Origin of the sequence: Phreatobacter sp., assembly GCF_016793595.1 — a bacterium.
In the GTDB taxonomy this organism is placed as follows: Bacteria; Pseudomonadota; Alphaproteobacteria; order Rhizobiales; family Phreatobacteraceae; genus Phreatobacter.
Genome location: NZ_JAEULY010000009.1, coordinates 335,808 through 391,210 on the forward strand (window position 1 = coordinate 335,808; position 55,403 = coordinate 391,210).

Annotated in this window: 55 protein-coding genes (2 of these 55 cut by a window edge); 24 read left to right on the forward strand and 31 right to left on the reverse strand. The window is 66.9% G+C overall.

The window, feature by feature from the left end; translation table 11 throughout:
• Together phaC and JNK84_RS12635 are read left to right on the forward strand one after the other, a co-directional pair.
• On the forward strand, positions 1-1,113 hold the 3' portion of the coding sequence (gene phaC / locus JNK84_RS12630) for a class I poly(R)-hydroxyalkanoic acid synthase (protein ID WP_441343244.1). It extends 648 nt beyond the left edge of the window; 1,113 of the gene's 1,761 nt are visible here — the last part of the coding sequence; the start codon falls outside the window, past its left edge; its stop codon occupies positions 1,111-1,113.
• Between the two features lie 3 nt (positions 1,114-1,116).
• Positions 1,117-1,551 (forward strand): acyl-CoA thioesterase, encoded by a 435-nt coding sequence (locus tag JNK84_RS12635; protein WP_293424575.1) that lies wholly within the window; start codon positions 1,117-1,119, stop codon positions 1,549-1,551.
• 27 nt (positions 1,552-1,578) lie between these two features.
• Here the strand turns inward: JNK84_RS12635 and argC are convergent, their stop codons facing one another.
• From argC to JNK84_RS12660, 5 genes are all read right to left on the reverse strand, one after another.
• A complete protein-coding gene (argC, locus tag JNK84_RS12640; protein WP_293424577.1) occupies positions 1,579-2,628 on the reverse strand; it encodes an N-acetyl-gamma-glutamyl-phosphate reductase in 1,050 nt (349 codons plus the stop codon).
• Positions 2,629-2,709: 81 nt separating this feature from the next.
• Positions 2,710-3,309, reverse strand: a complete 600-nt coding sequence (locus JNK84_RS12645) for a GNAT family N-acetyltransferase (RefSeq protein WP_293424579.1) — start codon at positions 3,307-3,309, stop codon at positions 2,710-2,712.
• Positions 3,310-3,338: 29 nt separating this feature from the next.
• A complete protein-coding gene (locus tag JNK84_RS12650; protein ID WP_293424581.1) occupies positions 3,339-3,917 on the reverse strand; it encodes a cob(I)yrinic acid a,c-diamide adenosyltransferase in 579 nt (192 codons plus the stop codon).
• A gap of 6 nt (positions 3,918-3,923) precedes the next feature.
• On the reverse strand, positions 3,924-4,115 hold the full coding sequence (locus JNK84_RS12655; RefSeq protein ID WP_293424583.1) for a twin transmembrane helix small protein: 192 nt from the start codon (positions 4,113-4,115) through the stop codon (positions 3,924-3,926).
• A 19-nt stretch (positions 4,116-4,134) separates the two neighbouring features.
• Positions 4,135-4,365: a tryptophan-rich sensory protein gene (locus JNK84_RS12660; RefSeq protein WP_367272331.1), complete on the reverse strand. Its 231-nt coding sequence runs from the start codon at positions 4,363-4,365 to the stop codon at positions 4,135-4,137.
• Between the two features lie 228 nt (positions 4,366-4,593).
• Between JNK84_RS12660 and parE the strand changes: the two genes are divergently transcribed.
• Together parE and JNK84_RS12670 are read left to right on the forward strand one after the other, a co-directional pair.
• Entirely contained in the window at positions 4,594-6,648 is a 2,055-nt protein-coding gene (gene parE / locus JNK84_RS12665; protein ID WP_293424585.1) for a DNA topoisomerase IV subunit B, read from the forward strand.
• Between the two features lie 2 nt (positions 6,649-6,650).
• Positions 6,651-7,103, forward strand: a complete 453-nt coding sequence (locus JNK84_RS12670; protein ID WP_293424587.1) for a hypothetical protein — start codon at positions 6,651-6,653, stop codon at positions 7,101-7,103.
• Here the strand turns inward: JNK84_RS12670 and JNK84_RS12675 are convergent, their stop codons facing one another.
• A complete protein-coding gene (locus JNK84_RS12675; RefSeq protein ID WP_293424589.1) occupies positions 7,104-7,802 on the reverse strand; it encodes an alpha/beta fold hydrolase in 699 nt (232 codons plus the stop codon). It lies immediately after the preceding gene.
• Between the two features lie 254 nt (positions 7,803-8,056).
• Between JNK84_RS12675 and JNK84_RS12680 the strand changes: the two genes are divergently transcribed.
• On the forward strand, positions 8,057-9,523 hold the full coding sequence (locus JNK84_RS12680) for a DEAD/DEAH box helicase (RefSeq protein WP_293424591.1): 1,467 nt from the start codon (positions 8,057-8,059) through the stop codon (positions 9,521-9,523).
• 117 nt (positions 9,524-9,640) lie between these two features.
• On the forward strand, positions 9,641-10,705 hold the full coding sequence (locus tag JNK84_RS12685) for a GGDEF domain-containing protein (protein ID WP_293424593.1): 1,065 nt from the start codon (positions 9,641-9,643) through the stop codon (positions 10,703-10,705).
• A 14-nt stretch (positions 10,706-10,719) separates the two neighbouring features.
• Here the strand turns inward: JNK84_RS12685 and JNK84_RS12690 are convergent, their stop codons facing one another.
• From JNK84_RS12690 to JNK84_RS12725, 8 genes are all read right to left on the reverse strand, one after another.
• Positions 10,720-11,097 (reverse strand): TfoX/Sxy family protein, encoded by a 378-nt coding sequence (locus JNK84_RS12690; protein WP_293424595.1) that lies wholly within the window; start codon positions 11,095-11,097, stop codon positions 10,720-10,722.
• On the reverse strand, positions 11,097-11,474 hold the full coding sequence (sufA, locus tag JNK84_RS12695; RefSeq protein ID WP_293424597.1) for a Fe-S cluster assembly scaffold SufA: 378 nt from the start codon (positions 11,472-11,474) through the stop codon (positions 11,097-11,099). Before sufA ends, JNK84_RS12690 begins: the two co-directional genes overlap by 1 nt.
• Before the next feature lie 106 nt (positions 11,475-11,580).
• Positions 11,581-11,952, reverse strand: a complete 372-nt coding sequence (locus tag JNK84_RS12700) for an SUF system Fe-S cluster assembly protein (RefSeq protein WP_293424599.1) — start codon at positions 11,950-11,952, stop codon at positions 11,581-11,583.
• 40 nt (positions 11,953-11,992) lie between these two features.
• Entirely contained in the window at positions 11,993-13,249 is a 1,257-nt protein-coding gene (locus JNK84_RS12705; RefSeq protein ID WP_293424601.1) for a cysteine desulfurase, read from the reverse strand.
• Between the two features lie 3 nt (positions 13,250-13,252).
• Positions 13,253-14,599, reverse strand: coding sequence for a Fe-S cluster assembly protein SufD (gene sufD, locus JNK84_RS12710; protein WP_293424603.1), 1,347 nt, complete (start codon positions 14,597-14,599; stop codon positions 13,253-13,255).
• Positions 14,600-14,607: 8 nt separating this feature from the next.
• Entirely contained in the window at positions 14,608-15,369 is a 762-nt protein-coding gene (gene sufC, locus JNK84_RS12715) for a Fe-S cluster assembly ATPase SufC (RefSeq protein WP_293424605.1), read from the reverse strand.
• A 68-nt stretch (positions 15,370-15,437) separates the two neighbouring features.
• Positions 15,438-16,910, reverse strand: coding sequence for a Fe-S cluster assembly protein SufB (gene sufB / locus JNK84_RS12720; protein ID WP_293424607.1), 1,473 nt, complete (start codon positions 16,908-16,910; stop codon positions 15,438-15,440).
• A 49-nt stretch (positions 16,911-16,959) separates the two neighbouring features.
• Positions 16,960-18,111 (reverse strand): cysteine desulfurase family protein, encoded by a 1,152-nt coding sequence (locus tag JNK84_RS12725; RefSeq protein ID WP_293424609.1) that lies wholly within the window; start codon positions 18,109-18,111, stop codon positions 16,960-16,962.
• A 233-nt stretch (positions 18,112-18,344) separates the two neighbouring features.
• Between JNK84_RS12725 and JNK84_RS12730 the strand changes: the two genes are divergently transcribed.
• Positions 18,345-19,001, forward strand: a complete 657-nt coding sequence (locus JNK84_RS12730; RefSeq protein ID WP_293424611.1) for an alpha/beta hydrolase — start codon at positions 18,345-18,347, stop codon at positions 18,999-19,001.
• Between the two features lie 13 nt (positions 19,002-19,014).
• Here the strand turns inward: JNK84_RS12730 and JNK84_RS12735 are convergent, their stop codons facing one another.
• Complete coding sequence (locus JNK84_RS12735) at positions 19,015-19,530, reverse strand: RNA polymerase sigma factor (RefSeq protein WP_293424613.1); 516 nt, start codon at positions 19,528-19,530, stop codon at positions 19,015-19,017.
• A gap of 3 nt (positions 19,531-19,533) precedes the next feature.
• Positions 19,534-19,746, reverse strand: a complete 213-nt coding sequence (locus JNK84_RS12740) for a YgaP family membrane protein (RefSeq protein WP_293424615.1) — start codon at positions 19,744-19,746, stop codon at positions 19,534-19,536.
• Between the two features lie 187 nt (positions 19,747-19,933).
• On the opposite strand from JNK84_RS12740, the gene JNK84_RS12745 reads away from it, so the two are divergent.
• The 4 genes from JNK84_RS12745 (at position 19,934) to dprA (ending at position 24,038) form a co-directional block, all read left to right on the forward strand.
• Entirely contained in the window at positions 19,934-20,884 is a 951-nt protein-coding gene (locus tag JNK84_RS12745; protein WP_293424617.1) for an aspartate carbamoyltransferase catalytic subunit, read from the forward strand.
• Positions 20,885-20,891: 7 nt separating this feature from the next.
• Positions 20,892-22,190: a dihydroorotase gene (locus tag JNK84_RS12750; protein ID WP_293424619.1), complete on the forward strand. Its 1,299-nt coding sequence runs from the start codon at positions 20,892-20,894 to the stop codon at positions 22,188-22,190.
• A gap of 97 nt (positions 22,191-22,287) precedes the next feature.
• A complete protein-coding gene (plsY, locus tag JNK84_RS12755) occupies positions 22,288-22,905 on the forward strand; it encodes a glycerol-3-phosphate 1-O-acyltransferase PlsY (protein ID WP_293424621.1) in 618 nt (205 codons plus the stop codon).
• Positions 22,902-24,038, forward strand: coding sequence for a DNA-processing protein DprA (gene dprA / locus JNK84_RS12760; protein ID WP_293424623.1), 1,137 nt, complete (start codon positions 22,902-22,904; stop codon positions 24,036-24,038). Before plsY ends, dprA begins: the two co-directional genes overlap by 4 nt.
• On the opposite strand, the gene JNK84_RS12765 is transcribed toward dprA, so the two are convergent.
• Positions 24,002-24,304 carry a hypothetical protein gene (locus JNK84_RS12765; RefSeq protein ID WP_293424625.1) on the reverse strand — a complete coding sequence of 101 codons (303 nt, stop codon included), beginning with the start codon at positions 24,302-24,304 and terminating at the stop codon, positions 24,002-24,004. The two genes, dprA and JNK84_RS12765, sit on opposite strands and share 37 nt — an antisense overlap.
• A 205-nt stretch (positions 24,305-24,509) precedes the next feature.
• Between JNK84_RS12765 and topA the strand changes: the two genes are divergently transcribed.
• The 6 genes from topA (at position 24,510) to JNK84_RS12795 (ending at position 33,101) form a co-directional block, all read left to right on the forward strand.
• Positions 24,510-27,185, forward strand: coding sequence for a type I DNA topoisomerase (gene topA / locus JNK84_RS12770; RefSeq protein ID WP_293424945.1), 2,676 nt, complete (start codon positions 24,510-24,512; stop codon positions 27,183-27,185).
• Positions 27,186-27,281: 96 nt separating this feature from the next.
• Positions 27,282-29,627, forward strand: coding sequence for a ribonuclease R (rnr, locus tag JNK84_RS12775; RefSeq protein WP_441343238.1), 2,346 nt, complete (start codon positions 27,282-27,284; stop codon positions 29,625-29,627).
• The gene (locus tag JNK84_RS12780; RefSeq protein ID WP_367272334.1) at positions 29,600-30,097 is read left to right on the forward strand and encodes a DUF983 domain-containing protein; all 498 of its coding nucleotides are present in this window, start codon (positions 29,600-29,602) and stop codon (positions 30,095-30,097) included. The genes rnr and JNK84_RS12780 overlap by 28 nt, the downstream gene beginning before the upstream one ends.
• A complete protein-coding gene (locus JNK84_RS12785; RefSeq protein ID WP_293424627.1) occupies positions 30,094-30,840 on the forward strand; it encodes an NUDIX hydrolase in 747 nt (248 codons plus the stop codon). The genes JNK84_RS12780 and JNK84_RS12785 overlap by 4 nt, the downstream gene beginning before the upstream one ends.
• Before the next feature lie 84 nt (positions 30,841-30,924).
• Complete coding sequence (locus JNK84_RS12790; RefSeq protein WP_293424629.1) at positions 30,925-31,851, forward strand: PepSY-associated TM helix domain-containing protein; 927 nt, start codon at positions 30,925-30,927, stop codon at positions 31,849-31,851.
• A gap of 71 nt (positions 31,852-31,922) precedes the next feature.
• A complete protein-coding gene (locus tag JNK84_RS12795) occupies positions 31,923-33,101 on the forward strand; it encodes an MFS transporter (protein ID WP_293424631.1) in 1,179 nt (392 codons plus the stop codon).
• Between the two features lie 4 nt (positions 33,102-33,105).
• On the opposite strand, the gene glmS is transcribed toward JNK84_RS12795, so the two are convergent.
• From glmS to tpiA, 11 genes are all read right to left on the reverse strand, one after another.
• Positions 33,106-34,932, reverse strand: coding sequence for a glutamine--fructose-6-phosphate transaminase (isomerizing) (gene glmS, locus JNK84_RS12800; protein WP_293424633.1), 1,827 nt, complete (start codon positions 34,930-34,932; stop codon positions 33,106-33,108).
• 185 nt (positions 34,933-35,117) lie between these two features.
• Positions 35,118-36,497, reverse strand: coding sequence for a bifunctional UDP-N-acetylglucosamine diphosphorylase/glucosamine-1-phosphate N-acetyltransferase GlmU (gene glmU / locus JNK84_RS12805; protein WP_293424635.1), 1,380 nt, complete (start codon positions 36,495-36,497; stop codon positions 35,118-35,120).
• Between the two features lie 36 nt (positions 36,498-36,533).
• The gene (gene kdsA / locus JNK84_RS12810; RefSeq protein ID WP_293424637.1) at positions 36,534-37,379 is read right to left on the reverse strand and encodes a 3-deoxy-8-phosphooctulonate synthase; all 846 of its coding nucleotides are present in this window, start codon (positions 37,377-37,379) and stop codon (positions 36,534-36,536) included.
• 103 nt (positions 37,380-37,482) lie between these two features.
• Positions 37,483-38,643: a glutathionylspermidine synthase family protein gene (locus JNK84_RS12815; protein ID WP_293424639.1), complete on the reverse strand. Its 1,161-nt coding sequence runs from the start codon at positions 38,641-38,643 to the stop codon at positions 37,483-37,485.
• Between the two features lies 1 nt (position 38,644).
• Positions 38,645-39,154: a hypothetical protein gene (locus tag JNK84_RS12820; RefSeq protein ID WP_293424641.1), complete on the reverse strand. Its 510-nt coding sequence runs from the start codon at positions 39,152-39,154 to the stop codon at positions 38,645-38,647.
• A 10-nt stretch (positions 39,155-39,164) separates the two neighbouring features.
• A complete protein-coding gene (locus tag JNK84_RS12825) occupies positions 39,165-39,572 on the reverse strand; it encodes a DUF350 domain-containing protein (protein WP_293424643.1) in 408 nt (135 codons plus the stop codon).
• A 48-nt stretch (positions 39,573-39,620) separates the two neighbouring features.
• Positions 39,621-39,977 carry a DUF1190 domain-containing protein gene (locus tag JNK84_RS12830; RefSeq protein WP_293424645.1) on the reverse strand — a complete coding sequence of 119 codons (357 nt, stop codon included), beginning with the start codon at positions 39,975-39,977 and terminating at the stop codon, positions 39,621-39,623.
• Positions 39,977-41,605, reverse strand: a complete 1,629-nt coding sequence (locus JNK84_RS12835) for a CTP synthase (protein WP_293424647.1) — start codon at positions 41,603-41,605, stop codon at positions 39,977-39,979. The genes JNK84_RS12830 and JNK84_RS12835 overlap by 1 nt, the downstream gene beginning before the upstream one ends.
• Positions 41,606-41,780: 175 nt before the next feature.
• A complete protein-coding gene (secG, locus tag JNK84_RS12840; protein ID WP_293424649.1) occupies positions 41,781-42,212 on the reverse strand; it encodes a preprotein translocase subunit SecG in 432 nt (143 codons plus the stop codon).
• Positions 42,213-42,321: 109 nt separating this feature from the next.
• Entirely contained in the window at positions 42,322-43,728 is a 1,407-nt protein-coding gene (mdtD, locus tag JNK84_RS12845; protein ID WP_293424651.1) for a multidrug transporter subunit MdtD, read from the reverse strand.
• Between the two features lie 11 nt (positions 43,729-43,739).
• A complete protein-coding gene (gene tpiA / locus JNK84_RS12850) occupies positions 43,740-44,492 on the reverse strand; it encodes a triose-phosphate isomerase (protein ID WP_293424653.1) in 753 nt (250 codons plus the stop codon).
• A 192-nt stretch (positions 44,493-44,684) separates the two neighbouring features.
• Here tpiA and JNK84_RS12855 point away from each other — a divergent pair, with 192 nt between their 5' ends.
• The 6 genes from JNK84_RS12855 to JNK84_RS12880 all read left to right on the forward strand — a co-directional run bounded on the left by JNK84_RS12855 (position 44,685) and on the right by JNK84_RS12880 (position 51,931).
• Entirely contained in the window at positions 44,685-46,565 is a 1,881-nt protein-coding gene (locus tag JNK84_RS12855) for a peptidylprolyl isomerase (RefSeq protein WP_293424655.1), read from the forward strand.
• Positions 46,566-46,606: 41 nt separating this feature from the next.
• A complete protein-coding gene (gene trpE, locus JNK84_RS12860; protein ID WP_293424657.1) occupies positions 46,607-48,124 on the forward strand; it encodes an anthranilate synthase component I in 1,518 nt (505 codons plus the stop codon).
• Complete coding sequence (locus tag JNK84_RS12865; protein ID WP_293424659.1) at positions 48,121-48,735, forward strand: anthranilate synthase component II; 615 nt, start codon at positions 48,121-48,123, stop codon at positions 48,733-48,735. Before trpE ends, JNK84_RS12865 begins: the two co-directional genes overlap by 4 nt.
• Entirely contained in the window at positions 48,735-49,751 is a 1,017-nt protein-coding gene (trpD, locus tag JNK84_RS12870) for an anthranilate phosphoribosyltransferase (RefSeq protein ID WP_293424661.1), read from the forward strand. The genes JNK84_RS12865 and trpD overlap by 1 nt, the downstream gene beginning before the upstream one ends.
• Before the next feature lie 4 nt (positions 49,752-49,755).
• Positions 49,756-50,544, forward strand: coding sequence for an indole-3-glycerol phosphate synthase TrpC (trpC, locus tag JNK84_RS12875; RefSeq protein ID WP_293424663.1), 789 nt, complete (start codon positions 49,756-49,758; stop codon positions 50,542-50,544).
• 178 nt (positions 50,545-50,722) lie between these two features.
• The gene (locus tag JNK84_RS12880) at positions 50,723-51,931 is read left to right on the forward strand and encodes a vWA domain-containing protein (protein WP_293424665.1); all 1,209 of its coding nucleotides are present in this window, start codon (positions 50,723-50,725) and stop codon (positions 51,929-51,931) included.
• A 73-nt stretch (positions 51,932-52,004) separates the two neighbouring features.
• Here the strand turns inward: JNK84_RS12880 and JNK84_RS12885 are convergent, their stop codons facing one another.
• The gene (locus JNK84_RS12885) at positions 52,005-52,343 is read right to left on the reverse strand and encodes a phasin family protein (protein ID WP_293424667.1); all 339 of its coding nucleotides are present in this window, start codon (positions 52,341-52,343) and stop codon (positions 52,005-52,007) included.
• A 420-nt stretch (positions 52,344-52,763) separates the two neighbouring features.
• Between JNK84_RS12885 and JNK84_RS12890 the strand changes: the two genes are divergently transcribed.
• Positions 52,764-54,344: a serine hydrolase gene (locus JNK84_RS12890; RefSeq protein WP_293424669.1), complete on the forward strand. Its 1,581-nt coding sequence runs from the start codon at positions 52,764-52,766 to the stop codon at positions 54,342-54,344.
• A 31-nt stretch (positions 54,345-54,375) separates the two neighbouring features.
• Here the strand turns inward: JNK84_RS12890 and JNK84_RS12895 are convergent, their stop codons facing one another.
• A complete protein-coding gene (locus tag JNK84_RS12895) occupies positions 54,376-55,095 on the reverse strand; it encodes a J domain-containing protein (protein WP_293424671.1) in 720 nt (239 codons plus the stop codon).
• A 9-nt stretch (positions 55,096-55,104) separates the two neighbouring features.
• Positions 55,105-55,403, reverse strand: the 3' end of a protein-coding gene (locus tag JNK84_RS12900; RefSeq protein ID WP_293424673.1) for a VWA domain-containing protein. It continues 445 nt past the right edge of the window; the window shows 299 of its 744 coding nt (coding positions 446-744); its start codon lies beyond the right edge, outside the window; it ends in the stop codon at positions 55,105-55,107.

Genomic DNA, 55,403 nt, shown 5'->3' on the forward strand with positions numbered 1-55,403 from the left:
CCGGGCAAGGTGGTCTATGAGAACGACCTGATCCAGCTCATCCAGTACGAGCCTTCGACGGCGAAGGTCGGCAAGGTGCCGCTGGTCATCATCCCGCCCTGGATCAACAAGTTCTACATCCTCGACCTGACGCAGGAAAAAAGCTTCATCAAATGGGCGGTGGACCAGGGGCTGACGGTGTTCGTCGTGTCCTGGGTCAATCCGGACCAGCGTCACGCCACCAAGAGCTTCGACGACTACATGCTGGAAGGCCCGCTCTCGGCCTTCCGCGTCGCCTCGGAGATCACCGGCGAGGATAAGGTCCACACCATCGGCTACTGCGTCGGCGGCACGCTGCTGGCGGTCGCGCTCGCCTATATGGCGGCGAAGAAGATCGACGTGGTGAAGACCGCGACCTTCTTCACCACGCAGGTGGATTTCACCTATGCCGGCGACCTCAAGGTCTTCGTCGACGAAGAGCAGATCCAGAGTCTCGAGAAGCGCATGGCCCAGACCGGCTATCTCGAAGGCAAGCAGATGGCGAACGCCTTCAACATGCTGCGCTCAAACGACCTGATCTGGTCCTATTTCGTCAACAACTACATGAAGGGCAAGCAGCCAATGCCCTTCGACCTGCTCTACTGGAACGCCGATTCCCCGCGCATGCCGGCGGCCAACCACTCTTTTTACCTGCGCCATTGCTACCTGCAGAACGACCTGAGCCAGGGCCGCATGGAAGTGGCGGGCGAGAAGCTGGACCTGAAGAAGGTCAAGGTGCCGGTCTACAACCTCGCCTCGCGCGAGGATCACATCGCCCCTGCCCGCTCGGTCTTCGTGGGATCGGCGGCCTTCGGCGGTCCGGTCGAGTACGTGATGGCCGGCTCCGGCCACATCGCCGGCGTCGTCAACCCGCCGGACAAGAAGAAGTACCAGCACTGGACCGGCGGCCCGCCTGCGGGGAAGTTCGAGGACTGGATCGCCAAGGCGACTGAGCATCCGGGATCATGGTGGCCCCACTGGCGGGCCTGGATTCGCGACCATGACGGCAAGGACGTGCCCGCTCGCAGGATGGGCTCGACCAAGCACCGGCCGATCGAAGACGCCCCCGGGCGCTATGTGAAAGTGAAGGACTGAAAGTTGCGTGTTCCCCTGAGCGAGCGCCCGGCGCTCGACGTCTACCCGTTCGTCACCGTGCATCCGATCCGCTACGGCGATCTCGATCCCAACAACCACGTCAACAACGCGGCGGTCGCGACCTATCTGGAGATCGGCCGCACCGAGTTCTTCGACAAGGAAGGCGTGCGTCTCACCGGCGAGGGACGCGGCATTTCGCTGGTCCATCTGGAGATCGAGTACCACCGCGAGATTCTCTATCCCGGCTTCGTCCAGATCGCGATCGGCATCCGGCGGGTCGGCGCCTCGTCGCTGACCTTCGACCAGGCCGTCTTCGTCGGCGGCGAGCGCTTCGTGTCGGGATCGTCGACGACCGCGCAGATCGACCTCAAGCTGCGGCGCTCGACGCCGTGGAACGACGTCCAGCGCGCCAAGTTCGCGACGCTGCTGATGAAGTGAGGCGCGGGCGAGTTCGCCCGCATCCGCTTACGGGAACAGCGCGATCTGCTCCAGGCCCGTCGTCTCGGGATAGCCGAGGACGAGGTTCATGTTCTGGATCGCCTGTCCCGCCGAGCCCTTCACGAGATTGTCGAGCGTCGAGATGACGATGGCGCGGCCGGGAATGCGGTCCTCGAAGACACCGATCTGCACGTAGTTCGAGCCGCGCACGTTCTGGGTCTGCGGCACCACGCCCTTCGGCGCCACATGGACGAAGGGCTCGTCCTTATAGGCGTCGGCCAGCGCCTGCCGCAGGTCGTCGGCCGTCGCGCCGTTGAGCCTGACATAGGACGTGCACAATTCGCCGCGCGCCATCGGAATGAGATGCGGTGTGAAGTTGATCGTCACTGTACCGCCGACCGCCACGCCGATCTCCTGCTCGATCTCGGGCGCGTGCCGGTGCTTGCCGATCGAATAGGGCGAGAGCCCCTCGCCGGCCTCGGAAAACAGCGTGTTCTGCTTGAGGCCACGGCCGGCGCCGGTGACGCCCGATTTGGCGTCGACGATGATGTCGTCGGCATGGATCAGCCCGGCCTTGGCGATGGGCACCAGAGCGAGCAGCGTCGCGGTCGGATAGCAGCCGGGACAGGCCACGAGCCGGGCCGCCGTGATCTCGTCCCGGTACAGCTCGGTCAGGCCATAGACCGCCTCCTTCTGGAGGCCTGGCGCGCGATGCTCGTGGCCATACCACTGCGCATAGGTCGCGCCGTCGCGCAGGCGGAAATCAGCGGACATGTCGAGGATCTTGATCTTCGGATTGGCCGCCAGCACCGCGGCGATGATCTCCTGCGTCGTGCCATGCGGCAGGCCGCAGAACACCGCGTCGAGGCTCGTCCAGTCGACCTTCTCCCACTCGATCAGCTTCGGCAGATCGAGCATGAAGAAATGCGGAAAGACATCGGCCATCGCCTTGCCCGCATGGGTATTGGCCGTCAGTGCGGCGATCTCGACATGCGGATGGCGGGCGGCAAGGCGAACGGCGTCGGCGCCGGTATAGCCTGAAGCTCCGAGAATGCCGATGCGGGCCTTCGTGGTCATGATGTCCTCCGCTTGGAAGGGATGCCGTTGGGGGGTCTGGAAACAAAAAAGCCGCGCTGTGGAGCGCGGCGACCGGATCGATCAGGGCACACGGCCGCACACGCTCATCGGAGGATGAGACGGCGGCGTCGGGTGCTGGTCGCGATCATGTTCATGGGGCGGGTATCTGATGCGGAAGCCCGCCGCTGTCAAGGATTTTCGAGAGGCGAGGCGGTGGAGCCGGAAGGTCGTGCCATAGGCATCCCTGGAGCCGTCGGGAGCAAATCCGAGCTTCCGCGCAACCCCGATGGAGGCGGCGTTGTCGGGGTGGATGAGCGCCACGAGTTCGGCGAGGCCGGTCCGCCGGGCGTGCAGGACGATCTGCCGCGCGGCCTCGCTTGCAAAGCCCTTGCCCCAGTGGGTCCGTGGCAGGCGCCAGCCGATCTCGACATCCGGCCCCCTGCCTTCGACCGGGATCAGCAGGGCTGTCCCGACGAACGCGTTCGGGTGCGCGCGGGCGACAAGAATCCAATGGCCGAGACCCGGACCGTGATCCGTGGCGATCCGTTCCGGCAGGATCGCGCGATAGGCCGCGGCGTCGAAACCGTCGCGGAATGCCGGCGGAAGGAAGCGCCGCACCTGCGGGTCGGAATCCATCGCGACGACATCGTCGATGTCGCCGACCCCGCGCGGCCGGAGCATCAGACGTTCGGTTTCGAGAGCCGGAACCATCACCGGTTCTTGCCGGGCACCCAGAGCACGTCCGCCCTGCCCTTGTCGTTGAGATAGCGCGCCGCGACGAACAGGAAATCCGACAGCCGATTCACATATTCGAGGGAGGCGGCCGAGACGGTCTCGTCCGGGCGGCGGGCGAGGTCCACCATGAACCGCTCCGCCCGCCGGACAATGGTCCGCGCGAGGTGCAGATGCGCCGAGGCGGCGCTGCCCCCCGGCAGGATGAAGCTCTTCAGCGGGTTCAGTTCGGCATTGAGCAGGTCGATCTCGCCCTCGAGGCGCGCCACCTGCGCCGCCACGATCCGGAGCGGTTCGTAACCGAGGTCCTTACCCGTCTCGGGCGTCGACAGGTCGGCGCCGAGGTCGAACATGTCGTTCTGGATGCGCCCGAGCATGGCATCGACGGCATCGGCACCGGCCGTATGCAGCCGCGCGATGCCGATCGCGGAATTGGCCTCGTCCACCACGCCATAGGTCTCGACCCTCAGGTCGGATTTCAGCCTGCGCGGCCCTGCCGCGAGGCCGGTTGTGCCATCGTCACCGGTTCGGGTGTAGATCTTGTTGAGCTTCACCATCGCGGATCAGCCCCCATTCGCCTTCAGCCAGATGGCGATGATGATCACGACGATGGCGAGGAACTGCAGCCCGACCCGCCAGCGCATCAGTTTCTGGGAGGTATTCGGCGAGCCGCCGCGCATCATGTTGATCAAGCCGAGCACGAGCACGACGGCGACCGCGCCGATGGCGATCGGCACGAGGGCGGAGAAGGACATGGGTCCTCAAGCCTTCAGTTCAGCCGTTGAGGCGCCAGATGGCGATGTTGAGCACGGCCGCGAAGCTCACCCAGGCTAGATAGGGGATCAGCGGCAGCGACGCTATCCGATCCTTTGTCCATGCAGCCAGATCGTCGCGGCGATGGATGGCTTGAGGCCGCCGATCGCTATGGCCGCGACAGCGATGCACGATGCGAGAGGCCAGCTGTCGGCCGGCAACTCTGCTGCTGTCGTACCGCTCTATCCACACCCTGCTTCCTCTGGGCGCTTGCTATCGATACGATGGACCAACGCTGCGGGATAAGCCGACGGTCCATCGATCCGGCGCGGCTCCTGCCTTCGGAACACGCTTCGCCCGCTATCCGGGACACCGGCCGGCCACGCTCGCGTTTCCGTTCCGTTCGCATGGGGCGGCGGCTGTGCCATGATCGGGAAAGTGATTCGCGGGTGCCCGCAGCATCCGGAAATGGGTTGAGAGATGGACAATTCGGACCTGTTCGGCGGCCCCAAGGATTCGGCGAAGACAGTGCCCCCTGCCCGTGCCGAGACCGCATCGGCGCGCGCCGCGCCGAAAGCCGCGCCCAAGGTTGCGGGAACGCCGGGCGAACAGGGCTATTCGGCATCCGACATCGAGGTTCTCGAGGGACTGGAGCCGGTGCGCCGCCGCCCCGGCATGTATATTGGCGGCACCGACGAGAAAGCGCTGCACCACCTGTTCGCCGAGGTCATCGACAACGCCATGGACGAGGCGGTCGCCGGCCACGCGACCTGGATCGATGTGGAGCTGTCAGCCGACGGCTCGCTCTCTGTCACCGATAACGGTCGCGGCATCCCCGTCGACCCACACCCGAAATTCCCTGACAAGTCCGCGCTCGAAGTCATCATGTGCACGCTGCACGCGGGCGGAAAGTTCGATTCCAAGGTCTATGAGACCTCCGGCGGCCTGCACGGCGTCGGCGTTTCCGTGGTCAACGCCCTCTCCGTGTCGCTGGAGGTGGAGGTTGCGCGCGGCCAGATGCTCTATCGCCAGCGCTTCTCGCGCGGCATTCCGCAGACCGGGCTCGAGGAACTCGGCCGCATCCAGAACCGGCGCGGCACGAAGGTTCGTTTCCTGCCCGACCCCGAGATCTTCAAGGAAACCAACACGTTCAAGCCGGCGCGCCTGTTCAAGATGGCGCGCTCCAAGGCCTATCTGTTCGGTGGCGTCGAAATCCGCTGGTCCTGTGACCCGGAGCTGGTCAAGGGCACCGATACGCCCGAGAAGGCCGTGCTGCGCTTTCCCGGCGGCCTCAAGGACTATCTCGCCGCGACACTGGACGGCGCGACCATGGTCCACCCCGACATTTTCGCGGGCAAGCTGGACAAGCAGGGGCACGGCTCCGCGGAATGGGCGATCGGCTGGGTCGGCGACCAGGACGGGTTCATCTCGTCCTACTGTAATACCATTCCTACGCCCGATGGTGGCACGCATGAGCAGGGACTGCGCGTCGCCCTGCTCCGCGGCCTGAAGGACCACGCCGAGCGCACCGGCAACAAGCGGGCGGCGCAGATCACCACCGACGACATCCTGTCCGGCTGCTCGGTCATGATGTCCGTGTTCATCCGCGAACCGGAATTCCAGGGCCAGACCAAGGACAAGCTGGCCACCGCCGAGGCCGCGCGCATCGTCGAGAACGCCATCCGCGATCCCTTCGACCACTGGCTCGCGGGCAATCCGAACCAGGCCAATCGCCTCCTCGACTGGTGCATCGAGCGCGCCGAGGAACGGCTGCGCCGCCGTGCCGAGAAGGATGTCAGTCGCAAGACAGCGGTCCGCAAGCTGCGCCTGCCCGGCAAGCTCGCCGACTGCTCGAACACCTCCGCCGCGGGCTCGGAAATCTTCATCGTCGAGGGCGATTCCGCCGGCGGTTCGGCCAAGCAGGCGCGCGACCGGCAGACCCAGGCGATCCTGCCGCTGCGCGGCAAGATCCTCAACGTCGCCTCGGCGGGCCGCGACAAGCTCGCGCAGAACCAGCAGCTCTCCGACCTCGTCCAGGCGCTCGGCTGCGGCACCGGCTCGCACTATCGCGACGACGACCTGCGCTACGAGCGCGTCATCATCATGACCGACGCCGATGTCGACGGCGCCCATATCGCGAGCCTTCTCATCACCTTCTTCTACCGGCAGATGCCGCGCCTGGTGGACCACGGCCACCTCTATCTCGCCGTGCCGCCACTGTTCCGCCTGACCCAGGGCGGCAAGACGCTCTATGCCCGCGACGACGCCCACAAGGACGAACTGCTGCGCACCGCGTTCAAGGGTAATCAGAAGGTCGAGATCGGCCGCTTCAAGGGCCTTGGCGAAATGATGCCGGCCCAGCTGAAGGAAACGACCATGGACAAGAAGGTGCGCACCCTTCTGCGCGTCCATGTCGTGCCGGAGGAGCGGCCGGAGACCTCGGACAGCGTCGAGCGGCTGATGGGCGTCAAGGCTGAGCCGCGCTTCGCTTTCATCCAGGAGCGCGCCGAGTTCGCGCAGGAACTGGACATCTGACCATGCGCCGGGCGGCAGCGGCGCTCACCATGCTTGCCGCGCTTGTGGCGGCGGCCCCCCTCGCCGCCCAGTCACCCGATCCGACCCGCATCCTCGCCGCCATCCCCGGCGAGGTTATGTTCCTGCGCGCCACCGGCACCTGGCGGCAGGGTGACCGCGAGGGACCCTCGCGCATCGTGCTGCTCAGGACCAACGCGCCAGACGGCGCCATGCGCCTCTTCGTCCAGTGGCTTGCAGTCGCCGACCAGCGCACCGGCCGGATCGGCGTGGTCGCGACGGAGGAAATCCCCGAAGTCTTCGACTGGCGGGTGAAGATCGAGGATTACCGCATCGAGCCTGATGTCGATGGCGCGCGCGTCATGTTCGACGGCACCGTTCTGACCAGCGGCCAGAAGCGGCGCTACATGCTGACCATCGGCCCGCCCGGCGAGGTCATGTTCTCCGGCAGCCGCTAATCAAGCCGAAAGCCATTCGATCAGCGCGGCATTGACCGCCTCCGGCCGCTCCAGCGTCGAGAGGTGTCCGCAATCAGCGATCACCGTCAGCTTTGCGCCGGGAATGGCCTCGGCCATGTCCTCGGACATGAAAGGCGGCGTGATCGCATCCTCGTCGCCGACCAGAACCAGCGTCGGGCAGCGGACCGCCTTCAGGCCCGGCTCGAAATTCGGGCGTGCGATCACCGCCTTCTGCTGGCGGATGAACCGGGCCGGACCAGTCTGATCGGCCATCGACCGCACGATCGCCTCGAGATCCTTGTCGCCGACGCGCTTCAGATGGACGAGGCGCGGCCAAAGCACGCCGTGAATGTCGTCGAACCGGCCTGTCTGGGCCATCTTGATCGCCGCCATGCGGATCTCGGCATCCTCGGGCATGTCGGCGCTGGCACGGGTATCGAGCAGCGCGAGCTTCTGCACCCGCTGCGGCGCCTGCCGCATGACCTCGAGCGCCACATAGCCGCCCATCGACAGGCCGGCGAGTGCGAAGCGCGGCGGCGCGGCGGCGAGAAGTCGCCCGGCGATCTCCTCGACGGTGTCGTCGCTGGCATGGTCGGCGATGGCAATGCCGGCGAGGTCCGAGAGCGCCTCCACCTGCGGTGCGAACAGATCGGCGGTGCAGTTGAGACCCGGTACGAAAACGAGAGCGGGTTTGGCCATGAGGGTGGAATCCTTCACCAATCATGCCGAATTCCGCCGAATCGGCTTGGTCCAGAGGGTTCGCACGCCTGTCATTCGTTGACAATCGGGGCCGCGCGACTATGTTGCGCCGCATCGAATGGCTCGTCCGCTGAGCCCTTCGCCATGTCCGTCCGGCCTCGTGGGTTCTAGGGGCCGCTGCGCGAAACCGTATCGCGCCGATTGCCTCAAGACATCGTCAGAAGACCCCGAGACCTGAAGGATACCCTCCACCCATGTTGTTTTCCGAACTCGGCCTCAGCGCCAAGGTTCAATCGGCCGTGTCCGCGGCCGGCTACACCAACCCGACGCCCATCCAGCAGCAGGCCATTCCACACGTTCTGGCCCGCCGCGACGTGCTCGGCATCGCCCAGACCGGCACCGGCAAGACTGCCGCCTTCACGCTGCCGATGCTGACCATGCTGGAAGAAGGCCGCGCCCGCGCGCGCATGCCGCGCACCCTCATCCTCGAGCCGACGCGCGAACTCGCCGCGCAGGTCGAGGAGAACTTCGTCAAATACGGCGTCAACCACAAGCTGAGCGTTGCCCTGCTCATCGGCGGCGTCTCGTTCGGCGATCAGGACGCCAAGCTGACCCGCGGCGTCGACGTGCTGATCGCCACCCCCGGCCGGCTTCTCGACCATTTCGAGCGCGGTCGCCTGCTGCTGACCGGCGTCGAGCTGCTCGTCATCGACGAGGCCGACCGCATGCTCGACATGGGCTTCATCCCGGACATCGAGCGCATCTGCAAGATGGTGCCCTTCACCCGCCAGACGCTGTTCTTCACGGCCACCATGCCGCCGGAAATCCAGCGCATCACCGAGCAGTTCCTGCACAATCCCGTGAAGGTCGAGGTTGCCCGCCCGGCATCCACCGCGACCACCATCACCCAGCGCCTCGTGCGCTCGCCCCGCAAGGATTTCGAGAAGCGCGACACGCTGCGCGCGCTCATCCGCGGCGCCGAGAACCTCAAGAACGCGATCATCTTCTGCAATCGCAAGAGCGAGGTCGCCACCCTCTACAAATCCCTGAACAAGCACGGGTTCTCGGTCGCTGCCCTGCATGGCGACATGGACCAGAGCGCGCGCATGGCGGCCCTCGCCGGCTTCCGTGACGGCCGCACCCAGCTGCTCGTCGCCTCCGACGTCGCCGCGCGCGGTCTCGACATTCCCGATGTCAGCCACGTCTTCAACTACGACACGCCGCACCATGCCGAGGACTATGTCCACCGCATCGGCCGCACCGGCCGCGCCGGCCGTCTCGGCACCGCGATCACGATCGTCACCTCCGAGGACATGAAGCTGCTCGCCGCCATCGAGAAGCTCATCGGCCAGACCATCGAATGGTCGGGCGACGCCGTCTCCGAGGAAGAGGCGGGCGAAGCCCGTCGCGAACGCCGTGGCGGACGCGAGCGTGGCCCGTCCCGTGGCGGTCGCTCCGAGGGCAGGCAAGGCGAGGAGCGCCCGGCCCGCAGGTCGGAAGGTCGTTCGTCCGAGGGCCGTTCATCCGAAGGACGCCCGCCCGAGGGCCGCTCGCATGAAGGCCGCTCCGGCAATCGCGCCGAACGCGCGCCGCGCGCCGCCGAATCCGCGCGTCCCCCGGCCGTCAGCCGCCCCGCGCCCCGTCAGCCCGCGTCGGAGGAAGCGGACATGTCGCACCTGCCGCAGTTCCTGCTGCGACCGGTTGCCTTCAAGGCAAAATGATCTGACCGGATAAGTCCGACTTTTACCGGGGATAAAGCATTAGCGCGTTACCGTTCCGGCCATCGAGCTCGGAGTGCGTGGAAGCGTGCTCTTCCACGCCAGAACCGGCTGCTGTCCATGCAAGAACACAATGACGATGTCGAGCGCAGCCACGGCTTCGGTGACCTTGCCTTTGCCCAGATCAAGGGCCGGCAGCTCGGCGCCATGCCGCGCAACTACGAGGTCTGGTACACCTACGCATCCGGCTATCACGCCGAACTGTCGGACGCGATCAACGTCATTCTGTCCGAACACGGCGCGATCACGCAGGAACAGCTCGACGGCGTCTACGAGGCCCATCTCTCGCCCAACCGGCTGACCGACAAGATCGACGTCGTCGGCAACCGCGTCATGGACGAGATCGAGCAGGTCATGGCCATGATCGATTCCGCTGCGGGTCAGGCTTCGGCCTACGGCAACGACCTCGCCGGCGCCTCGGCCCGGCTCGCTGCCGTCGGCACTCCCGAGGGCGTGCGGACCATCATCGAGACGCTCGTGCGCTCGACGCGCGAGATCGAAGCCAACAACAAGGCACTGGAGCAGCGGCTGAAGGCTTCGCGCAGCGAGATTCAGCAGTTGCAGGAAAATCTCGACGCCGTCAGGACGGAATCGCTGACAGACCCGCTGACGTCGCTCGGCAACCGCAAGTTCTACGATCAGGCCATCACCAAGGCCGTGGCGCTCGCCAACAAGAGCGAGCGGCCGCTCTGCCTGCTGGTGAGCGACATCGACCACTTCAAGAAGTTCAACGACACGTTCGGCCATCTGACCGGCGATCAGGTGCTGCGTCTCGTGGCGCTGTCGGTGAAGCAGAACGTCAAGACACAGGACCTCGCCTGCCGCTACGGCGGAGAGGAGTTCGCGATCATCCTCCCCGACACGACGCTGCGCGCGGCCGTGACGGTCGCCGAGCACATCCGCCGCTCGGTGATGACCAAGGAGCTGATCAAGCGCTCCACGTCGGAGAACCTCGGTCGCATCACCATTTCGCTCGGCGTCGCCGCCTTCAAGCCCGGCGATACCGTCGCGACCCTCTACGATCGCGCCGATCAGTGCCTCTATTCGGCGAAGCGCAACGGCCGTAATCGCGTGGTCTGCGAGACCGACCCGGAAGCCGAGATGCTCGACGTCAAGGTCGCCTGATCAGCATCGCCTGATCAGCGTTCCTGCCTGACCGTCTTCGTCCGCGAACGCTTCGGCTTGACCGGCGCGCGCCGCGCGGCATCCCAGGCGATCGCCGCCCATTTCCGCAAGTCGTCCTCGTCATCGAAACAGGCGTCGGGCATCCGGCGATAGCTCGCCACGACGCGCTCGCCACTCGCCCGCCCATAGGTAAAGGGCGGCATGCCAGCCGCTTCGAACAGCGGCGTCGTCTCGGCATCGGCCTTGAGGAACAGCCCGGCCCGGATCGCCAGCGCGAAAACGATGCCGTCGCGATAGACGGCATGGCCGGAGAACATCCGCTTGACGGTGACGCGCGCAAACGGCGCGAACAGATCGATCAGGAAATCCGGGTCGAAGGCGGCATCCGCCATCAGACCGCGCCGAGCGCCTCGGGTCTTGCCGGGGTCAGCGCGATGGACTCGCCGCAGCCGCAGGCCGACGTCTGGTTGGGGTTGTTGAACACGAATTTCGAGGCCAGCTTGTCGGTGACGAAGTCCATCTCGGTGCCTAGCAGGTAGAGCACCGCCTTGGCATCGATGAAGACCTTCACGCCGCGATCCTCGACAACCTCGTCGAACTTGGCCGGAGCCTCGACGAACTCCATCGTGTATTCCATGCCGGCGCAGCCGCCCTTCTTGACGCCGACGCGCAGACCGGCCTTCGGCGTGTCGGATGAAGCCATGAGAGACTTCACCCTCTCGGCTGCGGTTTCGGTCAGGCGCATGGCCTGCATCTTCGGCAAGGGCATTTGGATCTCCAAAGCGCCCGGGTTCAAGGCCCGGCGTTCAAAGCGTCTGCGCTCAATATAGAGATTGCGCGTCCCGAGTTAAATGCCCGGTGAATGCCAGCGGCGCTCACCACATGTTCAGGGCGACGCGCGCCTCGTCCGACATGCGGCTCTGGTCCCAGGGCGGATCGAAGGTCAGGTTCACCTTGACCTCTGAAATGCCCGGCACGCTGGCCACCGCATTCTCCACCATGCCCGGCAGTTCCGCCGCCGCGGGGCAGGACGGCGACGTCAGCGTCATGTCGATGGCGACCTTGCGCGCATCGTCGATGTCGACGCGATAGATCAGGCCGAGTTCGTAGATGTCCGACGGGATTTCGGGGTCGTAGACCGACTTCATGGCCGCGACGATATCGTCGGTCAGACGATCGAGCTCTTCCGGGGGAATGGCATTGGTGTCGCCACCCACGGTGGTATTGAGGGTCTGGGTATCGTCCATCGGGGTCAAGGTCCGTGGGTCAAGGCTGGACGAAATCGTCTCAGCCGAACATATTTTGGGCCTTCAGAAGGGCTTCCGCAAGGCGATCGACCTCTTCGATCGTGTTGTAGAGCCCGAACGACGCCCGGCAGGTCGAAGTCACGCCGAACCGTTGCAGCAGCGGCATGGCGCAATGTGTGCCGGCGCGCACCGCCACGCCGTAGCGGTCGATGACAGTCGCGACGTCATGGGCATGGGCGCCCTTCATCTCGAAAGAGACGATGGCGCCCTTGTCCCGCGCATTGCCGAAAATGCGGATCGAGTTGATCGCGCCGAGCCGCTCATGCGCGTATCGCACCAGCTTGTCCTCGTGGGCGCGAATAGCGTCCCGTCCGATGGAACGCATGTATTCGACAGCTTCGCCGAGCCCGATCGCCTGCACGATTGCCGGCGTGCCCGCCTCGAAACGGTGCGGCGGGTCGTTGTAGGTGACCGTGTCGGTCGTCACCACCGAGATCATCTCGCCGCCGCCGTTGAACGGCGGCATACGGTCGAGATGTTCCTTCTTGCCGTAGAGCACACCGATGCCGGTCGGCCCGTAAACCTTGTGGCCGGTGAAGACGTAGAAGTCGGCATCGAGCGCCTGCACGTCCACGTCCATGTGGACGCTCGCCTGCGAGCCGTCGACCAGCACCGGAATGCCCTTCGCATGAGCCAGCCGGATGCACTCGGCGATCGGAACCACGGTGCCGAGCGCGTTCGACATGTGGGTCAGCGCCACCATCTTCACGCGCGGCCCGAGCAGCTTCTCGAACTCGTCGATGAGGAAATTGCCCTCGTCGTCGATGGGCGCCCAGACCAGCTTCGCCCCGCGCCGCTCGCGGTGGAAATGCCACGGCACGATGTTGGAATGGTGCTCCATGATCGAGAGCACGATTTCGTCGCCCTCGCCGATCACCATGCCGCCGAAGGAGGATGCGACCAGATTGATCGCCTCCGACGCATTCCGCGTGAAGATAACCTGATCGACCGAGGGCGCGTTCAGGAAGGCGCGCACGCTCTCGCGCGCCGCCTCATAGGCCTCCGTCGCGGCATTGGCGAGGTAGTGCAGGCCGCGGTGGACGTTGGCGTATTCGGTCTCGTAGACCCGCGTGATCCGGTCGATCACCGCCTTCGGCTTCTGTGCCGAGGCGGCGTTGTCGAGATAGACGAGGTCCTTGCCGTAGGGCTTCAGCGCGAGCGCGGGAAAGTCCCTGCGGATGAGGTCGACGTCATAGCCGCCATTGGCGACCGCAGGATGCCGGCCCGGAGCGGACATGGTTCAGCCCCTCGCCCGCATCCAGTCGAGGATGGTCGTCAGCATGGCCTCGCGGAGTTCCTCCACGACCCCGAGCGGACCCTCGCCGAAATCCTCGATGGCCTCGCGCGCGAAAGCCTCCACCAGCAGGGCCTCGGCCTCCTTGTGCGGGATGCCGCGCGCCTTGAGATAGAACATCAGGTCCGCGTCCAGTTCGCCGCAGGTGCAGCCGTGGGCGCAGGCGACGTCGTCGGCGAAGATCTCCAGCTCCGGCTTGTTGTCCATGGCCGGGCCTTCGGCGAGCATGATGGTCTGGCTCATCATGCGGCCGTCGGTCTTCTGCGCTTCCGGCTGGACGATGATCTTGCCCTGAAAGACGCCATGCGCCTCGTTGTCGAGGATGTGCTTGTAGAGTTCGCGGCTTTCGCAGTGCGGCACCGCATGGTCCATCAGCAGCGAGGTGTCGGCGTGCTGGCGGCCGCGCAGCATGGTGACCCCGCGCAGCGTCGCCTTGGAGTTCTCCCCGACGAAGCGGGTGAACAGCTGGCTGCGCGAGACGGCGGCGCCAGTGGTCAGCGTCAGCGTGTCGAAATGCGCGTCGGCGCCGATATCGGCATCGAGGGTGGCGAGATGCAGCGCCTCATTGCCTTCGATCTGCCGACGGCCGTGCTCCAGCGTCGCGCCGTCGCCGACGACGACCTGCAGCACGACATTCTTCTGGTAGTCGGTGCCGGCAGGGCCGACATGGGTCTCGACAATGCCGGCCGAAGCGCCCTCACCGACCAGCACGAGCACGCGGGTATTGATCAGCCGAGCTTCGCCCGCCGAGGTGATCGAGATGAGGTCGAGCACGTGGCCGACATTGGTGCCCGCCGCGATCTCGATGACGAGACCGTCGGTCAGGAAGGCGGCATTGAGGGCGAAGGCCGCGTTGGCCTGCGCCGCGGCGCTGCCCGCGAGCCGAGATGCGATCTCCGGGCGGCCGACGATGGCGGAGCTGAGTGGCGTCACCTTGACGCCGTCAGGCAGCGTCCCGGTGTCGGAAAGCTCCGGCGAATAGAAGCCGTCGACCATCACCAGCCGGCTGCCGCCGATGCGCGGGATATTGCCGACCGCGACCTTGGCGGCGAGCAGCGTCGAGGCATCGGCCGCCTGCGCCAGCGGCTTCGCCTCGCGCATCATCGCGCGCAGGTCGGTGTACTTCCAGTCTTCCACCCGCCGGTGCGGCAAGCCCGAAGCCTCGAAGCGCGAATAGCCCTGCGCGCGCAGGTCCTCGACCGACGGCGCGGGCGCGCCGGCGGCACGCAGCGCCGCATAGGCGCTGATCAGCGACTGCTCGGCCGCCGTGCGGATGGGGGTAACCGCGTTCATGGCTTTCCTCACGCGGCCTTGCCGACGATGTCGGCATAGCCCTTGGCTTCCAGCTCCAGCGCCAGTTCCGGCCCGCCGGACTTGACGATCTGGCCACCCGCCATGACGTGGACCACGTCCGGGCGGATATAGTCGAGCAGGCGCTGGTAGTGGGTGATGACCACGAAGGCGCGGTCGGGCGAGCGCATGGCGTTGACGCCGTCCGCGACGATCTTCAGCGCGTCGATGTCGAGGCCGGAATCGGTCTCGTCGAGGATGGCGAGCTTCGGAGCGAGCAGCGACATCTGCAGGATCTCGTTGCGCTTCTTCTCGCCACCGGAGAAGCCGACATTGACCGAGCGGCGCAGCATGTCCTGGGAGATGCCGAGCTCCTTGGCCTTGCCGTTGACCAGCTTGATGAACTCGGGCGTCGAAATCTCGCCGAGGCCGTTCTTCTTGCGCTGGGCGTTGATGGCAGCCTTCAGGAAGGTCATCTGGCCGACGCCGGGAATCTCGATCGGATACTGGAAGGCGAGGAACAGGCCCTTGGCCGCCCGCTCGTCCGGAGCCAATTCGAGGATATTCTCGCCGTCGAGCAGCGCCTCGCCGTCGGTCACCTCGTAATCCTCGCGGCCCGCGAGCACGTAGGAGAGCGTCGATTTGCCCGAGCCGTTCGGGCCCATGATGGCGGCGACCTGCCCCTTCTCGACGGTGAGGTTCAGCCCGTTGAGGATCTGCTTGTCCTCGTCGGCGAGCTTGGCGGTCAGGTTCTTGATCTCAAGGAGCGACATGGGGTGGTCCGTACAAGAATGGGGCGGAGCCGTGCGCGGCCCGCGATGTCAGGGCGAAGGGCCGGCGATCAGCCGACCGAGCCTTCCAGCGAAATGGCGATCAGCTTCTGCGCCTCCACCATGAACTCCATGGGGAGTTGCTGGAGCACGTCCTTGACGAAGCCGTTGACGATCAGCGCGATGGCCTCTTCCTGCGTCAACCCGCGCTGCATGCAGTAGAACATCTGATCCTCGGACACTTTCGAGGTGGTCGCCTCGTGCTCGAAGACCGCCGAGGCCGTCTTGCTCTCGATATAGGGCACGGTATGCGCGCCGCATTTGTTGCCGATCAGCAGCGAGTCGCAGTTCGTGAAGTTCTTGGCGTTGGTCGCGCGGCGATGGGCCGAGACGAGGCCGCGATAGGTGTTCTGCGACTTGCCCGCAGAGATACCCTTGGAGATGATCCGCGAGCGGGTGTTTTTGCCCAGATGGATCATCTTGGTGCCGGAATCGACCTGCTGGGCGCCGTTCGACACGGCGATCGAATAGAACTCGCCCTGTGAATCGTCGCCGCGCAGGATGCAGCTCGGATATTTCCAGGTGATCGCCGAGCCGGTCTCGACCTGCGTCCACGAAATTTTCGAGCGCGGCTCCCGGCAGTCGCCGCGCTTGGTGACGAAGTTGTAGATGCCGCCTTTGCCCTCGCTATCGCCCGGATACCAGTTCTGGACGGTCGAGTACTTGATCTCGGCATCATCAAGCGCCACCAGTTCGACCACCGCCGCATGCAGCTGGTTTTCGTCGCGCATCGGCGCCGTGCAGCCTTCGAGATAGCTGACGTAGGCGCCCTTGTCGGCGATGATCAGCGTGCGCTCAAACTGGCCGGTCTTCTGCTCGTTGATGCGGAAATAGGTCGACAGCTCCATCGGGCAGCGCACGCCCGGCGGAATGTAGACGAACGAACCGTCGGAGAAGACTGCGGCGTTCAGCGTCGCGTAGAAATTGTCGGTGGTCGGCACGACCGAGCCGATATACTGCTTCACGAGGTCCGGGTGCTCCTGGAGCGCCTCGGAGATCGAGCAGAAGATCACGCCGGACTTCCTCAGCTCCTCCTTGAACGTCGTCACCACCGAGACGCTGTCGAACACGGCATCGACGGCGATGCGGTTCTCGGGCGCGACGCCGGCGAGGATTTCCTGCTCGCGGAGCGGGATGCCGAGCTTCTTGTAGGTCTCGAGGATCGCCGGGTCGATCTCGTCCAGCGATTGCGGCGCCGGGTTCGATTTCGGCGCGGCATAATAGTACATGTCCTGGAAGTCGATCTTCGGATAGTCGACGCGCGCCCATTCCGGCTCGCGCATGGTCAGCCAGCGCCGATAGGCGTCAAGCCGCCATTCCAGCATCCATTCCGGCTCGTTCTTGCGAGCCGAGATGTAGCGCACGATGTCCTCGGAGAGGCCCTTCGGCGCCAGTTCCATCTCGATCTCGGTCGAAAACCCGTACTTGTACTGGTCGACATCGATCGATCGGACCTGTTCGACGGTTTCCTGAACCGCGGGCATGGGTCTCTCCTTCTCATCCGCGCGGCTTCAAGGGCCGCGGGTCTCACATCTACGCGGCGCGGGCCGCGACCTTCCCGACATGGGCCGAAAAGGCATTCACGAAACGCTCCACATCCTCGCGGCTGGTCGACCATCCGAGAGTGACGCGCAGCGCGGATTTCGCCTCCGCGCCCTCCAGCCCCATCGCCGCCAGCACGTGGCTTGGCGCGACCTTGCCGGAGGAACAGGCCGATCCGGTCGAGACCGATACGCCCGCAAGATCGAGCGCGATCACGGTGGTCTCGCCGTCAAGGCCGGGATGCACGGTGAGGCTGGTATTCGCCAGCCGCCCTGCTGGCAAGCCGACAACGCGGCTTTGCCCTGAAATAGTGACGATTTGCCCCTCCAGCCAGTCCCGGAGGGCACCGAGCCGCTGCATCTCGGCATAGATCGAACCAGCAACGGCCCTGGCCGCCGCGCCGAAGCCGGCAATGCCGGCAAGATTTTCCGTTCCGGCGCGGAAACGGCCCTCCTGCCCGCCGCCCCTGACGAGGCGCTCGATATCGACCGATTCCGCCCCGCGGATGATCGCGCCGACGCCCTGCGGACCGCCGATCTTGTGGGCGGAAACGAAGATCGCATCCGCGCCGAGGGTCCAGAGGTCCAGCGGCAGCTTGCCCAGCGCCTGCACGGCATCGACCACCAGGCTCGCCCCATGGGCGACGCACAGCCGGCGCACCGCATCGAGTGGCTGAACCACGCCGGTCTCGTTGTTCGCCGCCATGACGGCCACCAGCGCGGGCGCCGGGGAAGCTTCGAGAAGCCGCTCGAGCGCCGCCAGATCGACCGTCCCACCAGCTCCTACCGGGCAGATATGGACGGCATCGGCATGAAACCGTCCCCCCGCCAGCACGCAGGAATGCTCGACCGCGGATACGATCAGCGTCCGGTGGCCCGTCTGCCCCATCTTGCCGATGAAACCTGGCGCGAGCAGCGTCGCCGCCGCCTCGCTGCCGCCGGAGGTGAAGGTGACGCAGCGCGCCTCCGCCCCCACCAGGCCAGCGACATCTTCACGCGCCCCTTCGATAATGCGCCGCGCCGCCCGCCCGTCCGCATGCGTCGCCGAGGCATTGCCCGCCACCGACAGGCCAGCGACCATCGCTTCGCGGGCCTCCGGCCGGAGCGGCGATGTCGCATTGTGATCGAGATAGGCGCGCGTCATGGCGCTCGAACACCCCGTCGGAAAACCTTGGCTTTTCGTGCCGGGATCGTGTTATAGGCCCGATCCCGACGCGGCAGGACCACCAGCGCCCTTCTTGGCAGCGCGGCGGCTCTGTTTAGAATAATTCTAAGAACTAGAGCCCGACGGTTGACCTGTCAAGAAAAGACATCCGTCGAAATCGAGCGCATTGCAGTGCAATGTTTGCTCGGCCGGGGCAATGACGAGGATTTTCCATGCCTGAGGTGATTTTCAACGGTCCGGCCGGCCGGATCGAGGGCCGTTATCATCCCGCCAAGGTTCGCTCTGCCCCCATCGGCATCGTGTTGCATCCGCATCCGCAGTTCGGCGGCACGATGAACAACCAGATCGTCTACAACTGCTACTATCAGTTCGTGAACCGCGGCTTCTCGGTACTGCGCTTCAACTTTCGCGGCGTCGGCCGCAGCCAGGGTTCCTTCGACCACGGCGTCGGCGAACTGTCGGACGCGGCATCCGCCCTCGACTACGCGCAGGCGATCAACCCGGAGGCCCGCACCTGCTGGATCGCCGGATTCTCGTTCGGCGCCTGGATCGGCATGCAGCTGCTGATGCGCCGTCCCGAGGTCGAGGGCTTCATCTCCATTGCTCCGCCCGCCAATCTCTACGACTTCTCCTTCCTCGCCCCCTGCCCGTCATCGGGCCTGATCGTCCACGGCGACAAGGACGCCGTCGTGCCGATAACCGCCGTCCAGGGCCTCGTCGAGAAGCTCAAGACGCAGAAGGGCATCGTCATCGAGCAGCAGGTGGTACCGGGCGCCAACCACTTTTTCGAAAACACCGTCGACCCGCTGATGGACGTGGTCGGCGCATATCTCGACAAGCGGCTGGGCAAGAAGGACGCGGCGGAGTAACCGCGTCCACCGCCTATATCACCAGATACTCCCGCAGCAGCAGGCGCGCCCGATGAAGGCGCGCCTTGGTCGCCTGCCGCGTCAGACCCAGCGCTCCGGCGATCTCGTCGATCGTCAGCTCCCGAACATCCCGCAGCAGGACGATGTCGCGATAGCCTTGCGGCAACGCCTCGATGGCGGCGGCGAGGTCAAGCCTGAGATCTGCGTCCGAGCGGTCGAGCCGCGCCTCGTCCGGCACCGTCGCGTCGGCCGCGCCGATGCCGGCAAGCCGCGCCAGTCGCTGGCATTCGCGCCGGACGACCGCGAACAGCCAGGCCGAAATCGCCTGCAGCGACCGGATTGCCCCGACCTTTCGCGCGAGCAGCCACAGTGCTTCCTGCGCTGCATCTTCCGCATCGGCCGAGGTGCGGCAGGCGCGCCGGGCATAGCGGCGGATATCCGGCAGTGCCAGGTCGATCAACTGCGCAATGGCGTCCTGATCGCCCAGCCGGGCCGCCTCGAATGTCGCCGCCGAAACCGCCACAGCCATGACCTAGGCCCGATCCCGATTGCTCCCGATGCCCGCGACCGCGCACATCGGGCAGTAGCCGACAATACCCGTTGCGGCGAACATCAGCCCGCCGGCTAGCCCGGCATAGCCTGCCGCGCCACCGAGATACCAGAGTGCGGCGGGCCCGACCGCCAATCCCGCGGCGATCCTGACGACCTGCTGCGCGCTGCCGATGTTCTTCCGGTAGAAAGCCATGATCCCGACTCCATAGCGGACGCCGGAAATCGGCGGTCCTGCTTGCTGAGAGGGCGCGCGGCGCGAAAAGGATTCGTCGCGCTCCGCGTTTTTTCAGGAAACGAAATGCCGACACTGCGCGATATCCCCTATCGCTTGCGGCAGCGGCCTTGCGGGGAACATCGACTCCCCTTAAAGCCCGGAGCTTATGACCTCCGCACCTTCGTCCTTCGTGCTGAACCGCCGGCACTTGCTCGGGATCGAAGGCCTTTCTCCCCACCAGATCACCGGGCTCCTCGACCTCGCCGAGGAATTCGTCACGCTCAACCGGCAGGTGGAGAAGAAGCGCACGACGCTGCGCGGGCGAACGCAGATCAATCTGTTTTTCGAGGCCTCGACCCGCACCCAGTCCTCGTTCGAACTGGCCGGCAAGCGCCTCGGTGCCGATGTCATGAACATGTCCGTGGCGCAGTCCTCGATCAAGAAGGGCGAGACGCTGATCGACACGGCGCTGACCCTCAATGCCATGCATCCCGACATCCTGATCATGCGGCATGCGGCATCGGGCGCGGTGGAACTGCTGTCGAAGAAGGTCGACTGCTCGGTCGTCAATGCCGGCGACGGCACCCACGAGCACCCGACACAGGCCCTGCTCGACGCCCTCACCATCCGCCGCAACAAGGGGCGCCTGGAGCGCCTCACCGTCGCCATCTGCGGCGACATCCTGCATTCCCGCGTCGCGCGCTCGAACATCATCCTGCTCAACGCCATGCAGGCGCGGGTGCGGGCCATCGGCCCATCGACCCTCCTGCCTGCCTCCGCCGAGCGCCTCGGCGTCGAGGTCTACCGCGACATGAAGGAGGGGCTGAAAGACGTCGATATCGTCATGATGCTGCGCCTCCAGCGCGAGCGCATGAACGGCTCCTTCGTGCCCTCGGTGCAGGAGTACTTCCACTTCTACGGTCTGGACGAGGCGAAGCTCCGCTACGCCAAGCCCGACGCGCTGGTCATGCATCCCGGCCCGATGAACCGCGGCGTCGAGATTTCGACCTCCGTTGCCGACGGCGCGCAGTCGCTTATCCGCGAGCAGGTCGAGATGGGTGTCGCCGTGCGCATGGCGGTGCTGGAAGCCCTCGCCCGCAACCTGCCAAACGCATGAGGGCGCGATGCCGCTGACCGACCCGCGCCCCCTCCTCCTCGCCAATGCCCGCCTGATCGACCCGGCCGAAGGCACCGACAGGCCCGGCAGCCTGCTGGTCGAGGACGGTGTGATCCGCGACCGGAGCCCCGAGCCGCGACCCGACAGCCTCCCCGAAGGCATAGAGATCATTGATTGCGAAGGCCGCGTCGTCGCCCCCGGCCTCGTCGATATCCGCTGCTTCGTCGGAGAGCCCGGCTACGAATACCGCGAGACCATTGCTTCGGCCACGAAGGCCGCAGCTGCCGGCGGCGTCACCACCATCGTCTGCCAGCCCTCGACCGAACCGGTGATCGACGATCCCGCCATCGTCGACTTCCTGCTCAGGCGCGCGCGCGACACCGGTATCGTGCGGGTGCATCCGATGGCGGCTCTGACCAAGAAGCTCGCCGGCCGCGAGATGACCGAGTTCGGCCTTCTGAAGGCCGCCGGCGCCGTCGCCTTCACCGACGGAGCCCGCTCCGTCACCGACGCCCTCGTCATGCGACGGGCCATGACCTATGCGCGCGATTTCGACGCGCTGATCGTCCACCACACCGAAGACCCGAACCTCATCGGCGAAGGCGTGATGAACGAGGGCGAGTTCTCCTCGCGCCTCGGCCTCGGGGGCGTTCCGGTGGAAGCCGAGACGATCATGCTCGAACGCGACATGCGCCTCGTGAAGCTGACCGGCGCGCGCTACCACGCCGCTTCGATCACCTGCCGGGATTCGCTGGCCATCATCGCGCGGGCCAAGAACGAGGGCCTGCCGGTGACGGCTGCCGTCACGGTGAATCACCTGACGCTCAACGAGAACGACATCGGCAGCTACCGCACGTTCTGCAAGCTGTCGCCGCCGCTGCGTACCGAGGATGACCGCCTCGCGCTTGCCGATGCGATTGCCGACGGACTGGTCGACATCATTGTTTCGGACCACGACCCGCAGGACGTCGAGACCAAACGGTTGCCCTTCGCCGAGGCCGCCCCCGGTGCCGTCGGCGTGGAGACCATGCTGCCGGCGGCGCTGCGCCTGCATCATGCCGGTCTCGTGCCGCTTCCGGCGCTGCTGAAGTCGCTGTCCACTGCGCCGGCAAAACTCCTCGGCTTGCCGGGCGGCACGCTGGCGCGCGGCGCGCCCGCAGACCTCATCGTCATCGACCTCGACGAGCCCTGGGTGCTGGACCGCGACGACCTGCACTCCAAGTGCAAGAACTCCCCCTTCGACGAAGCGCGCATGACCGGCCGCGTGGTCAGAACTCTCGTTGCCGGGCGGACCGTGCACGGTTGAAGCCGTTGCCGGCCTGCCGCATTTTCTTCACGCGAACCGGTACCCACTTGGCCCGAAAATGCTCTAGCGTGGTACCTTCCTGCAGGGTTCCGCATTCATGCTCGCCTCATCCCTTCCCGCCATTCTCGCCGCTGCCGCCTTCGGCTACCTGCTCGGCTCGGTCCCCTTCGGCCTGGTGCTGACGCGCGCCGCCGGCATGGGCGACATCCGTTCCATCGGCTCCGGCAATATCGGCGCGACCAACGTCCTGCGCACCGGCAACAAGGGGCTCGCCGCGGCGACACTGCTGCTCGACGGACTGAAGGGCACGGTCGCGGTCCTGGTCGCGGCCCGCTTCGGATGGGATCTCGGCGTCATCGCGGGCGTCGCCGCCTTCCTCGGCCACGTCTTCCCGGTCTGGCTCGGCTTCAAGGGCGGCAAGGGTGTCGCCACCTTCCTCGGCGTGCTGCTGGCGCTGCACTGGCCGGCCTTCATCGCGTTCGCCCTCGTCTGGCTCGCGATGGCCTATGCGTTCCGCTATTCGTCGCTCGCGGCCCTCACGGCCAGCCTCGCCGTGCCTGTCGTCGTGCTGGCCATGGGCCAGCCCCGGCTGCTGGTGCTCGCGGTCGCGGCCATGGTGATCCTCGTCTTCCTCAAACACCACCAGAACATCGCCAAGCTCCTTGCCGGCACCGAGAGCCGGATCGGCGAGAAGTCGGCGCCGCCGCCCGCATGAATGCCGGGGGCGACGATCTTTTCGCTCGCCCCGTAGCGGCGATCCGCCTGACGGATCGCCAGCGCCTCGACTGGCTGCGCCTCGCCCGCTCCGAGAATGTCGGGCCACGCACCTTCCGCGAACTCCTGAACATGTTCGGCAGTGCCTCCGCGGCGCTCGACGCCCTGCCCGACCTGTCGCGGCGCGGCGGCGGGCGCACGATCCGCATTGCCAGCCAGGCGGACGCCGAGCGGGAAATGATGGTGGCGTCCCACCATGACGTTCGCTTCGTCGCGCTGGGCGAGCCTGACTATCCCGACCGCTTGCGCCGCATCGCCTCCGCCCCGCCGCTCCTTGCCCTGAAGGGCGGCAGCGCCTGTTTCGAGCGCCCCATGATCGGCCTCGTCGGCTCGCGCAACGCCTCGCTCGCAGGACTCAAGATGGCGGCGATCCTGGCACAGGGGCTCGGAGAGGCCGGCTTCACGACCGTCTCGGGGCTGGCCCGTGGCATCGACGCAGCCGCTCACAAGGCTTCGCTCGCGACCGGCACTGTCGCCGTTCTGGCCGGCGGACAGGACAGAATCTACCCACCCGAGCACGCCCCGCTTGCTGATGACATCGTCCGGGCGGGCGCCGTGATCAGCGAAATGCCCATGGGCCATGAACCCCGCGCCCGCGACTTCCCGCGCCGCAACCGCCTGATCGCGGGTCTCTCGCTCGGCGTGGTGGTGGTCGAGGCGGCCGACCGCTCGGGATCACTGATCACCGCCCGCATGGCGCTGGAGGAAAACCGCGAGGTCTTCGCCGTGCCGGGCTCGCCGCTCGATCCGCGCGCCGCCGGCACGAACCGCCTCATCAAGCATGGCGCCGTGCTGGTCACCGAGGTGGAGGACATCCTCGCGGTGCTTCAGCCGATCCTCGGCCACGGCGTCGCGGAGCCGGCACCCGATGAGGGCGCCCCGCTCACGCCTGCCGATCCCGGCGAGACTGCCCGCGACAGACTCGCGATGCTGCTCGGGCCGGTGCCGGCGGCAGTCGATGACCTCGTGCGCGCCTCCGGCCTGCCGGTCGCCGCCGTACGGGTGCTGCTTCTTGAGCTGGAGCTTGCCGGCCGGCTTCATCGCGATGCAGCAGGGCGGGTGTCGCTGGCCTGATCGCCGCCCTGGCTCTCGCTCTCTGGCGCCCGTCGCGCCTCGAGGAACGCGTGCTGCTGCTCCGCCTCCAGCCGAACCATGTCCAACAGATAGTAGAGCGCGCGCAGATCGGCGGTGCGCGCGAGATTGGCAAGCTCCGTTGCGAGGTTGCCGATATAGGCCGCAAGGTCTGCCCTGTCCGGTGCTGCCAACGCGGCCGCCCGCGCCGCGGCGGGCAGTGGCTTGCCCGCCACACGCGGCACGGGCCGCTGATGACTTGCAGGCATGCTCCCTCCCGGCCTCTTGGCGACGCGCGTATCGCCAAGTCCAGAAGTCTTTTGCAATCCTGGATATAAGTCAATATAAAATACAATTATAACGCGCAGATACCGAGCTATTTGACTTGGGGCGGCCTTGTGCCCATGTTCCCGCCGACTTTCGGCACCGCATCATCGGTTTGCCGTGGATTTTCAGGGGCACAAGCGCGTGGGCGTGAATGTCGTCATCGTCGAATCGCCGGCCAAGGCGAAGACGATCAACAAATATCTTGGCTCTGACTATGAGGTCATCGCCTCGTTCGGCCATGTCCGCGACCTGCCGCCCAAGGACGGCTCGGTCGACCCGGACGCCGATTTCGCGATGGTCTGGGAGGCGGACGGGCGCGGCGCCAAGCGCATCACGGAGATCGCCAAGGCGGTCAAGGGTGCCGACAAGCTGATCCTCGCCACCGACCCCGACCGCGAGGGCGAAGCCATTTCCTGGCACCTCCTTGAGGCGCTGCGCGACAAGCGCGTGCTGAAGGACATGCCGGTGGAGCGTGTTACCTTCAACGCGATCACCAAGCAGGCCGTGCAGGACGCGATGGCCGCTCCGCGCGCCATCGACGACGCGCTGGTCGAGGCCTATCTCGCCCGCCGCGCGCTCGACTATCTCGTCGGTTTCCGTCTCTCCCCCGTGCTCTGGCGCAAACTGCCGGGCGCCCGCTCCGCCGGCCGCGTGCAGTCCGTGGCGCTGCGCCTCGTCTGCGAGCGCGAAGCGGAGATCGAGCGGTTCAGGAAACGGGAGTACTGGTCGCTGGTGGCGACCCTCGCGACCCCGCGCAACGAGAGCTTCGAGGCGCGGCTCGTCGGCGCCGATGGCAAGAAGATCCAGCGGCTCGACGTCGGCACCGAGGATGAGGCGCGCGCCTTCGAGAAGGCGTTGAACGAGGCGCATTTCGCGGTGTCCGAGGTCGAGGCGAAGCCGGCCCGCCGCCACCCCTACGCGCCTTTCACGACCTCGACGCTCCAGCAGGAGGCGAGCCGCAAGCTCGGCTTCGCACCGAACCGCACCATGCAGGTCGCCCAGCGCCTCTATGAAGGCGCGGACATCGGCGGCGAGACGGTCGGCCTCATCACCTATATGCGAACCGACGGCGTCGATGTCGCACCGGAGGCGATCGCTGGCATCCGCGATCTGATCGGCAAGGATTTCGGCGCCCGCTACCTGCCGGGAGCGCCGCGCAAGTACACATCCAAGCAGAAGAACGCGCAGGAGGCCCACGAGGCCATCCGCCCGACCGATGTGCGCCGCCATCCGCGCGATGTCGCCAAATTCCTCGAACCCGAACAGGCCCGTCTCTACGAGCTGATCTGGAAGCGCACCGTCGCCTCTCAGATGGAGAGCGCCGAGCTTGAGCGCACCACGGTCGACATCCTCGCGACCGTCGGCGGCCTCGGCTCGTCCCTCGGCCGCAAGCTGGAGCTGCGCGCGACCGGCCAGGTTGTGAAATTCGACGGCTTCCTCACTCTCTACACCGAGGATCGCGACGACGAGAGCGAGGACGAGGACGCCAAGCGCCTGCCCGCCATGACGGTGGGCGAGAAGCTGGCCAAGCAGGCGATTGCCGCCAGCCAGCACTTCACCGAACCACCGCCGCGCTATTCCGAAGCGAGCCTCGTCAAGCGCATGGAAGAGCTCGGCATCGGCCGTCCCTCGACCTACGCCGCGACGCTGCAGACGCTGCAGGACCGCGAATATGTCCGCATCGACAAGAAGCGGCTCGTTCCGGAGGACAAGGGCCGCCTGGTCACGGCCTTCCTCGAGAACTTCTTCGCCCGCTATGTCGAGTACGGCTTCACCGCCGCGCTGGAGGAGAAGCTCGATCTCGTCTCCAACAGCGAGCTGGACTGGAAGGCGCTGCTGCGCGACTTCTGGCGCGATTTCGCCGCCGCCATCGACGAGACCAAGGAACTGCGCGTCTCCGACGTGCTCTCCGCGCTTAACGACAGCCTCGGGCCCCACATCTTCCCGGACAGGGCCGACGGCTCGAACCCGCGCATCTGTCCGACCTGCGGCACGGGCGCGCTGTCGCTGAAGCTCGGCAAGTTCGGCGCCTTCATCGGCTGCTCGAACTATCCGGAATGCCGCTACACCCGCCAGCTGTCGGCACCCGCCGACGGCACTGGCGACGGCCCTGCCGGCGCGTCTGCCGATGGCACCCGCCGCCTCGGCGAGGACCCGCAGACCGGCCTCGAAGTCACCGTCCGCGACGGCCGCTTCGGCCCCTATGTGCAGCTTGGCGAGGGCGACAAGCCCAAACGCTCGTCGCTGCCCAAGGGCATGACGCCGGCGGGTCTCGACCTCGAACGGGCGCTGGCGCTGCTGGAATTGCCAAAAGAGGTGGCGAAGCACCCGGAAAGCGGCGAGCCGATCCTTGTCGGCATCGGGCGCTATGGCCCCTATGTCCAGCACGGCCGCACCTATGCCAATCTGGAGAAGGACGACGACGTGCTGGCGATCGGCGCCAACCGCGCCATCGATCTGGTCGTGGCCAAGGAATCCGGCGCGAAGGCGCGCTTTGGCCGCGGCGGGGCTGCCCCTGCTGGCCGCTCGCTCGGAGAGCATCCGACCCTCGGCGGGCCGGTCACCGTCATGGCCGGACGCTACGGTCCCTATGTGAAGCACGGTTCGGTCAATGCGACCCTGCCCAAGGGCAAGAACCCGGATGACCTGACCATGGACGAGGCGGTTCCGCTGCTGGCGGCCCGCGCCGAGGTCAGCGGCAAGGGCAAGAAGCCGGCGCGCGCCAAGGCGACCGCGGAAAAGCCGGCCAAGGCAAAGGCGGCCGCAAAGCCGAAGGCCAAGACCGCGAAAGCCAAGGCGGCCAAAGCCACTCCGAAGGACTGAGGCGGCCCTGCCGCCTTGGTCGTTTCGCTCGCATCCCCGATACGATAGCCTTCAGGCCTCGCCGGCTTTCCGCGCGGCGCGTGATCCGGATTCGCATTGCCCCGCAAGCCGAAATTCTCCAAGGACGATCCCGACAGCCCCTCGCGCCTGCCGAGCCGCGAGGATGTGCTAGCCTTCATCGCCAGCCAGCCGGGGCGCGTCGGCAAGCGCGAGATCGCCCGTCATTTCGGCCTGCATGGCGCCGACAAGCAGGCCCTGAAGGCGCTTCTGCGCGACGCGGTGGACGAAGGGCTCGTCACCAAGGGCCGCGGCAAGGTGGCCAAGCACGGCGCCCTGCCGCCGGTGCTCGTGGTCGATATCGTCAGCCGTGACGCCGACGGCGACCTCGTCGCCTCACCCTCCGAATGGGACGAGGAGGAGCAAGGCGCGGCTCCCGACATCCTGATCGCCCTGCCCCGCCGTCCGCGCCCCGGCGATCCCGTTCCCGGCCTCGGCGACCGCGCGCTGGTGCGGATTGCCGATGGCGGCTCGGCGGGGGATGATCCTCGTCCCGTCGCGCGGGTGATGAAGATCCTCGACCGCGGCCGCTCGCGCACCATCGGCGTGTTCCGCGCCGTGCCCGGCCATGGCGGGCGGCTGATCCCCATCGATAAGAAGAATGTCGGCCGCGAACTCATTATTCCCGACGAGGCCTCGGGCGAGGCGAAGGACGGCGATCTTGTCGCCGTCGACATTGTCCGCACCTCGCGCTTCGGTCCGCCGGTCGCCAAGGTCCGCGAGCGGCTCGGCAACCTGAAATCGGAGAAGGCGATCTCGCTCATCGCCCTCGAGGTTCACGGCATTCCTCATGTCTTTCGTGCCGACACGCTGGCGGAGGCAGAGCGCGCGGAACCTGTCAGCCTCGGCAAGCGCGAGGACTGGCGCAAGTTGCCTCTGGTCACCATCGACCCGGCCGACGCCAAGGACCATGATGACGCGGTCCACGCAGAGCCGGACCCCTCGCCCGACAATCCCGGCGGCTTCATCCTGACCATCGCCATTGCCGATGTCGCCGCCTATGTGCGGCCAGGAACCGCGCTCGACCGCGAGGCGGCGATCCGCGGCAACTCCGTCTATTTCCCGGACCGCGTCGTCCCGATGCTGCCCGAGCGCATCTCCAACGACCTCTGCTCGCTGAAGGCTCGCGAGGACCGGCCGGCCATGGCCTGCCGGGTGGTGATCCGCGCCGACGGGCGACGCAAGTCGCATTCCTTCCATCGCATTCTGATGCGGTCGGAGGCAAAGCTCGCCTATCAGCAGGCTCAAGGAGCCATTGACGGCCATACGGACGAGATCACGGAAGGCATCGTCGAGCCGATCCTGAAGCCTCTTTGGGAAGCCTATGCGGCGCTGAAGCGGGCGCGCGACGACCGCGAGCCGCTCGATCTCGATTTGCCCGAGCGCAAGATCCTCCTCAAGCCTGACGGCATGGTCGACCGCGTGGTGGTGCCCCGGCGCCTCGATGCCCACCGGCTGATCGAGGAGATGATGATCCTCGCCAATGTGTGCGCCGCCGAGACGCTGGAGAAGCACCGCACGCCCTGCATGTATCGCATCCATGACGCGCCGAGCATGGAGAAGCTGCTGACCCTGAAGGAGTTCCTGAAGACGATGGACATCGCGCTGCCCAAGGCGGCGCTGCTGCGTCCCACGAACTTCAACCAGATCCTCGCGCGCGCGAAAGGCACCGATTCGACCGAGCTGGTCAGCCAGGTCGTGCTGCGCTCGCAGAGCCAGGCCGAGTACTCGCCGGAAAATATCGGCCATTTCGGCCTGAACCTGCGCCGTTATGCGCATTTCACCTCGCCGATCCGCCGCTACGCTGACCTCATCGTCCATCGCGGCCTGATCCGCGCGCTCGGCCTCGGAAACGACGGCCTGCCGGACGGACAGGCGGCCTCCCTCGCCGAGATCGCGGCCGAGATATCGGCGGCCGAGCGGCGCGCCATGGCCGCCGAGCGCGAAACCATCGACCGGTTGATCGCGGCCCATCTCGCCGACCGTGTCGGCGACATTTTCGGCGCCCGCATCTCGGGAATGACCCGCTCCGGCCTGTTCGTGAAGCTGGACGACACGGGCGCGGACGGCTTTGTGCCGGCCTCCACCATCGGCGGCGACTATTTCCGCTACGAGGAGGGCCTGCAGGCGCTCGTCGGCACCCGCACCGGCGAGACATACCGGCTCGGCGACACGGTGACGGTCAAACTGGTCGAGGCCGCGCCGGTCGCCGGAGCCCTGCGTTTCGAACTGATGAGCGATGGCCGCGCCGGGGTTGCGCGACAGGGGCGCGAGGGGCAAATACGCCGCAGCAGGCGCGACGACGGCTTTTCTGACGGGCGGCGCGCGCGGCCGGGTGACCGGCCGTCCAAACCACCGTGGAAAAAGAAGGGCCGCAAGAAATGAGCGTCCAGATTCTGCATGGCCAACCGATCGAGCAACCGGCGGAGCAGCCGGCCCGCGATCTCTGGCAAGCCGTCCGGCGCGGCATGATGTGCCGCTGCCCGGCCTGCGGTCAGGGCCACCTTTTCACCTCCTACCTGAAGGTCGCGCCCGCCTGCGACCATTGTGGCGAAGTGCTGTCCCATCACCGCGCGGACGACGCGCCGCCCTATCTGACGATCATGGTCGTCGGCCACATCGTCGTGCCCATGCTGATGTGGCTGGAGCTGCGCTATCAGCCGGAATTGTGGATCCACTTCGTTCTCTGGCTGCCGCTGACCCTCATCATGTCGCTGGCCATGCTCCCGCCGATCAAGGGAGCCGTCGTCGGCTATCAATGGGCCCTGCGCATGCACGGCTTCGATGAGCACAGCGCCGAAGCCGACGAAGACCGCAAGCTCGCCAACCCCGCCAAGGCAGTTATTCCCGCATGAGCGACAAGGGTGTCGCGCTCGCCGAGCGCCTGACCAAGACCGAACGCGAGCAGCGCTGGGCCAACCAGAAGCCGGTCGATGCCGCGACCCTCATCCTCATCGACCGGACGGCGAGCAAGCCGAAGGTGCTGATGGGCAAGCGCCGCGACGACCTCAAATTCATGCCCGGCAAGTTCGTCTTCCCCGGCGGCCGACGCGATCCCGACGACCGCGCCATGCCGGTCTATGGCACGCTCGACGATCGGGCGCAGGCCCGGCTCATGGCACGCGTCCAGCGCCCCTCCATGTCGCGGGCCCGCTCGCTGGCGCTCACGGCCATCCGCGAGACCTGCGAGGAAACCGGCCTGCTGCTCGGCACCCGCGACGCCGGCAAGCCGGAATCCGTGCCGAAGGGTTGGGAGGCTTTCGCCGAACATGGCGTCTTCCCCGATCTCGAATCGCTCCACTTCGTCGCCCGCGCGATCACCCCGCCGCGACGGCCCAAGCGGTTCGACACACGCTTCTTCGCTTGCGACGCCGACAAGATCGTCCACCGGCTTGAAGGCGTGGTCGGTCCGCATGCGGAGCTGACCGAGCTGAAATGGCTGACCCTCGAGGAAGCCCTCAAGGAAGATCTCCCGACCATCACGACGGTGGTGCTGGAGGAACTGGGCGAGCGTATCGCCAAGGGGTTCTCGCCGCTGCTGCCGGTGCCGTTCTATTTCATGGTTCGCAAGGAATTCCGGCGCGAGCTGATCGACTAGATTACCGCGAATTCATTTGAGCCCGTCCCGGCTCCCCTCCTAACTAATGCGTCAGAATGACGCGTTCTGCGCGAGGGGGAGCCGATGTGGAAGCCGTGGCTGTTGAGGCTCCATCGCTGGGTGACGCTGGTTTTCGCCGTCCCGCTGGCAGTGATCGTGCTCAGCGGTCTCGTTCTGTCGTTCGAACCGGTTGCTCAGATCGCTTCCAGCGCCCCTGGTTCGCTCACCCTCGCAATGGTCGAGAATGTGCTTGCCCGCCATGATCCCGAGGGTAAGGCCCGCGCGCTCGCATTCCGCAGCTACGAGAACCGCCTGTCCATCGGCGGCGTGCGACCGGACGACACGATTGATGTCGATATCCGCACAGGCGCGGAGCTGACCGAGGACGGCGCGGCCTCCAACCTGTTCTATTATTCCCGCGTCCTGCACGAGACGCTGATGCTGGACCTCGGCTGGCTGGTCCATATCTCGACCATGGCCATGCTGCTGCTGGTCGTGCTCGGCATTGCCATGGGATGGCCGCGTCTGGCCAACTCCCTGTCGGGCTGGCACAAGGCGACAGCCTGGTTTCTGCTGCCGCTGCTGGTGCTCTCGCCATTGACGGGCCTGTTCCTCGCATGGGGCATCAGTTTCGCGGGCACTACGGCCAGCCGGGCGGAGCCGCTCGCCGTCGCCGAAGCCGTCCGCGTCATCGGGACGCAGCACGACCTCTCGAATCTCGTCTGGCTACGTGGGCGTGGCGGGCGGCTGCTCGCACGCCTCATCGTCAATGGCGAGTACCGCGTTCATGCCGTCACACGCTCGGGTCTTGAGCCGGCATCGCGCAACTGGCCGCGCCTGCTGCATGAAGGGAATTTCGCGGGCGTCTGGTCAGGGCTGATGAACGTGGTCATTTCCATCGCCTTCGTCGCGCTGATGACGACGGGCCTGCTCATCTGGGCGCGGCGGCGCTTCCGAAGGCGGCCGCAGCGGACGCGGACGCAACAGACCACCGGACCCATGGCCGCCTGATCGTCCGCCTGACAGACCTGCCGTCGTCCGCCTTGTCATGATGACGTCGCCGCGCCATGTGAGGCGGCCTCATGACCGCATCAATCTCGCCTGCCGAAGCCTTCTCCCGCGACCGCGTCGTCTCCATCGCCGCAGCCATCGCATGCATCGTGGCGGTGGGCATCGGCCTGTCGCTGTCGATTCCGCTCCTGTCCTTCGCACTCGACGCCAAGGGCGCGTCGCGAACGCTGATCGGGATCAACACCGCCATGGGCGGCATCGCGACAGTCGCCTGCGCTCCGTTCATTTCCGGCTGGGCGCGCCGCTTCGGTATGCAGGCCGTGCTCAGCGCGGCGATCGCGCTCGGCGTGGTGTCGTTGCTGGCCTTCCAGGTGGCGGAGCCGATCTGGCTCTGGTTCCCCCTGCGCTTCATCCTCGGCGCGGCCCTGGCCGTGCTCTTCGTCCTATCGGAATACTGGATCAACGCCGCCGCACCTGAAGGCCGCCGCGGCCTGGTGCTGGGGGCCTATGCGACCGCGCTCTCCGTCGGCTTCGCCACCGGCCCGCAGGTCCTGGCGCTGGTCGGGACGTCGGGGCCGCTGCCCTATTTCACCGGCGCCGCCCTGTTCGCACTGGCGGCATTGCCCGTCCTGTTCGCCGGCGGCAGGGCTCCGGCCATCGAGGACCATCCCTCGACCGGCGTCATGAGCTTCCTGTGGGCGGCGCCCGCGGGCACGCTCGCCGCCCTCGCCTTCGGCGCGGCCGAAACGGGCGCCATCGCACTGCTGCCGCTCTACGGCATGGCGATCGGTCTCGACGCCATGGGCGCGGTGTCGCTCATCTCGGCCTTCGTTCTCGGCAACGTGCTGTTCCAGATCCCCATCGGCCTCGTCGCCGACCGCGTCGACCGCCGATGGGTCCTGCTGTGCTGCGCGACGATCGGCGCGGTCGGCATGGCCGCCATGGCGTTGCTGCCGCTGTCGAAGGTCGGGCTGATGGCGCTCCTGTTCCTGTGGGGCGGCATCGTCACTGGGCTTTACACGGTTGGCCTCGCGCATCTCGGTAGCCGGTTCCGCGGCGCGGACCTCGCCCAGGCCAACGCCGCCTTCGTCGTGATGTATTCGATCGGCCTGATCGTCGGCCCGCCAATGGCGGGCGCCGGCATGGATCTCTGGCCGCCGCACGGCATGCCCGCGACGCTCGCGGTGCTGTTCCTCGCCTATCTCGCCGTGGTGCTCGGCCGGATGATCGTGCTGCGCAAGCCGGTGTGAAGCGTCACTCCACAGTTACGCTCTTGGCGAGATTGCGCGGCTGGTCGACATCCGTGCCCATCTCCACCGCCGTGTGATAGGCGAGCAACTGGATCGGCACCGAATAGACCAGCGGCGCGATGGTCGCGGGCACGTCCGGCACGACAATGGTCGCGACCGTCTCGACTTCCGCGTGCTCGGCGCCCTTCTCGTCGGTAATGAGAATGATCTGGCCGCCGCGCGCCGCCACTTCCTGCATGTTCGAGACGGTCTTCTCGTAGACCTTGTCGTGCGGCGCGATGACCACGACCGGCATGGTCTCGTCGATCAGCGCGATGGGCCCGTGTTTCAGCTCGCCCGCCGCATAACCTTCGGCGTGGATGTAGGAGAGTTCCTTCAACTTCAGCGCGCCTTCGAGCGCGATGGGATAGGATGTGCCGCGGCCGAGATAGAGCACGTCGCGCGCCTTCGACAGCGCCTTGGCGATGCCGGAAATGTGCTCCTCCAGCTTCAGCGCCTCGTTCATGTAGCGCGGCGCCTCCATCATGGCGCGCACCAGCTTGTCCTCCTCGTCGGGCTTGACGAAGCCGCGCGCCTTGCCGGCGGCAATGGCGAGCGAGGCGAGCACCGCGAGCTGGCAGGTGAAGGCCTTGGTGGAGGCGACGCCGATCTCCGGCCCGCCCAGCGTCGGCATGACGATGTGGCTCTCGCGGGCGATGGTCGAAGTCGGCACGTTGACCACCGCCAGCACGTGCTGGCCGTTTTCCTTGGCGTAGCGCAGCGATGCCAGGGTGTCGGCGGTCTCGCCGGACTGCGAGACCACGATCATCAGGCCGCCCGGCACCATCGGCGTCTCGCGGTAGCGGAACTCCGAGGCGATATCGATGTCGACCTGGATGCGCGCGAAACGCTCGAACCAGTATTTGGCGGTGAGCCCGGCGAGATAGGCCGTGCCGCAGGCGGCAATCGAGATGCGCGGCAGCGCCGACCAGTCGAACGGCAGGTCGGCGGGCAGGCGCACCTTGCCGCTGGCCATGTCGAGGTAATGCGCCGTGGTGCGCGCCACGACCTCGGGCTGCTCGTAGATTTCCTTGAGCATGAAATGCTTGTGGTTGCCCTTGTCGACCAGGAAGGCCGTCGCTGAGGAGCGGATCACCGGCCGCTGCACCACATGACCCATCTCGTCGCGAATCTCGACGGAAGTGCGGTCGAGGATCGCCCAGTCGCCCTCTTCGAGATAGGCCACGGCGGAGGTGAAGGGCGCCAGCGCGATGGCGTCGGAGCCGAGATACATCTCGCCCTCGCCATAGCCGACCGCCAGCGGCGAGCCCTTGCGGGCGCCGATCAGCAGGTTCTCGTTACCCTCGAAGACGAAGGCGAGCGCAAAGGCTCCGCGCAGGCGCGGCAGCACCGCTCCCACGGCATCGGCCGGACTCTTGCCCGACTTCATCTCGTGCCCGACCAGATGCGCCACCGTCTCGGTATCGGTCTGGGTGGAGAAGACCACGCCTTTGGCTTCCAGCTCCTGCCGAAGCTCGCGGAAATTCTCGATGATGCCGTTATGGACCACCGCCACGCCTTCCGAGGCGTGGGGATGGGCATTGGTCTCGGTCGGGGCGCCATGGGTCGCCCAGCGGGTGTGTCCAATGCCGATGGTTCCTGCCAGCGGCGCCTTGGCGAGGGCCGCCTCCAGGTTGCGCAGCTTGCCCTCCGCGCGCCGGCGCGTGAGCACGCCACCCTCGAGCGTGGCGACGCCCGCCGAGTCGTAGCCGCGATATTCGAGCCGCTTCAGGCTGTCGACGAGCTGGCCCGCGACGGGCTCCTTGCCGAGGATGCCGATGATCCCGCACATGCGCTTTGGCTCCAATCCGCCCCGAATCCGCTTGGGTAATAAGCGATCCAGCGTCAAAGGGGGTTTAACGGCGGGCAGATGCCGCCGGGAAATGAAATGCTGTGACGATATGAGACAGGCCGGTTGCAGCGGCGCGCAAGGGCCGATCGAAGGATGAATACCCCGCACGAGGCATTGCGGAAATCTCAGGCCTTCCCGGCGGCTTCCTTCGCCTTGCGCTCCGCCCGCCGCACCTTGTTGGAGCGGATCTTCTCCGCACCCCGGCCCGGCAGCGCCGCCTGTCGCGGCCGGCCGAAGGCGAGCGCGCCGTCCGCGACGTCCTGCGTGATCGTGGAGCCGGCCGCGACCAGCACCTCGTCGCCGATGGTCAGCGGCGCGACCAGCGTCGAGTTCGAGCCGACGAAGACGTCGCGGCCGATGACGGTCGGGTTCTTGTCCGCGCCGTCGAAATTGCAGGTGATGGTGCCCGCGCCGATATTGGTCCCCGCCCCGACGGTGGCGTCGCCGAGATAGGCGAGATGATTGGCTTCCGCCTTGGCGCCCATCGAGGTCCGATTCACCTCGACGAAATTGCCGATATGCACGCCCTCCCCGATCCGGCTCTTCGGGCGGATGCGGGCGAAGGGTCCGACCGTTGCGGCCTTCGCGATATGGCAGCCGGCGAGATGCGAATAGGCGCGGATGGTGACCTCGTCCTCGACGGTAACGCCGGTGCCGACGACAATGTGCGGCTCGAGCACCACGTCCCGCCCGAATGCCGTGTCGAAGGCGAGGAACACCGTTTCGGGCGCGGCCATGGTCACGCCGGCGCGCATCGCGGCGTCGCGCAGGCGCACCTGCATGATCGTTTCCGCCGCCGCCAGCTGCACACGGTCGTTAACGCCGTGGACGTCCTCCTCCGCCGCGGTGACGAAGGCGGCGCGCAGGCCCATGTTCCGGGCGATCGCCACGGCGTCGGTGAGGTAATACTCGCCCTTGGCATTGGCATTACCGATCCATTTCAGGATCTCGACGGCATAGGCGCCCGAAAGCGCCATCAGCCCGCCATTGCACAGCGTGATGGCGCGCTGCTCCTCGCTCGCCTCGCGTTCCTCGACGATGGCGAGCAGCGCGCCGCCCTCCACCACCAGCCGGCCATAGCCGAAGGGATCGGCCGCCTCGAATCCGAGCGCCACCACAGCCGCACCCTCGGCAAGGCCGGCGCGAAGCTTTGCGAAGGTATCGGCTGTCACCAGCGGCGTATCACCGAACGCAACGATCACGTCATCGAACCCGCGCGCCAGCACCTCCTCGGCATGCAGCACCGCATGGGCGGTACCGAGCCGTTCGGACTGCACATGCACCGAGGCGTCGGGAACCAGCCGCCGCGCCTCGGCGGCGACATCCTCGCGACCTGGCCCGACGACGACAGCCGCCGCCGTGCCGCCCGCGTCGGAAACCGCCCGGAGGACGTGGCCGAGCATGGAGAGGCCCGCGACCTCGTGGAGGACCTTGGGCTTGGCGGACTTCATCCGCGTGCCCTCGCCCGCCGCGAGCACGATGGAAAGGCAGGTGCGTTCGGTCATGGACGAATCCGATTCGGAGGCCGCTGGATTGTGGGCTCAGGCGATGCCCTTCGCCAGACGGTCGAAGGCGACGAGGGTCTTGAGCAGACCCTCCATCTCCCTCAGCGGCACCATGTTCGGCCCATCGGACGGCGCCTTGTCCGGGTCCGGATGCGTCTCGATGAACAGGCCGGCGACGCCGACCGCCACCGCCGCGCGCGCGAGAATCGGCACATATTCGCGCTGGCCGCCCGAGGACGAGCCCTTGCCGCCCGGCTGCTGCACCGAATGGGTGGCGTCGAAGATCACCGGCGCGCCGGTCGTCTCGGCCATGATCGGCAGCGCCCGCATATCGGAGACCAGCGTGTTGTAGCCGAAGGACGCGCCGCGCTCAGTCACCATGACGTTGGGATTGCCGGCCTCCGTCACCTTGGCGGCGACATTCGCCATGTCCCACGGCGCGAGGAACTGGCCCTTCTTGACATTCACTGCCCGACCGGTCTTCGCAGCTGCGACCAGAAGGTCGGTCTGGCGGCACAGGAAGGCCGGAATCTGCAGGATATCGACCACCTCGGCGACCGGCGCGCACTGCTCGATCTCGTGGATGTCGGTGACGACCGGCAGGCCGAGCGTCTCCTTCACCTCGGCAAAGATCGGCATGGCCGCCTTCAGGCCGATGCCGCGCGAGGACTTTCCGGACGTGCGGTTGGCCTTGTCGAAGGACGACTTGTAGACAAGCCCGATACCGGTCCTCTGCGTGATTTCCTTGAGCGCCGAGGCCACCTCCAGCGCGTGCGCGCGGCTCTCCATGGCGCAGGGGCCGGCGATCAGGGCCAGCGGCAGGCGATTGCCGAAGCTGACGCCACCGACGGAAACGGTGGCCTGTTCAAGGGCTGCAATCACGGCTGTCGATCTCCTGCCGGCCCGGCGGGCGGCTCCGGAAACGGGCCTTCTGGCAGACCCGCCCCTTGCGATCAACCCGAGATGGGGCTTGGGGCCGCTGCGATCAACCGACGATGGCGTGCGGCACGAAACAGGAGCGATTGCCGGTCACAAGCCCCTTGTCCTCGCGGATTCCAATGCCGGCGGGCTCGGTATCGACGATCCAGGAGCCGATCACCGGCCGCATCCCCTCGAAGACCGCATCCGGCGCCACGGCCTGAACGACACGCGGCAGGGTGTCGTAGGGCCCCTCCGGCGCCGCGACAGTGACGCCGCCCTTGCGGATTTCGACATTGGCGCCCTCGCGCGAGAAGATGGGCTTGGCGACATAGTCCCTGCCCAGATTCCGCGCCGCCGGATCGTCCTCGTAATAGGATTCCAGGAGGTTTGGATGGTTTGGCGCGAGCTTCCAGAGCTCCGGCAGCAGCGCCTTGGTCGATAGCAGCATCTTCCACGGCGGCTCGATCCAGATGGTCGAGGCGTTCGGCAGAGCCTCGCCGAACTGTTCGGCCAGCAGCCATTCCCATGGGTAGAGTTTGAAGATCGCGTGGATCGTCCGGTTCTTCTCGTCCACGAAGCGGCCGTTGCCGTCGAGGCCGATATCCGAAATGTCGAGCAGTTCGACCGGCTGGCCGGCCTCCTGCGCGAGCTCCGCGAGATATTCCACGGTCTTGCGGTCCTCGGTCTCGGCCGAGAAGGCGGTCAGATACATGGTGCCTTGCCGCTTCATCGCGGCGAAGCGCGCGATCAGCTTGTCGTGCAGGCTGTTGAACTGGTCGGCGCCTTCAGGCAGCGCGCCGGCCTTGATCCGGTCCTCCAGCCAGTACCACTGGAACACCGCCGCCTCGTAGAGCGCGGTCGGCGTGTCCGCGTTGAATTCCAGCAGCTTCGCCGGCCCGCCCGCGCCATAGACGAAGTCGAAACGGCCGTAGAGGCTGGGGTCCGAGCGATCCCAGCTCTCGGCGATCCATTCCCAATGGGTTTCCGGAATGCCCAACCGCTTCAGATACGCTCCGTCCCGGATCGCCTTGCCGACGAACTCGCCGCAGAGGCCGACCATTTCGCTGGTCGCGGCCTCGAGGTCGTCCTCGATCTCGCGCAGCGTGAACGTGTAGGCGGCGCGCTCGTCCCAGTAGCGCTGCCCATCCGGATGGGCATAGTCGAAGCCGAATTCGGTCGCGAGGTCGCGCCAGTTCGGTCGCTCGGCCATGGCGATGCGCTGCATGTCAGCCGCCTCCCGAGAAGCCGCGGGAGGTCGATCCGAAGCCGCTGCGGGTCACCGATGAGGAGCCCGAGCTGACGCCGGCCGACGACGAGCCCCCCGACGAACCACCGCCCCAGTAGAAACTCGAGGATGACGACCGGCTCGACGACGAGCGCGTGCAGGAATTGGGCGTGAAGGCTGCCCCGCCCATCGTCTGGTAGGTGCCGCCCGGCAGGGAGCGCAACGGCTGCGGTACCCAGGCCGAACTGCTGCTGGTCCGCGTGAGCCCGATCGCCTGTGGCCCGCTCGCAAAGGCGGCGGTGCAGGCCGCCACTGTGCCACCAAGCGCCTGACACTGGGCCGCCGTGGTCGCGATCTGCTGGCTGGCGCAGGGTCGCCCGCCAAGGCCGAAGCCGTTGGTGGCGGCGAACGTGCCCGTGCCGAGCAGCGCCATGGCGCCGATACCGACGGGCGAGAGGAGCAGCGAGCGCTTGCGTTCCGGTTCCAGGCCGGGCGACGGGTTGTCGGTCATGGCACCTTCCTCAGGTCGTCATCGACGCGGCCGCGAGCTGGCCGGCGGAGATGGAGAGAGCCGCGAAGATGAGGGCGGTGGCGATCTCGCCGTTCTCGATCCGCCGGTTCAGGTCGCGCATCGGCAGCTTGATCAGGAGATAGACGCCGATCTGCACCACCAGCGACACCATCGCCCAGAGGGCGTTGTCGACGATCGACTCGGAATATTCGACGGAAGCCGCGAGCGGCAGGGAGAAGCCGAGCACGCTGCCGCCAAGCGCGATGGCCGCCGCGACATTGCCCTGTTTCAGCAATGCCAGCTCGTCATGGCGAGTGACGGCTGTATAGATGGCGAGGTAGGCGACGAGATAGCCGATGGCGAGAATAAAATGAGCCATAAAGGCAGGAAAACCGGACAGATAATCGGCAATGTTCATCGATTTCCCCTTGGGTAGGAAGGCACTCGATGCTAGCCCGGGCCCGCGTCAGCCGCCACCACGCGGGCCGAAGATCGGCACGACGGTTTCGGGTGGCCCTCGCCTGACGCAGAAACCCTGGGCGCGCGGCGCGAAGCCTGTCGCGCCAATGCTTCGCTGGCATGTCACGAACCGATCCTCGCATTGCTCGCGGGTGTTGTGGACCGGCCCGGAGCGCGCGAGCGCGGCATCTGCCTGACGCAGTAGGTCAGCACAGACGCCAGCAGTTCGCCCGCCGGCCGCGCAGGCCTCGACGGAGCGATAGACCGGCGCATCGCCGCATTCGCCGCCTGACATCCAGAGATAGGCCATGAGGCCGGCCGCCCCGACGATCGCCACGGCGACGACGGCCGCGCCGGCGCGCATCAGACGAGCCGCGACTGCACCTTGGCCGCCTCGATGAACGAGCGGAACAGCGGGTGCGGGTCGAAGGGCCGGCTCTTCAATTCCGGATGGTACTGCACGCCGATGAACCAGGGATGGTCCGGATATTCGATCGTTTCGGGCAGAACGCCGTCCGGCGACAGCCCGGTGAAGACGAGGCCGTTGTCCTCCAGCCGCTTGCGATAGTCGAGATTGACCTCGTAGCGGTGCCGGTGGCGCTCGGAAATGACGTCGGAGCGGTAGATCGACGCGATCTTCGAATCCGGCTTCAGATGCGCCGTGTAGGCGCCGAGGCGCATGGTGCCGCCGAGATCGCTGCCCGAGGTGCGCTTCTGGAGCTCATTGCCCTTCAGCCACTCGGTGAGCAGACCGACGACCGGCTCCGCGGTCGGGCCGAACTCGGTGGAATTGGCGTTGCCGACGCCGGCGAGGTTCCGCGCCGCCTCGATCACCGCCATCTGCATGCCGAAGCAGATGCCGAAATAGGGCACCTTGCGCTCGCGGGCAAAGCGCGCCGCGCGAATCTTGCCCTCGGCGCCGCGCTGGCCGAAGCCGCCGGGCACCAGAATGCCGTGCACGTCCTGAAGGTAGGGCGACGGGTCCTCGTGCTCGAAGACCTCGCTCTCGATCCATTCGAGATTGACCTTGACTCGATTGGCCATGCCGCCATGCGCCAGCGCCTCGATCAGCGACTTGTACGCGTCCTTCAGGCCCGTGTACTTGCCGATGATGGCAATGTTGACCTCGCCCTCGGGGTTGTGAACCCGCGAGGAGACGTCGGCCCACCGGCGCATGTCGGGCTCGCCCTTGGCCTCGATGCCGAACGAGCGCAGGACCTCGGTGTCGAGCCCGGCCTTATGGTAGGCGAGCGGCACGTCATAGATGGAGGCGGCGTCGCGCGCCTCGACCACGGCTGATGGCTTGACGTTGCAGAACAGCGCCAACTTCTTGCGCTCGCCCTCGGGGATCGGCCGGTCGCAGCGGCAGAGCAGGATGTCAGGCGCAATGCCGATGGAACGCAGCTCCTGAACGGAATGCTGGGTCGGCTTGGTCTTGAGCTCACCTGCCGAAGCGATGAACGGCAGCAGCGTCAGGTGGACGAAGATGCTGTCGCCCTCGGGCAGTTCGTTCGAGAGCTGGCGGATCGCCTCGAAGAACGGCAGGCCCTCGATATCGCCGACCGTGCCGCCGATCTCGACCAGCACGAAGTCGATGCCCTCGTTGCCGGTGCGCACGAAGTCCTTGATCGCGTCGGTGACGTGCGGAATGACCTGGATGGTCGCGCCGAGATAGTCGCCGCGCCGCTCCTTGGCGATGATGTCCTGGTAGATGCGGCCTGTGGTGATGTTGTCCTGCCGCGTCGCCGGCCGGCCGGTGAAGCGCTCGTAATGACCGAGGTCGAGGTCGGTTTCAGCGCCGTCGTCGGTCACGAAGACCTCGCCGTGCTGCGTCGGGCTCATCGTGCCCGGATCGACATTGAGATAGGGATCGAGCTTGCGCAGCCGGACCGTGTATCCACGCGCCTGCAACAGCGCGCCGAGCGCCGCTGAAGCCAGACCTTTACCGAGGGACGAGACCACGCCGCCGGTGATGAAAATATACCGCGTCATGGGGCCTCCTCTTTAAAGCGCCACGGCCGATTCGGGTAGCAAGGCAAGCGCGTGGCTGCCCTTTCTCCCGGACAAAAGAGAAGGGCCGGTCGCCCGGCCCTGGTGCGATGCGTCATGCGCTCGTCGCCCGGTTCGAGCAACGGCCGGGCGGGAGGAAAAACCTCCCGTCCCCAGATTACTGCTGCGGCGCGGGCGCCGGCGGCTGCGAGCCACCAGCCGGAGCCGCCGGGGGCTGCGACATGCCGCGCAGGCCTTCGAGCATGCCGGTGCCACCCTGCCCGCCCGACTGCGGCACCTGCGGAGCGCCCGGCACGGCCGGAGCCGTGGGCGTTGCCGGCGCCGCCGGAGCGGACGTTGCCGGCCGGTCGAGCAGCGAGCGGGACGAACGTCCCTGCGTCGCCAGCAGGGCCAGCACGATCGAGGTGAAGAAGAACGCGGCCGCGAGAATGGCCGTCGCGCGCGTCAGCACGTTGGCCGTGCCGCGCGACGACATGAAATTGCCGCCCCCGCCCATGCCGAGGCCGCCGCCTTCGGAGCGCTGGAGGAGCACCACGACGATCAGCGCGAGCACGATCATCAGGTGGATGACGAGAACAACCGACTGCATGGCCGCGAAACGGTCCTGTCGTTGAAAGATGCGGGTCTCTACACGATCGGTTCCGGCTTGCCTACCCCGCCGCAACCAGCCAGCGCCCCATATAGGAAGCCTTTGGGCTCTAGCCAGCCTCGCCCGGCTCCGTCGGCGCCCCGCCGCCCCTGATTCCAGGCGCGAGTTGCCAGAAGATCCAGGCCGACGCGCAGGTAATGAGGCCGATGCACAGGAAGGTTGCGCGGAAGGCTGCCAGCGCCTCGACAGGCGTCGCCCGGCCGAAATAGCTGGAGAAGGCCGCTAGCAGCGCCCCGGCCACGGTGACGCCGAGGCTCATCGACAGCATCTGGACCATCGAGAACAGGCTGTTGCCGCTGCCCGCGCCCGCAGCATCGAGATCGCGCAGGGTCACCGTGTTCATGGCGGTGAACTGGATCGAGTTAGCGCCACCATAGAGCCCGAGTTGGATCAGCATGGCCCAGAGCGGCAGGCTCGGCGAAGCCGAGAAGCTGGCCATCAGGCTGCCGACGAGGATCGTGTTGCACACCAGCACCCGCCGGTAGCCGTGACGCGCGATCAAGGCAGGCACGATGCGCTTGGCGGTCATCGCCATGGCAGCCACGGGCAGCATCATCATGCCCGCCTCCATCGGCGTGCGGCCGAGGCCGATCTGCAGCAGCAGCGGCAACAGGAAGGGCATGGCGCCCGAGCCGATCCGCGCGAACAGGTTGCCGAGCAGGCCGACCGTATAGGTGTGGATGCGGAACAGGCTGAGCGGGAACAGCGGGTCCGGCCGCCTCTGGGCATGCAGGCCATAGGCGATGATCAGCGCGAAGGAGAAGACCAGCAGAACCAGCACGGTCGCCCGCTCCATGCCGAGTTCGGCGACGCCGTCGAGCGAGAAGGACAACGCCACCATGCCAACCGACAGCATCAGATAGCCGACCATGTCGAAACGGCCGGCGGAGACGGCGCGGTTGTCCGGCATGTAGAGCCAGGTCATCGCGGCCCCGACGATGCCGACCGGCACGTTGATCAGGAAGATCCAGTGCCAGGACGCCGCCTGCACCATCCAGCCGCCGAGCGTCGGGCCGATCAGCGGGCCGATCAGGCCGGGAATGGCGACGAAGCTCATGGCCGCGAGAAACTGGTCGCGCGGCACGTTGCGGAGAACGACGAGACGGCCGACCGGAAGGAGCATGGCCCCGCCGGCCCCCTGCACCACCCGTGCCGCGACAAGCTGCATCAGCGTCTGCGAACTCGCGCAGGCGAGCGAGCCGGCGACAAACAGTACGATCGCGCCAAGGAAGACCTTACGCGTGCCGAAACGGTCGGCGAGCCAGCCCGAAGCTGGAATCAGCATGGCCATGGTGAGCGAATAGGCGATCACCACGGAGTGCATGTTGAGCGGGCTCTCGCCCAGCGAGCGCGCCATCGACGGCAGGGCCGTGTTGACGATGGTCGAGTCCAGTGTCTGCATGAAGAAGCCGACCGCGACGATCCAGAGCAGGATCTTCAGGCGGGCCGGCTCCATCGCGCTGCCCCCTACCGGTAAGCCGCGGCGATGGCGAGGAAATCGGCTGCCTTGAGGCTGGCGCCACCGACCAGCGCACCATCGACATTGGGCACGGCCATGAGTTCCCTGGCATTGGCCGGCTTCACCGACCCGCCGTAGAGGATGCGGATGCCCGCGGCCTGCTTGCCGTGACGGCCGGTCAGCTTCTTGCGGATCAGGGCATGGACCTCGGCGACATCCGCGGTCGTCGGTGTCAGGCCGGTGCCGATCGCCCAGACCGGCTCATAGGCGACGATGACGGTCGCGGGCGTCGCGCCCTCCGGCACCGAGCGGGCGACCTGCCGGCCAACCACGGCGAGGGTCTTGCCGGCCGCGCGCTCCTCGCGCGTCTCGCCGACGCAGACGATGGCCGCGAGCCCTGCCCGGATCGCCGCGCGGGCCTTGGCCTCGACGACGGCGTCCGTCTCCTTGAAATACTGCCGGCGCTCGGAATGCCCGACGATCACCGCGCCAGCGCCCGAATCCGCGACCATTTCAGCCGAAACCTCGCCGGTGAAGGCGCCCGAGATCTCCGCGTGGCAGTCCTGCGCTCCGATGCCGATGCGCGTGCCGATGGCAGCGGCGGCGGCAAGGAAGACCAGCGGCGCGGGCGGGCAGATCATCAGATCGACATTGGCCCTGAGCGCGGCGTCGTAGCCTTCGGCCATCAGGCCCAGTTCCTTGAGCGCTGCGCGCGTTCCGTTCATCTTCCAGTTGCCGGCGACGAGGGGGCGGACGCTCATTCGGTTCCTCCATGGACGGGTCGGCGGCTGACTAGCAGAACCCTCCCTTCAGCGCCACCTTCGGGGCTCCGGACAGCGATATCCCGCCTGCTTGCCCCGCTAGGGGCCGGTCACTATGCTCCGCCGACTTTTTCAAACCCTTTCGCAGTGCACGGTCCAGACCGGGCGCCGCCTTCCGGAGAATCGACCGGCATGCTGACCGGCCTTCGCAACACCTTCGCCAAGGGCATCATGCGCGGCGTGCTGATCGCGCTCATGGGCCTGCTCGTCGCGAGCTTCGCGGTCTGGGGCATCGGCGACATCTTCCGGGGCGGCACCTCCACCACCCTCGCCCAGGTCGGCAGCACGCAAATTTCGGTGCAGAGCTTCCAGACGGCCTATAACCGCGAGGTGCAGAACCTCGGCCGCATGCTCGGCCGTGGCGTGACACCCGACCAGGCGCGCCAATTCGGCATCGACCAGCGCATTCTCGGCCAGCTCCTCACCGACGCGACGCTGGACGAGCGCGGCCGCCAGCTCGGCCTTGGCATCGACGACGACACGATCCGCACGCGCATCATGTCGACGCCCTCCTTCCGCGGCCCGACCGGCCAGTTCGACCGCACCGCCTTCCAGGAACTGCTGCGTCAGAACGGCTATACCGAACCGGTCTATATCGAGCTCGAGCGCCGCCTCGCGGTGCGCCAGCAGATCGCTGGCGCTGTGTCCGACCGCATGTCGACGCCGCAGGCGCTCATCGACGCCATGACGCGGTTCCAGAACGAGACCCGCGCGGCGCAATATTTCGTCGTCGGCTCGGCGCAGGTCGGCGACATCGCCGCTCCGGATGCCGCCGCCCTGCAGGCCTATTTCGACGCCAACAAGGCTGCCTTCCGCGCGCCCGAATACCGCAAGCTGGTGCTGCTCACGCTCTCGCCCGACGAGCAGGTCGGCTTCCAGCAGGTGCCGCCCGAGCAGGTCGAGGCCGAGCTTTCGCGCCTGCGTGAGACCTCGGAGCGCCGCACCATCCAGCAGATCAGCTTCCCGAACGCCGAGGACGCCGCCGCCGCCGCCGCCAAGATCAAGGAAGGCCTGTCCTTCGACGATCTCGCCAAGGAACGGAGCATCGCACCCGCCGACCTCGCCATCGGCCACCTCGCGCGCGCGCAGGTCACCGACCCGGCCGTGCGCGATGCCGCTTTCTCCCTCGCCGAAAACGTCGTCAGCGAACCGGTGCGCGGTGCTTTCGGCACGGTTCTCCTGCGCGTGACGAAGATCGATCCGTTCAACGTCGAACAGGCGCGCGAACAGGCTCGCCTGACCCTTGCCCGCAACATGGCGCGCGGCGCGGTCAACGACCTCCATGACAAGATCGAGCGCGAGCGCTCGTCCGGCCTGCCGCTCGCCGACATCGCAGCCAAGGTCGGCCTGTCGGTCACCACGGTCGATGCCGTCGATGCCCAGGGCAACGATCCCGCCGGCGTCCAGCTCAACCTTGTGGGCGCGAGCGATTTCCTCGCGCCCGCCTTCCGCGCCGAGGTCGGCCTGGAGAATGAGCCGGCCAACAACCGTCAGTCCGGGCTCTGGGTCTGGTACGAGGTCGCCGGCATCACGCCGGCCCGCGACCGCGCGCTCGATGAGGTCAAGGACCGCGTCGAGGCCCGCTGGCGCGAGGACGAGGTGCGCCAGCGCATCGGCAAGCTGGCCGATGAGATCACCGCCGAGATCGCCGGCGGCAAGCCGGTCGCGGAAGTGGCGCAGGCGAGATCGCTGGAGGTCCGGACGACGCCCGCCCTGCCGCGCAGCGGCACCGACGGCCCCTGGGGCGCGGCCGCCGTGCAGCGGCTGTTCTCGACGCCGAAGGGCCAGGCGGCCAATGCGCCGGCCGCCGACGGCATAGACCGTCTGGTCTTCGTCACCGGCGATATCGTGCTTCCCGCCAATGCCGCGCTCGACCAGCGCACGCGCGACCAGCTGCAACAGTCGATCGAGGACGACGTCCTCACGCAGTATATCAGCCGGCTCCAGCGTGATTTCGGCTCCACAGTCAACCAGACCCAGCTCACCCGCGCCATTGGCGGAACGGCGCAATAGGCCCGCGACCAGCAATCGAGGGCCATGCCTATGAGGATGTCATGCAGATCGAACCGGCCTTCGAGGCCTTCCAGCCCGTCCACGCCGCGGCCCGGCCGCAGGTGGTCTGGACGACGCTGGTGTCCGATCTGGAAACGCCCGTCTCGGCCTATCTGAAGATCGCCGGTGGGAAGACCAATGCCTTCCTGCTGGAATCGGTCGAGGGCGGCGCGATCAAGGGCCGCTACTCGATCCTTGGCCTCGAACCCGACCTGATCTGGCGCTGCCGCGGTCAGGTCGCCGAGGTCAACCGCCGGCCCGCTGCCGACCGGAACACTTTCGCGCCGCTGCCCGACGCACCGCTCGCCGAGCTGCGCAAGCTGCTGGCCGAGAGCCGCATCGACATCCCCGAGCGCCTGCCGCCCATGGCGGCGGGTGTTTTCGGCTATCTCGGCTACGACATGGTCCGACAGATGGAGCATCTGCCGGATGCCCCCCCCGACCCGCTCGGCCTGCCGGATTCGCTGTTCATCCGCCCGACCGTGGTTCTCGTCTTCGATGCCGTGAAAGACCAGATCACGGTGGTGACGCCGGTGCGCCCGCAGGCCGGCCAGACCGCCAAGGCGGCCTATGACCGCGCGGTGGACCGCCTGATCGGGGTCGTCGACGCTCTCGATACGCCGCTCGACAAGCAGACACCCCTGCCCGACCACGCCGAGATCATGGCCGGCCTCGTCTCGAACACCTCCGTCGAGGACTATTCGGCCATGGTGGATCGGGCGAAGGAGTACATCGCGGCCGGTGACATCTTCCAGGTCGTGCTGTCGCAGCGCTTCTCGACACCTTTCACCCTGCCGCCCTTCTCGCTCTACCGGGCGCTCAGGCGCGTCAATCCCTCGCCGTTCCTCTATTATCTCGCCTTCGACGGCTTTTCCGTAGCCGGCTCATCGCCGGAAATCCTGGTGCGCGTCCGGGATGGCAGGGTCACGATACGCCCCATCGCCGGCACGCGTCCGCGGGGCGCGACGCCGGCCGAGGACAAGCGCCTCGGTGAGGAATTGCTCGCTGATCCAAAGGAACGCTCCGAGCATCTCATGCTGCTCGATCTCGGCCGCAACGATGTCGGCCGCGTCTCGCAGATCGGTACTGTCGAGGTGACCGACAAGTTCTTCCTCGAGCACTATTCCCACGTCATGCACATCGTCTCGAATGTCGAGGGCGAGCTCGACCCGAAACACGACCTGATCGACGCCATGGCGGCGGGCTTTCCTGCCGGCACCGTCTCGGGCGCGCCCAAGGTGCGCGCCATGCAGATCATCGACGAACTGGAGAAGGAGAAGCGCGGCCTCTATGCCGGCTGCGTCGGCTATTTCTCCGCGACCGGCGCCATGGATACCTGCATCGTGCTGCGAACGGCCGTCGTGAAGGACGGCCAGATGTATGTTCAGGCGGGCGCCGGCATCGTCGCCGACAGCGTCAACGCGATGGAACAGGCCGAATGCGTCAACAAGGCGAAGGCCCTGCTCTACGCGGCCGACGAGGCGGTGAAGACGGCCGCGCGCGCCGGGAGGGGCCAGTGAAGATCACCCTCATCGACAATTACGACAGTTTCACCTGGAACCTCGTCCACTATATCGGCGGGCAGGAGATCGACGGCGCACGGCCGGATGTCGAGGTCATCCGCAACGACAAGACGACGGCCGATGCTGTGATCGCGGCGAAACCCGACGCCATCGTGCTCTCCCCCGGCCCCTGCACGCCCAACGAGGCCGGCATCTGCCTCGAACTGATCGGCAAGGCATCGGAAACGATCCCGATGTTCGGCGTCTGCCTCGGCCACCAGGCCATGGGTCAGGTCTTCGGCGGCGCGGTGGTCCGCGCGCCGAAGCCGATGCACGGCAAGGTGTCGGAGATCAGTCATTCCGGCCGCAGCGTCTTCCGCGGCATCAACGGCCGCTTCCAGGCGACGCGCTACCATTCGCTGACGGTCGACCGGGCCGGCTGGCCCGATGCGCTGGAAATCACCGCCGAGTCCGATGACGGCGTCGTCATGGGGCTGATGCACCGCGAGCGCCCGGTCCATGGCGTGCAGTTTCATCCCGAGAGCATCGCCTCGGAGCATGGTCACCGGATGATCGGCAATTTCCTCGCCCTTGCATCCGAGTGGAACCGCAGCCACAAGCGTCCCTGATGGAACAGTTCAAGACCCTCATCGCCAAGGCCGCGACCGGCGTCCCGCTGACGCGGGAGGAGGCCGTGACGGCCTTCGACCAGATCATGTCGGGCGACGCCACACCCTCGCAGATCGGCGGCTTCCTGATGGCCCTGCGCGTGCGCGGCGAGACCGTCGACGAGATCACCGGCGCGGTCATGGCCATGCGCGCCAAGATGGTGACCGTCGAGGCCCCGGCCGACGCGGTCGATGTGGTCGGCACCGGTGGCGATGCGTCCCACTCCCTCAACATCTCCACCTGCGCCGCCTTCATCGTGGCCGGCGCCGGCGTTCCGGTCGCCAAGCACGGCAACCGCGCCCTGTCCTCGCGCTCCGGCGCGGCCGACTGCCTGATGGCGCTCGGCGTCAAGATCGACCTCGGTCCGGCCGCCATCGCCCGCTGCATCCGCGAGGCCGGTATCGGCTTCATGTTCGCGCCCGCGCACCACCCCGCGATGAAATTCGTCGGCCCGACGCGCGTCGAACTCGGCACGCGGACGATCTTCAACCTGCTGGGGCCGCTCTCCAATCCGGCTGGTGTGAAGCGGCAGATGGTCGGCGTCTATTCGGGACAGTGGGTACGCCCGCTCGCCGAGGTCCTGAACAATCTCGGCTCCTCCCACGCCTGGGTGGTCCACGGCTCGGACGGGCTCGACGAGGTGACCGGCACCGGTCCGAGCCAGGTTGCCGAACTCAAGGGCGGAACCGTCTCGACCTTCGAGATCGGTCCGGGCGATGTCGGCCTCGCACCCTGTTCGCCTGCCGACCTGAAGGGCGGCGATGCCGCCTTCAACGCGGCGGCGCTGCGCGCGGTGCTCGCGGGGGCGCGCAATGCCTATCGCGACGTCGCTGCGCTGAACGCCGCCGCCTCGCTGGTGGTTGCCGGCAAGGCCGCAACCCTGCCGGACGGTTTCGCGCTGGCACAGAAGAGCCTCGACGAGGGCCATGCGGCGGCCCGGCTCGACCGGCTCGTCGCCGTCTCCTCCGCGACCTGAACCGATGGCCGATATTCTCAAGCAGATCGAGACCTACAAGCGCGAGGAAATCGCCGCCGCCAAGCGTTCTCGCCCGTTCTGGGTGGTCGATGCCGCCGCCCGCGCCGCCGATCCCATCCGTGGCTTCGCGCAAGCGATCGAGGCGAAGATCGCGGCCGGCAAGCCTGCCCTCATCGCCGAGATCAAGAAGGCGAGCCCGTCCAAGGGGCTGATCCGGCCGGACTTCGATCCCCCCGCGCTCGCGCGCGCATACGAGGCGGGCGGCGCCGCCTGCCTGTCCGTGCTGACCGATACGCCATCCTTCCAGGGCGCGCCGGAGTTCCTCACGGCCGCGCGTGCTGCCTGCGCCCTGCCCGCATTGCGCAAGGACTTCATGCACGACACCTATCAAGTGGCCGAGGCCCGGGCCTGGGGCGCGGACTGCATCCTCGTCATCATGGCGTCTGTCGATGACGCGCTGGCGGCCGATCTCATTGCGGCTGCCGACGACTACGGCATGGACGCCCTCGTCGAGGTCCACGACGATGCCGAACTCGACCGCGCACTCGCTCTGCCCTCGCGCCTCATCGGCATCAACAACCGCGACCTGCGTTCGTTCGAGGTGTCGCTCACGACGTCGGAGAGGCTGGCGCCGCGCGTGCCTGCCGACCGCATCGTCGTTGGCGAAAGCGGGATTTTTGTCCCATCGGATGTAGCACGCCTGAGACAAGTCGGTATCCGGACACTGCTCGTCGGCGAGAGTCTCATGCGTCAATCTGACGTTACGGAAGCGACACGCGCGCTCCTGACGTAAGGCGACGCTGCGGAAGGTATCGTTCCGCTGCGTTTGCTGGAAAATCGGCGCAGATATGCTGAATTTCGGGTTAATCGAAACAACAGCATCTTCTCTTAATTGAATCACGCCCGATTCCGTTTGCTTATTTGGTGCCCGTTATTCTCGTCCCCGGTCGCAGATTGGGGGGCATCATCCGATGCTGAAGAAATTCCGGGAATTCGCACGGGACCGAAGGGGCGCGCTCGCCGTCGCCTTCGCCGTCGCCATGTATCCGATCATGATGATGATCTGCGCGGCGGTGGATCTCAGTCGAATGAGCCAGCAGCAGGCGCGCCTGCAGGCCGCCCTTGACGCTGCCGCCCTGTTCGTTGCCCGCCTCGTCGCCGACGGCAAGGCGCCGGTCGATCTCAGCGCAGCCGCCCGCCAGATCGTCGAGGGCAACGTCAACCCGACCGAAATGTTCAACGTCACGGTATCGGCGGTGATGGACGGTAGCTCGGTGCGCGTCACCGGCTCGGGTCAGCTCAACCCGATGATCGCCAACATCCTCAGCGGCTCCAATCTTCAGGTCGCGGGTACAGCTGGCGCCATGTGGCGCACCAAGAAGATCGACCTCGTCCTCGTGCTCGACAATACCGGCTCGATGGCGAGCTCGGGCAAGATGACCGCGCTGAAGGACGCCGCCAAGAATCTGATCAACACCCTGGCAGCAGCGGCGAACCGTCCGGACGCCATCCGCATCGGCATCGTGCCCTTCGATGTGCAGGTTCGTGTCGGCACGACCTACAAGAACGAATCCTGGCTGACCTATGCTGGCGTCAGCGGCCTCAATTCCGGCAACTGGACCGGCTGCGTCGCCGATCGCGACCAGAGCAACGACGTCACCGACACGACGCCCAGCACAGGCATTGCCTCGACCCTGTTCCCCGCGCGCAACTGCACCAACAGCGCGCTCACCTCGATCCTGCCGCTGACCACCGACTGGGCCGCCCTGCGTACCAAGGTCGACGCCATGTCGCCGGCCGGCAATACCAACGTCACGATCGGGCTGGTCTGGGGCTTCCACATGCTGACACCGTCGCAACCGCTCACCACGGCACGGACGCTGGCGCAGGAGCCCGACCTCGAGCGCATCATCATCCTGCTCACCGACGGCGACAACACGCAGAACCGCTGGACCACGAACGGCACGTCGATCGACGCGCGCACGGACCTCGCTTGCACCAACGTCAAGGCAAACGGCATCCGCCTCTACACGATCCGCGTTATCGACGGTGACGCCGCGCTGCTGCGCCGCTGCGCCACCCAGACCTCGATGTACTACGACGTCCGCACCGCCTCCGAACTCGGCCCGGTCTTCGCCCGCATCGCCGCCGAGATCGGTCAGCTGCGCCTGACCCAGTAGAACACCGCAGTTCAATGAAAAAGGCCCGGCGCAGTGCCGGGCCTTTTGCCTGTCTGATGGAGCGGGGCCGGTCCTATTTCGCCGGAGCCAGCTTGCCGAAAGTCGCCTCGTAGGGCTTGTAGGCTTCCTTGAACAGCTCGGAATAGAGCTCGCCGATCTTGGTCGCGCGCGCGATGGCGGCCTCGTAGGCGGCCTTCATATAGTCCGACTGCAGCTCGATCAGCTTGCCGAGGCTCTTCGCCGTCGCAAGCTTCTCCATCGCTGCCGAACCATCCTCGAAGGACTTCTTGGTGTAGTCGACGAACTCGGCCGCGATCGCCTGATAGCCCTTGGAAACGGCCGTCAGGCTCTTCACCGCGCTGTCCAGGCCTTCCTTGCCGAGCTTCTGCACGTCTTCCAGATTCTGTGCCATGCATGCCTCCTCGAAGCGAAATCGCCGCTGCTTGATCGGGATGCGCGGATGCGCGTGACGCCTCGGCGCCAGCGGATTGAAGCGCCGTTTCCGCAGTGCGTCAATTCATCTTTTGCATTGCAACAATTCCGTGACACCACGCCCCTCACCCACGCCGCACGGCTCATTCGCGACAGCCCGCGCGCCGGCTTAACTTCCTGGCAACCGCGAACGCTTACCGTCTTTGTCAACGCTCCCGTCGTGATGGGAGCGGCGTGTCGCGTACGGCTGCGTATCGCCGATCATGGTGTTGCGTCGCCGGCGGCCCTCCTGGGGTCGTCGGCTTTGCATTCCGGTCGCTGCGGAGCCCGCGCCACGCGAGGGACGAGTGTGCAGACCGGCGCCAGAAGGCCACCCGGTCATTGAGTCAGGGGTGGCGGAATGGCGACGATCAACGGCGCCGGGCGGACCGGAACAGCACGTTTCGGCTGGCGGGTGGCGGCGCTTGCAGCAGCCGCCATGGTTCTCGCGACATCCACGGCCACGGAAGCCCGGCCCCGCCGCTATGGCGGTTACGCGCCGGCCTATTCCGCCATCGTCATCGACGCCAAGACGGGCCAGACGCTGCACGCGGAGAGCGCCGACGCGCACCGCTTCCCCGCCTCCGTCACCAAGGTCATGACGCTCTATCTGCTGTTCGAGCAGATCGAGGCCGGTCGTTTCACGCTGCAGTCGCCGCTGCGGGTATCGGCGGAAGCCGCTCGCCAGCCGCCCTCGAAGGTCGGCGTCCGTCCCGGCTCGACCATCACCGTCGAGGAGGCGATCCGCGCCCTCGTCACCAAATCCGCCAATGACGTCGCGGTCGTCATCGCCGAGAACATCTCCGGCGACGAGGAGAGCTTCGGCCAGCTCATGACCCGGCGCGCACGCGCCATCGGCATGAGCCGCACCACCTTCCGCAACGCCTCCGGCCTGCCGGATGCCGAGCAGGTGACCACTGCCCGCGATCTCGCCACCCTCGGCCGGGCGATCCAGGATCACTTCCCGCGCTACTGGCGCTATTTCCAGACCTATTCCTTCGCCTATCGCGGCGTGAACCACCGCAACCACAACCGCCTGCTCGGCCGCGTGGAAGGCGTGGACGGCATCAAGACCGGCTATACCCGCGCCTCCGGCTTCAATCTCCTGACCTCGGCCCGTCGCGGCGACCGCCAGATCGTCGCCGTCGTGCTCGGCGGCCGCTCCGGCGGCGCGCGCGATGCGCGGATGCGCCAGCTGGTCGAGGGCTTCTTCCCCCGCGCCTATGCTGGCGCCCGCACCGCCCCGATGGTCGCCCGCGCCTCCGAACCGGCACCGGCGCGCGTCCAGACCCGCATCGCCGTCGCAGCTCAGGTACCCGTGCCCGGCCGCCGCGAGCCGGTCGCCGCTCCGATGCCGATCACCCCGATGGCAGCCGCCGTTGTCGCGGCCGGCCAGACCCGTGGCGGCGCTTCGACCGGCGCCTCCGCCACCGCCCCGGTCGTCGCCAGCGCCCAGCCCCAGCGGCCGGTCATCCGGGCCGAGACGCCTCCGGCTCCGATGCCCGCCTCGACCCTCGCCTTCTCCGCGACGCGCCCCGCGCCCGCGCCGGTCCCCATGCCGGGCAACCCGAACCCGCGTCCCGGCGTGCTCGGCACCATCAGTTCGTCGCAGCTGACCACGGCCTCCGTGTCGCCGCGACCGGTGCAGATGGCTTCGGCCGGCAATGCTCCGGTCGCCGAGGCTCCGGCCCGCCGCCGGGGCGAGTGGTCGATCCAGATCGGCGCCTTCCCCACGGAAGAAGCCGCCCAGGCGACCCTGCGCGAAGCGCGCGAAGCCTCCGGCCGCCAGCTCGGCGCCGCCGATCCCTACACCGAGAAGGTGGAGCGCTCCGGCATGACTCTGGTTCGTGCCCGCTTTGCCGGCTTCGACCGCGCCAGCGCCGACGCCGCCTGCCGCGCCCTGCGCACCAGCGATTACGACTGCATCCCGGTCCGCAACTGATCTGCGGACCAGTCACCGGATTTGATTTGTCTCAGGAGTTCCGGCGATGGCGTTCCAAGAGGGTGTCCTTGGCCTGGTTGACGCGGGACGCGAGCCACGTGGACCCGCCCTGGTCGGGATGCAGCTTCTTCATCAGCGCGCGATGCGCGGTGCGGATAGCGTCTTCACCCGCCCCCGGCTGAAGGCCAAGGATCTGGTGGGCCTCCTCCTCGGTCATGGCGCTCGAAGCCGCCGCGCCGCCCTGCCCCGCACCCGTATTGCCCTGAGCGTGTTCACGCCAGGCGGGATCCCGGCGGTCAAGATAAGCCTCGAGTAGCTGCGCGCTCTCGCCATCGATCTCGCCGAAGGCCTGGATGAGGCGCGGCAACGGGATCTGTTCCAGCGTCTGCCCGGCGAGCGATCCCGCGATGAACCGACCGCTCATCGCGCCGGTGTCGATGTCCAGCACCATCTCGACGAAGCGCGAACGCACGGTGGACGACTGCCCCGGCGTCTTCGAGCCCGCCTGCCCCCAACCCGACAGCATGGACTGGCCCGGCACGATGCCGAGCAGCGTCGCGCCGGCGAGGAAAGCCGGCAGCGCCAGCTCCCACTGACCACGGGTGAGCAGGAACACCCCGAACACCATGACGGCGACGCCGCCGACCTTCTTCATCTGGTTCGACAGCCATTTCGGATTGGCGCCGAGCACCCGGTTCAGCGTGCCGGAAAAAACGATGAGGGCGATCAGGCCCGCGATGAAATAGGTCATGCGTGGATACTACTTCATCTGCCCGAGCAGAAGCTGCGCCCCGCGCGAGCCTTTCGCCGCATCCGCCAGCGCCAGCCGTCCGCCCGAGGCGAATGCCGCGACGGCGCGCAGAAGCTCCGCGAGTTGGGACGCAGCGCCCGGATCGAAGCGGGCGAAGGCGCCGCGCGTGATGCGGGCGATCTCGCGATAGGCGTGTTCGGCGGCGGGATCGCCGCCCTCGAGGAAGGTGAAGACCGGCACCTTGGCCATGGCGAGACGGCCCGCCTTGCCACAGAGGTCGTCGAGACTCTCCTCCATCGCGTCGCCGA

What these genes read in the sequence shown, in the direction of transcription:
- secG (WP_293424649.1), bottom strand. Translation starts at nt 42,212, where the DNA reads ATGCAGTCGGTTGTTCTCGTCATCCACCTGATGATCGTGCTCGCGCTG.
- sufB (WP_293424607.1), bottom strand. Translation starts at nt 16,910, where the DNA reads ATGCCCGCGGTTCAGGAAACCGTCGAACAGGTCCGATCGATCGATGTC.
- trpC (WP_293424663.1), top strand. Translation starts at nt 49,756, where the DNA reads ATGGCCGATATTCTCAAGCAGATCGAGACCTACAAGCGCGAGGAAATC.
- glmS (WP_293424633.1), bottom strand. Translation starts at nt 34,932, where the DNA reads ATGTGCGGGATCATCGGCATCCTCGGCAAGGAGCCCGTCGCGGGCCAG.
- JNK84_RS12685 (WP_293424593.1), top strand. Translation starts at nt 9,641, where the DNA reads ATGCAAGAACACAATGACGATGTCGAGCGCAGCCACGGCTTCGGTGAC.
- JNK84_RS12880 (WP_293424665.1), top strand. Translation starts at nt 50,723, where the DNA reads ATGCTGAAGAAATTCCGGGAATTCGCACGGGACCGAAGGGGCGCGCTC.
- JNK84_RS12670 (WP_293424587.1), top strand. Translation starts at nt 6,651, where the DNA reads ATGCGCCGGGCGGCAGCGGCGCTCACCATGCTTGCCGCGCTTGTGGCG.
- JNK84_RS12895 (WP_293424671.1), bottom strand. Translation starts at nt 55,095, where the DNA reads ATGACCTATTTCATCGCGGGCCTGATCGCCCTCATCGTTTTTTCCGGC.
- JNK84_RS12725 (WP_293424609.1), bottom strand. Translation starts at nt 18,111, where the DNA reads ATGACGCGCGCCTATCTCGATCACAATGCGACATCGCCGCTCCGGCCG.
- JNK84_RS12855 (WP_293424655.1), top strand. Translation starts at nt 44,685, where the DNA reads ATGCTGACCGGCCTTCGCAACACCTTCGCCAAGGGCATCATGCGCGGC.
- parE (WP_293424585.1), top strand. Translation starts at nt 4,594, where the DNA reads ATGGACAATTCGGACCTGTTCGGCGGCCCCAAGGATTCGGCGAAGACA.
- JNK84_RS12815 (WP_293424639.1), bottom strand. Translation starts at nt 38,643, where the DNA reads ATGCAGCGCATCGCCATGGCCGAGCGACCGAACTGGCGCGACCTCGCG.
- JNK84_RS12730 (WP_293424611.1), top strand. Translation starts at nt 18,345, where the DNA reads ATGCCTGAGGTGATTTTCAACGGTCCGGCCGGCCGGATCGAGGGCCGT.
- JNK84_RS12655 (WP_293424583.1), bottom strand. Translation starts at nt 4,115, where the DNA reads ATGTCCTTCTCCGCCCTCGTGCCGATCGCCATCGGCGCGGTCGCCGTC.
- JNK84_RS12750 (WP_293424619.1), top strand. Translation starts at nt 20,892, where the DNA reads ATGCCGCTGACCGACCCGCGCCCCCTCCTCCTCGCCAATGCCCGCCTG.
- JNK84_RS12705 (WP_293424601.1), bottom strand. Translation starts at nt 13,249, where the DNA reads ATGTCCGCTCCGGGCCGGCATCCTGCGGTCGCCAATGGCGGCTATGAC.
- JNK84_RS12795 (WP_293424631.1), top strand. Translation starts at nt 31,923, where the DNA reads ATGACCGCATCAATCTCGCCTGCCGAAGCCTTCTCCCGCGACCGCGTC.
- JNK84_RS12735 (WP_293424613.1), bottom strand. Translation starts at nt 19,530, where the DNA reads ATGGCTGTGGCGGTTTCGGCGGCGACATTCGAGGCGGCCCGGCTGGGC.
- JNK84_RS12820 (WP_293424641.1), bottom strand. Translation starts at nt 39,154, where the DNA reads ATGACCGACAACCCGTCGCCCGGCCTGGAACCGGAACGCAAGCGCTCG.
- JNK84_RS12830 (WP_293424645.1), bottom strand. Translation starts at nt 39,977, where the DNA reads ATGCGCGCCGGCGCGGCCGTCGTCGCCGTGGCGATCGTCGGGGCGGCC.
- JNK84_RS12745 (WP_293424617.1), top strand. Translation starts at nt 19,934, where the DNA reads ATGACCTCCGCACCTTCGTCCTTCGTGCTGAACCGCCGGCACTTGCTC.
- JNK84_RS12825 (WP_293424643.1), bottom strand. Translation starts at nt 39,572, where the DNA reads ATGAACATTGCCGATTATCTGTCCGGTTTTCCTGCCTTTATGGCTCAT.
- sufA (WP_293424597.1), bottom strand. Translation starts at nt 11,474, where the DNA reads ATGCCCTTGCCGAAGATGCAGGCCATGCGCCTGACCGAAACCGCAGCC.
- mdtD (WP_293424651.1), bottom strand. Translation starts at nt 43,728, where the DNA reads ATGGAGCCGGCCCGCCTGAAGATCCTGCTCTGGATCGTCGCGGTCGGC.
- JNK84_RS12690 (WP_293424595.1), bottom strand. Translation starts at nt 11,097, where the DNA reads ATGGCGGATGCCGCCTTCGACCCGGATTTCCTGATCGATCTGTTCGCG.
- JNK84_RS12765 (WP_293424625.1), bottom strand. Translation starts at nt 24,304, where the DNA reads ATGCCTGCAAGTCATCAGCGGCCCGTGCCGCGTGTGGCGGGCAAGCCA.
- JNK84_RS12740 (WP_293424615.1), bottom strand. Translation starts at nt 19,746, where the DNA reads ATGGCTTTCTACCGGAAGAACATCGGCAGCGCGCAGCAGGTCGTCAGG.
- JNK84_RS12645 (WP_293424579.1), bottom strand. Translation starts at nt 3,309, where the DNA reads ATGCTCCGGCCGCGCGGGGTCGGCGACATCGACGATGTCGTCGCGATG.
- tpiA (WP_293424653.1), bottom strand. Translation starts at nt 44,492, where the DNA reads ATGAGCGTCCGCCCCCTCGTCGCCGGCAACTGGAAGATGAACGGAACG.
- JNK84_RS12890 (WP_293424669.1), top strand. Translation starts at nt 52,764, where the DNA reads ATGGCGACGATCAACGGCGCCGGGCGGACCGGAACAGCACGTTTCGGC.
- glmU (WP_293424635.1), bottom strand. Translation starts at nt 36,497, where the DNA reads ATGACCGAACGCACCTGCCTTTCCATCGTGCTCGCGGCGGGCGAGGGC.
- dprA (WP_293424623.1), top strand. Translation starts at nt 22,902, where the DNA reads ATGAATGCCGGGGGCGACGATCTTTTCGCTCGCCCCGTAGCGGCGATC.
- JNK84_RS12785 (WP_293424627.1), top strand. Translation starts at nt 30,094, where the DNA reads ATGAGCGACAAGGGTGTCGCGCTCGCCGAGCGCCTGACCAAGACCGAA.
- trpD (WP_293424661.1), top strand. Translation starts at nt 48,735, where the DNA reads ATGGAACAGTTCAAGACCCTCATCGCCAAGGCCGCGACCGGCGTCCCG.
- trpE (WP_293424657.1), top strand. Translation starts at nt 46,607, where the DNA reads ATGCAGATCGAACCGGCCTTCGAGGCCTTCCAGCCCGTCCACGCCGCG.
- JNK84_RS12885 (WP_293424667.1), bottom strand. Translation starts at nt 52,343, where the DNA reads ATGGCACAGAATCTGGAAGACGTGCAGAAGCTCGGCAAGGAAGGCCTG.
- JNK84_RS12835 (WP_293424647.1), bottom strand. Translation starts at nt 41,605, where the DNA reads ATGACGCGGTATATTTTCATCACCGGCGGCGTGGTCTCGTCCCTCGGT.
- JNK84_RS12650 (WP_293424581.1), bottom strand. Translation starts at nt 3,917, where the DNA reads ATGGTGAAGCTCAACAAGATCTACACCCGAACCGGTGACGATGGCACA.
- JNK84_RS12675 (WP_293424589.1), bottom strand. Translation starts at nt 7,802, where the DNA reads ATGGCCAAACCCGCTCTCGTTTTCGTACCGGGTCTCAACTGCACCGCC.
- JNK84_RS12700 (WP_293424599.1), bottom strand. Translation starts at nt 11,952, where the DNA reads ATGGACGATACCCAGACCCTCAATACCACCGTGGGTGGCGACACCAAT.
- argC (WP_293424577.1), bottom strand. Translation starts at nt 2,628, where the DNA reads ATGACCACGAAGGCCCGCATCGGCATTCTCGGAGCTTCAGGCTATACC.
- JNK84_RS12680 (WP_293424591.1), top strand. Translation starts at nt 8,057, where the DNA reads ATGTTGTTTTCCGAACTCGGCCTCAGCGCCAAGGTTCAATCGGCCGTG.
- sufD (WP_293424603.1), bottom strand. Translation starts at nt 14,599, where the DNA reads ATGAACGCGGTTACCCCCATCCGCACGGCGGCCGAGCAGTCGCTGATC.
- sufC (WP_293424605.1), bottom strand. Translation starts at nt 15,369, where the DNA reads ATGTCGCTCCTTGAGATCAAGAACCTGACCGCCAAGCTCGCCGACGAG.
- JNK84_RS12790 (WP_293424629.1), top strand. Translation starts at nt 30,925, where the DNA reads ATGTGGAAGCCGTGGCTGTTGAGGCTCCATCGCTGGGTGACGCTGGTT.
- plsY (WP_293424621.1), top strand. Translation starts at nt 22,288, where the DNA reads ATGCTCGCCTCATCCCTTCCCGCCATTCTCGCCGCTGCCGCCTTCGGC.